General features: G+C 66.5%; 51 protein-coding genes and 1 pseudogene. 13 read left to right on the top strand and 39 right to left on the bottom strand.

The features are described 5' to 3' along the window. Positions 1–1,221 precede the first annotated feature (1,221 nt). The 8 genes and pseudogenes from JZ791_RS06375 to JZ791_RS06340 form a co-directional block, all read right to left on the bottom strand. Entirely contained in the window at positions 1,222–1,869 is a 648-nt protein-coding gene (locus JZ791_RS06375) for a DUF6084 family protein (RefSeq protein ID WP_216893235.1), read from the bottom strand. Positions 1,870–2,096: 227 nt separating this feature from the next. Next, positions 2,097–2,711, bottom strand: a pseudogene (locus JZ791_RS06370) (DUF5947 family protein); the annotation flags it as partial. Continuing rightward, the gene (locus JZ791_RS06365) at positions 2,708–3,607 is read right to left on the bottom strand and encodes a NifU family protein (protein ID WP_308162803.1); all 900 of its coding nucleotides are present in this window, start codon (positions 3,605–3,607) and stop codon (positions 2,708–2,710) included. The pseudogene JZ791_RS06370 and the gene JZ791_RS06365, both read right to left, overlap by 4 nt. 43 nt (positions 3,608–3,650) lie before the next feature. Next, positions 3,651–5,447 (bottom strand): nickel-dependent hydrogenase large subunit, encoded by a 1,797-nt coding sequence (locus JZ791_RS06360; RefSeq protein WP_216893234.1) that lies wholly within the window; start codon positions 5,445–5,447, stop codon positions 3,651–3,653. 12 nt (positions 5,448–5,459) lie between these two features. Continuing rightward, positions 5,460–6,515, bottom strand: a complete 1,056-nt coding sequence (locus JZ791_RS06355) for an NADH-quinone oxidoreductase subunit B family protein (RefSeq protein WP_216893233.1) — start codon at positions 6,513–6,515, stop codon at positions 5,460–5,462. Between the two features lie 80 nt (positions 6,516–6,595). Next, the gene (gene hypB, locus JZ791_RS06350; protein WP_216893232.1) at positions 6,596–7,465 is read right to left on the bottom strand and encodes a hydrogenase nickel incorporation protein HypB; all 870 of its coding nucleotides are present in this window, start codon (positions 7,463–7,465) and stop codon (positions 6,596–6,598) included. Next, entirely contained in the window at positions 7,423–7,797 is a 375-nt protein-coding gene (locus tag JZ791_RS06345) for a hydrogenase maturation nickel metallochaperone HypA/HybF (protein ID WP_216893231.1), read from the bottom strand. Before JZ791_RS06345 ends, hypB begins: the two co-directional genes overlap by 43 nt. A gap of 342 nt (positions 7,798–8,139) precedes the next feature. Further along, positions 8,140–9,327, bottom strand: coding sequence for a pyridoxal phosphate-dependent aminotransferase (locus JZ791_RS06340; protein ID WP_216893230.1), 1,188 nt, complete (start codon positions 9,325–9,327; stop codon positions 8,140–8,142). A 29-nt stretch (positions 9,328–9,356) separates the two neighbouring features. Between JZ791_RS06340 and JZ791_RS06335 the strand changes: the two genes are divergently transcribed. Continuing rightward, positions 9,357–9,893: a helix-turn-helix domain-containing protein gene (locus JZ791_RS06335; protein WP_216893229.1), complete on the top strand. Its 537-nt coding sequence runs from the start codon at positions 9,357–9,359 to the stop codon at positions 9,891–9,893. A gap of 75 nt (positions 9,894–9,968) precedes the next feature. Next, positions 9,969–11,006: a hypothetical protein gene (locus JZ791_RS06330; RefSeq protein ID WP_254205290.1), complete on the top strand. Its 1,038-nt coding sequence runs from the start codon at positions 9,969–9,971 to the stop codon at positions 11,004–11,006. A gap of 16 nt (positions 11,007–11,022) precedes the next feature. Here the strand turns inward: JZ791_RS06330 and JZ791_RS06325 are convergent, their stop codons facing one another. Together JZ791_RS06325 and JZ791_RS06320 are read right to left on the bottom strand one after the other, a co-directional pair. Then, positions 11,023–11,796 (bottom strand): SDR family NAD(P)-dependent oxidoreductase, encoded by a 774-nt coding sequence (locus JZ791_RS06325; protein ID WP_216893228.1) that lies wholly within the window; start codon positions 11,794–11,796, stop codon positions 11,023–11,025. Continuing rightward, positions 11,793–12,452, bottom strand: coding sequence for a TetR/AcrR family transcriptional regulator (locus tag JZ791_RS06320; RefSeq protein ID WP_216893227.1), 660 nt, complete (start codon positions 12,450–12,452; stop codon positions 11,793–11,795). The genes JZ791_RS06325 and JZ791_RS06320 overlap by 4 nt, the downstream gene beginning before the upstream one ends. A gap of 206 nt (positions 12,453–12,658) precedes the next feature. Here JZ791_RS06320 and JZ791_RS06315 point away from each other — a divergent pair, with 206 nt between their 5' ends. Both JZ791_RS06315 and JZ791_RS06310 read left to right on the top strand, forming a co-directional pair. Continuing rightward, entirely contained in the window at positions 12,659–13,231 is a 573-nt protein-coding gene (locus JZ791_RS06315; protein ID WP_216893226.1) for a cupin domain-containing protein, read from the top strand. A gap of 47 nt (positions 13,232–13,278) precedes the next feature. Further along, positions 13,279–14,442: an alpha/beta hydrolase family protein gene (locus JZ791_RS06310; protein ID WP_216893225.1), complete on the top strand. Its 1,164-nt coding sequence runs from the start codon at positions 13,279–13,281 to the stop codon at positions 14,440–14,442. A 340-nt stretch (positions 14,443–14,782) separates the two neighbouring features. Here the strand turns inward: JZ791_RS06310 and JZ791_RS06305 are convergent, their stop codons facing one another. From JZ791_RS06305 to JZ791_RS06290, 4 genes are read right to left on the bottom strand one after another with little or no spacing between them, the layout of a single operon-like run. Beyond that, positions 14,783–15,670, bottom strand: a complete 888-nt coding sequence (locus JZ791_RS06305; protein WP_438804482.1) for an SDR family NAD(P)-dependent oxidoreductase — start codon at positions 15,668–15,670, stop codon at positions 14,783–14,785. Further along, positions 15,663–16,436, bottom strand: coding sequence for an SDR family NAD(P)-dependent oxidoreductase (locus JZ791_RS06300; protein WP_216893224.1), 774 nt, complete (start codon positions 16,434–16,436; stop codon positions 15,663–15,665). Before JZ791_RS06300 ends, JZ791_RS06305 begins: the two co-directional genes overlap by 8 nt. Positions 16,437–16,476: 40 nt before the next feature. Continuing rightward, positions 16,477–17,463, bottom strand: a complete 987-nt coding sequence (locus JZ791_RS06295) for a fumarylacetoacetate hydrolase family protein (RefSeq protein ID WP_216893223.1) — start codon at positions 17,461–17,463, stop codon at positions 16,477–16,479. A 6-nt stretch (positions 17,464–17,469) separates the two neighbouring features. Further along, complete coding sequence (locus JZ791_RS06290) at positions 17,470–17,760, bottom strand: putative quinol monooxygenase (RefSeq protein WP_216893222.1); 291 nt, start codon at positions 17,758–17,760, stop codon at positions 17,470–17,472. 282 nt (positions 17,761–18,042) lie between these two features. Between JZ791_RS06290 and JZ791_RS06285 the strand changes: the two genes are divergently transcribed. Continuing rightward, a complete protein-coding gene (locus JZ791_RS06285; protein ID WP_216893221.1) occupies positions 18,043–18,774 on the top strand; it encodes a DUF7873 family protein in 732 nt (243 codons plus the stop codon). A 373-nt stretch (positions 18,775–19,147) separates the two neighbouring features. Here JZ791_RS06285 and JZ791_RS06280 read toward each other — a convergent pair whose 3' ends face one another. The 3 genes from JZ791_RS06280 to JZ791_RS06270 all read right to left on the bottom strand — a co-directional run bounded on the left by JZ791_RS06280 (position 19,148) and on the right by JZ791_RS06270 (position 21,371). After that, on the bottom strand, positions 19,148–20,047 hold the full coding sequence (locus JZ791_RS06280) for an ADP-ribosylglycohydrolase family protein (protein WP_216893220.1): 900 nt from the start codon (positions 20,045–20,047) through the stop codon (positions 19,148–19,150). A gap of 81 nt (positions 20,048–20,128) precedes the next feature. Further along, positions 20,129–20,689, bottom strand: coding sequence for a carbonic anhydrase (locus tag JZ791_RS06275; RefSeq protein ID WP_216893219.1), 561 nt, complete (start codon positions 20,687–20,689; stop codon positions 20,129–20,131). Positions 20,690–20,810: 121 nt separating this feature from the next. Continuing rightward, on the bottom strand, positions 20,811–21,371 hold the full coding sequence (locus tag JZ791_RS06270) for a TetR/AcrR family transcriptional regulator (RefSeq protein WP_216893218.1): 561 nt from the start codon (positions 21,369–21,371) through the stop codon (positions 20,811–20,813). A gap of 74 nt (positions 21,372–21,445) precedes the next feature. Between JZ791_RS06270 and JZ791_RS06265 the strand changes: the two genes are divergently transcribed. The 3 genes from JZ791_RS06265 to JZ791_RS06255 are packed head-to-tail and all read left to right on the top strand — an operon-like array spanning position 21,446 to position 25,303. Further along, positions 21,446–22,741 carry a TetR/AcrR family transcriptional regulator gene (locus tag JZ791_RS06265; RefSeq protein WP_216893217.1) on the top strand — a complete coding sequence of 432 codons (1,296 nt, stop codon included), beginning with the start codon at positions 21,446–21,448 and terminating at the stop codon, positions 22,739–22,741. Beyond that, entirely contained in the window at positions 22,738–23,679 is a 942-nt protein-coding gene (locus JZ791_RS06260) for an SDR family NAD(P)-dependent oxidoreductase (protein ID WP_216893216.1), read from the top strand. The genes JZ791_RS06265 and JZ791_RS06260 overlap by 4 nt, the downstream gene beginning before the upstream one ends. Beyond that, complete coding sequence (locus tag JZ791_RS06255; protein ID WP_216893215.1) at positions 23,663–25,303, top strand: AMP-binding protein; 1,641 nt, start codon at positions 23,663–23,665, stop codon at positions 25,301–25,303. The genes JZ791_RS06260 and JZ791_RS06255 overlap by 17 nt, the downstream gene beginning before the upstream one ends. A gap of 261 nt (positions 25,304–25,564) precedes the next feature. On the opposite strand, the gene JZ791_RS06250 is transcribed toward JZ791_RS06255, so the two are convergent. The 5 genes from JZ791_RS06250 to JZ791_RS06230 form a co-directional block, all read right to left on the bottom strand. Beyond that, positions 25,565–26,188 carry a hypothetical protein gene (locus JZ791_RS06250; protein ID WP_216893214.1) on the bottom strand — a complete coding sequence of 208 codons (624 nt, stop codon included), beginning with the start codon at positions 26,186–26,188 and terminating at the stop codon, positions 25,565–25,567. 21 nt (positions 26,189–26,209) lie between these two features. After that, positions 26,210–27,283 (bottom strand): hypothetical protein, encoded by a 1,074-nt coding sequence (locus JZ791_RS06245; RefSeq protein ID WP_216893213.1) that lies wholly within the window; start codon positions 27,281–27,283, stop codon positions 26,210–26,212. A gap of 902 nt (positions 27,284–28,185) precedes the next feature. Beyond that, positions 28,186–29,109 (bottom strand): VOC family protein, encoded by a 924-nt coding sequence (locus tag JZ791_RS06240; protein ID WP_216893212.1) that lies wholly within the window; start codon positions 29,107–29,109, stop codon positions 28,186–28,188. 28 nt (positions 29,110–29,137) lie between these two features. Next, a complete protein-coding gene (locus tag JZ791_RS06235) occupies positions 29,138–30,376 on the bottom strand; it encodes an acyl-CoA dehydrogenase family protein (protein WP_216893211.1) in 1,239 nt (412 codons plus the stop codon). Between the two features lie 34 nt (positions 30,377–30,410). Beyond that, a complete protein-coding gene (locus JZ791_RS06230) occupies positions 30,411–30,929 on the bottom strand; it encodes a flavin reductase family protein (protein WP_254205289.1) in 519 nt (172 codons plus the stop codon). 147 nt (positions 30,930–31,076) lie between these two features. On the opposite strand from JZ791_RS06230, the gene JZ791_RS06225 reads away from it, so the two are divergent. Then, positions 31,077–31,832 carry a FadR/GntR family transcriptional regulator gene (locus JZ791_RS06225; protein ID WP_216893210.1) on the top strand — a complete coding sequence of 252 codons (756 nt, stop codon included), beginning with the start codon at positions 31,077–31,079 and terminating at the stop codon, positions 31,830–31,832. 1,120 nt (positions 31,833–32,952) lie between these two features. Beyond that, entirely contained in the window at positions 32,953–38,022 is a 5,070-nt protein-coding gene (locus JZ791_RS06220) for a midas domain-containing protein (RefSeq protein WP_216893209.1), read from the top strand. Positions 38,023–38,137: 115 nt separating this feature from the next. Here JZ791_RS06220 and JZ791_RS06215 read toward each other — a convergent pair whose 3' ends face one another. Further along, positions 38,138–39,001, bottom strand: coding sequence for an oxidoreductase (locus JZ791_RS06215; RefSeq protein ID WP_216893208.1), 864 nt, complete (start codon positions 38,999–39,001; stop codon positions 38,138–38,140). A gap of 75 nt (positions 39,002–39,076) precedes the next feature. Between JZ791_RS06215 and JZ791_RS06210 the strand changes: the two genes are divergently transcribed. After that, complete coding sequence (locus tag JZ791_RS06210; protein ID WP_216893207.1) at positions 39,077–39,718, top strand: TetR/AcrR family transcriptional regulator; 642 nt, start codon at positions 39,077–39,079, stop codon at positions 39,716–39,718. 106 nt (positions 39,719–39,824) lie between these two features. On the opposite strand, the gene JZ791_RS06205 is transcribed toward JZ791_RS06210, so the two are convergent. From JZ791_RS06205 to JZ791_RS06195, 3 genes are all read right to left on the bottom strand, one after another. Continuing rightward, entirely contained in the window at positions 39,825–40,394 is a 570-nt protein-coding gene (locus tag JZ791_RS06205) for a dihydrofolate reductase family protein (RefSeq protein WP_216893206.1), read from the bottom strand. Between the two features lie 99 nt (positions 40,395–40,493). Beyond that, entirely contained in the window at positions 40,494–41,801 is a 1,308-nt protein-coding gene (locus JZ791_RS06200; protein WP_216893205.1) for an RNA polymerase sigma factor, read from the bottom strand. A 15-nt stretch (positions 41,802–41,816) separates the two neighbouring features. After that, positions 41,817–42,236 carry a YciI family protein gene (locus JZ791_RS06195; protein ID WP_216893204.1) on the bottom strand — a complete coding sequence of 140 codons (420 nt, stop codon included), beginning with the start codon at positions 42,234–42,236 and terminating at the stop codon, positions 41,817–41,819. A 430-nt stretch (positions 42,237–42,666) separates the two neighbouring features. On the opposite strand from JZ791_RS06195, the gene JZ791_RS06190 reads away from it, so the two are divergent. Next, complete coding sequence (locus JZ791_RS06190; RefSeq protein ID WP_216893203.1) at positions 42,667–44,016, top strand: carotenoid oxygenase family protein; 1,350 nt, start codon at positions 42,667–42,669, stop codon at positions 44,014–44,016. Positions 44,017–44,031: 15 nt separating this feature from the next. Here the strand turns inward: JZ791_RS06190 and JZ791_RS06185 are convergent, their stop codons facing one another. From JZ791_RS06185 to JZ791_RS06160, 6 genes are all read right to left on the bottom strand, one after another. Beyond that, entirely contained in the window at positions 44,032–44,418 is a 387-nt protein-coding gene (locus tag JZ791_RS06185; protein WP_216893202.1) for a hypothetical protein, read from the bottom strand. A gap of 219 nt (positions 44,419–44,637) precedes the next feature. Then, positions 44,638–45,033 (bottom strand): nuclear transport factor 2 family protein, encoded by a 396-nt coding sequence (locus tag JZ791_RS06180; protein WP_216893201.1) that lies wholly within the window; start codon positions 45,031–45,033, stop codon positions 44,638–44,640. Positions 45,034–45,273: 240 nt separating this feature from the next. Next, complete coding sequence (locus JZ791_RS06175; RefSeq protein ID WP_216893200.1) at positions 45,274–46,458, bottom strand: alanine--tRNA ligase-related protein; 1,185 nt, start codon at positions 46,456–46,458, stop codon at positions 45,274–45,276. 271 nt (positions 46,459–46,729) lie between these two features. Continuing rightward, entirely contained in the window at positions 46,730–47,389 is a 660-nt protein-coding gene (locus JZ791_RS06170; RefSeq protein WP_216893199.1) for a thiaminase II/PqqC family protein, read from the bottom strand. Positions 47,390–47,503: 114 nt separating this feature from the next. Next, positions 47,504–48,346, bottom strand: a complete 843-nt coding sequence (locus tag JZ791_RS06165) for an enoyl-CoA hydratase/isomerase family protein (RefSeq protein WP_216893198.1) — start codon at positions 48,344–48,346, stop codon at positions 47,504–47,506. Between the two features lie 31 nt (positions 48,347–48,377). Then, on the bottom strand, positions 48,378–49,334 hold the full coding sequence (locus JZ791_RS06160; protein ID WP_216893197.1) for an SDR family oxidoreductase: 957 nt from the start codon (positions 49,332–49,334) through the stop codon (positions 48,378–48,380). 122 nt (positions 49,335–49,456) lie between these two features. Here JZ791_RS06160 and JZ791_RS06155 point away from each other — a divergent pair, with 122 nt between their 5' ends. After that, positions 49,457–50,041 carry a TetR/AcrR family transcriptional regulator gene (locus JZ791_RS06155; RefSeq protein WP_216893196.1) on the top strand — a complete coding sequence of 195 codons (585 nt, stop codon included), beginning with the start codon at positions 49,457–49,459 and terminating at the stop codon, positions 50,039–50,041. A gap of 80 nt (positions 50,042–50,121) precedes the next feature. On the opposite strand, the gene JZ791_RS06150 is transcribed toward JZ791_RS06155, so the two are convergent. The 7 genes from JZ791_RS06150 to JZ791_RS06120 form a co-directional block, all read right to left on the bottom strand. After that, positions 50,122–50,754, bottom strand: a complete 633-nt coding sequence (locus JZ791_RS06150; protein WP_308162799.1) for a GntR family transcriptional regulator — start codon at positions 50,752–50,754, stop codon at positions 50,122–50,124. Further along, the gene (locus tag JZ791_RS06145) at positions 50,751–51,671 is read right to left on the bottom strand and encodes a sulfurtransferase (RefSeq protein ID WP_216893195.1); all 921 of its coding nucleotides are present in this window, start codon (positions 51,669–51,671) and stop codon (positions 50,751–50,753) included. Before JZ791_RS06145 ends, JZ791_RS06150 begins: the two co-directional genes overlap by 4 nt. Continuing rightward, positions 51,668–53,020 (bottom strand): LLM class flavin-dependent oxidoreductase, encoded by a 1,353-nt coding sequence (locus tag JZ791_RS06140; RefSeq protein ID WP_216893194.1) that lies wholly within the window; start codon positions 53,018–53,020, stop codon positions 51,668–51,670. The genes JZ791_RS06145 and JZ791_RS06140 overlap by 4 nt, the downstream gene beginning before the upstream one ends. Before the next feature lie 6 nt (positions 53,021–53,026). Further along, positions 53,027–53,824 carry a hydroxyethylthiazole kinase gene (thiM, locus tag JZ791_RS06135; RefSeq protein ID WP_216893193.1) on the bottom strand — a complete coding sequence of 266 codons (798 nt, stop codon included), beginning with the start codon at positions 53,822–53,824 and terminating at the stop codon, positions 53,027–53,029. A gap of 150 nt (positions 53,825–53,974) precedes the next feature. Then, positions 53,975–54,892 carry an ABC transporter permease gene (locus tag JZ791_RS06130; protein ID WP_216893192.1) on the bottom strand — a complete coding sequence of 306 codons (918 nt, stop codon included), beginning with the start codon at positions 54,890–54,892 and terminating at the stop codon, positions 53,975–53,977. A gap of 304 nt (positions 54,893–55,196) precedes the next feature. Further along, positions 55,197–56,336, bottom strand: a complete 1,140-nt coding sequence (locus JZ791_RS06125) for an ABC transporter permease (RefSeq protein WP_216893191.1) — start codon at positions 56,334–56,336, stop codon at positions 55,197–55,199. Positions 56,337–56,658: 322 nt separating this feature from the next. After that, positions 56,659–57,328, bottom strand: a 670-nt coding sequence (locus JZ791_RS06120; RefSeq protein ID WP_216893190.1) for an ATP-binding cassette domain-containing protein, incomplete at its 5' end; no start/stop codon positions are given.

Below are 57,328 nucleotides of genomic sequence, written 5' to 3'. Positions count from 1 at the left end.
CCCACCCGTCCACACTGGGCGGAATCTCTGGGGTCCGCCGCGTCCGCCCGGCATCCGTATCCCGCACGGTGCCGCGCGCGCTGGGCGAGGTCGCCGGGTTCGAGTCGGTCTGGCCGAGCTCGGCTCCGCGCCACCCCACGAAATCCTCGGTCATCATCGCGGTTGAATCCGACCGTACCGCGTTGTCTGCCAACGGGTCCCAGCTGCTCCGGCCGGGCGTAACCTCCGGGATCGAGTGAGCCTGCCCCGCGTGCGGGTCGCGCAGGATGCCGTGCAGTCGGGCCAGATCCTCGGCCGTCATCGCGTCGCAGCGGTCGACGATGCGGGCCGCGCGCGGGTCGGTCGCGCGGGCGGACGCCTTCTCCTCGTCGGTCATCGTCATCACGCGCAGGGTCAGGATCTCGTCGATTTCGGTGAAGTCGTAGAGCGGTTCGGTGCTCTGGGGGGCGATCTCGGGGTGGTCGTAGAGGATGATCGGCGAGATCAGCAGCAGGGTGTGGTCGCCGGGCGCGCCGGCCAGCACGGGGAAGCAGCGACGCTGGATGCAGCGCGCCACGGCGGCCTCGGCGGGCGGCGGCGGTTCCAGCAGGGAGACGAACTCCGCGCCGCTCACCTCGGCGATCACGTGGGCCCCGATCAGCGAGCGGGCGATCGCGTCGCGCTGGTCGGCAGCGGGCTCGCCGGTGTTGCGCACGGTCATCGCGAGGCGCAGGTATCCACCGTCCGGTTCGACGGTCAGCTCGAACTCGCCGTGGAGGGCGTGGCGGGTGCGCACGATCGCTCCGGCAGAGCCCGAGGCGGGAGCGTCGATGGTCTCGATATCGGTGTCGCCGGGTATCTCGATCGGCTCGGTCATGGCCGTAGGGGCGCACGGGCCGATGGTGATCTCCTGTTCGACCGCCTCGTCCCAGTCCAGCCAGGCCCTTCCTGCGACGGCCAGCTCCGGCACGGACGCACCCGTCGCGTCGCGGATGCCCCGATGCTGCAGGTGCAGGAACCGGACCGCGATCCGCAGTTCGCAGTCGCCTGCCGCTTTCACCAACGCCTGCCCGCTCACCTCGCTGTCCTCCCCCAGTCCCGCCGCATGCGCGCCCGGCGGCCCGAGCACGCCGAACTGCCACCGGGAACGGTTCTTTCGCGCATCGGCACGGTATGGATACAGCAGATAGCCCTCGTAGAGCACCGCGTCGGCTACCGCGCGGGCGCGTTCCCGGCCGGTACTCATGCCGACTCACCCGCCGCCGTGAGCAGGCGCTCGACCGTATCGTCGAATCCGAGCAGACCGTGCTCGGCCTTGTACGCGGTAAGTGCGGCCAAGGTGTCCTCACGCAGCCGCAACCAGCCCGCGTTCGGGAAATGGGCCGCCATCAGATCCCGCCATACCGACACCGGCATCTCGTAGCGGTCCTCGCGATCCCAGGGAATCTGCTGAATCGCGAACCCCTGACTGCCACGGATGAACACCGTGCCACTGAACAGAAACAGCAGCGGCACCGTGCCCTCGCGCAGCGCGTGCAGATATTTCGAGCCCGCGACCTCCAGGTCGTACGTGCACGACATCGGCAGATCCACCTCGGCGCCACCACCGAACCCGGGAATGGTTGTCGCACAATGCATCCACAGAAACGACCGCTGGGTCTGCGCCCACCGCTCCCGCGACCCGAACAGATCCAGCAGCCCCTCCCCCTCGGCCTCGGTATAACCACGCCGCCCCGGCTCGATCCGTACCTGCGCGCGCAACGCGATCGCATGCACGGGATCGTCACCGACCGAAGTGATTCCGACCCGCGCCGAGAGGATCGGCGTGACGGCATACGGCTCAGGACGGATGTCCAGGACCGCGAACGTAGTGGAGTAGGCCGGGCTCATGGTGCGCCCCCTGAAGCCGTAACTCCCTGTCCCGCCGCGTCGCCCGATCCGCCCGCATCGCACGGTCCCGCTACGCCACTCGCCCGAACCCCGTCGACCGAGCCCGCCGTATCACCCGGCCACGCCACATCGCCCTGTCCTGCTGCGTCACTCGCTCCCAACGTGTCGCTCCGACGCGTCGTACCGCTCGGCGGCACCGTGTGGCCCGACCTCGCATCGCGTGGCCGCGCGCGAGCCGACACCGCCGCGAAGAACTCTTCGATGTATCGGCGTACCTCCGAACCACCGTCGAAACCGTGCCACTGCAACCGGATCCGGCCGACGAATTCGTAACAGGCATCGATCGGTAGCAGCAGGCATTGCGCCCCGGCGGCGTCTCGGTCGGGTACCCGGATCAGTAGGGCCTCGACATCGTCGGCCAGATCGGCGAATTCGTGGTGGTTGTCCACGAATGCCTGCCAATCGCTCAGGGGTAGTTCCGATTCGGTGGCGCCGGCCGGGCCGGGGTACAGGGCGACCGTGCGGTCGGCGGCCGAGTTGCGGAAGAAGAAGGCCAGGCCGACCGGGATCTCGAGGGCGTCCCATTCCGGGAGGGTCAGGGCGAAGTCGGGGAACGATATGTATCGGTCGGGGACCGCGCGGTAGCGCAGGGCGGCGTCGCGGTCGGTGAACAGGAGGTAGCAGCCGCGGCATACGCACATCAGTTGTCGCGCTTGTACATCGACGACGTGCTGATGTTCGTCGGCGATCGATTCCGCGCACATCTCGCAGCGCTCGCCCGCCGCGGGCAGGGGGCGGCGGTCGGTGGCGATTCGGCGCAGGGCGCGCACGGCCGGATTCATCCGCCCACCCCCACCGGAACCGCGACCGACAGCTCCCCGGAACGCACCAGGACCGGGAATGGCTCCAGGTGGCCGTCGCCGTCCAGGCGCGCGCCCGCGTGCACGACGTCGAAGTGGGCGCGGCAGCTCGGGCAGCGCAGGACGGGATCGCCCGCGCCCAAGCCGCGGTGCAGTGCGGCGCCGGCCAGTGAGCGCGCGCAGACCGGGCAGCGGTCGCGGTAGACGTAGGTCTCCTCGCCGATCCGGCAGGCCAGCACCGTCGTCCCGGACACCGCGAAGCCGCCGACCTCACCGGGGGCCAGCTGCGCCAATTCCGGTGCGACTACCCAGTTTCCGCCGGAACGCACGTGCGAGAACAGCGAATCGGCCGCGATCACCGCGGCATCGGGCTCGGCCGCGACGGCCTCGATCGTGGCGATCTCCGGCGCCGCCGCGCGGACGGCGTCCTCGACCGCCAGCTCCAGGGTCACCGAGGAGGACGGGCAGGACCGGCAGCTGCCGGTCAGTTCGAGGCGGACCACACCGTCGCCGGTGATCTCCAGCAGGCGCACGTCACCACCGTGTGAGCCCAGATACGGACGCACGCTGTCCAGTGCGCCGGCGACCCGGGTGCGCACGTCGTGCGGATGCATCCCGTGCACCAGCAGCAGGCTGGCGACGAGATCGTCGTCGGCCAGCCGGCGCGCGGTGACCTCGTCGAGGCCCTCGAAGATGCGTCGCAGGCCCGCACCGTAGAGGTCCACGACCTCGCCGACGAGCGCCTCGGCCCGCTCCCGGGCCAAGCCGCCGCTCGCCGCGCAGGCATCGAGCAGATTCTCGATGCGCTCGCCCGCGCTACGCCACCGATCCTCGTCGGTCGCGACGCCGGGCCTATCGTCGTCGGGGCGCGTGATCACCGCCTCCTCTCCACTGCGAACCGGCCGCCGCGACGGCGTAGAACTATCCGGCGGTCAGCGTCTGGGTCGGTGAGTGCAGGGTGTCCAGCGTCTTGCCATTGCCGAGGTACATGTGCACACCGCACGGCAGGCAGGGATCGAAACTGCGCACGGTGCGCATGATGTCGATGCCCTTGAAGTGCTCGCGATCGTTCTCCTCGAAGATCGGCTGGCCCTGCACCGCGTCCTCGTACGGCCCGGGAGTCCCGAAACTGTCGCGGGGGTTGGCATTCCACGGCGTCGGCGGATACGGGTGATAGTTGGCGATCTTGCCGTCGCGGATGACCATGTGATGCGACAGCACGCCACGCACGGCCTCGGTGAAGCCGCAGCCGATGCCCTCGTCGGGCACGTCGAACTTCTCCCAGGTCTTGGTCCGGCCGGCGCGGATCTCCACCAGCGCCTGCTCGGCGAAATGCAGTGCGCACGCGGCCGCATAGGCCTGGAAGTAGGTGCGAGCCCGGTTGCGTTCGATGGTGTTGCTACCGTGCGCCGGGATCGTCCACTCGAACTCCACCGGCCCCTTCAGCGCGGTCTTGGGCAGGTTGATCTGCACACTGTGCCCGGTCGAGCGGACGTAGCCGACGTCGACCAGACCGGCCAGCGCCGTCGACCACAGCCGAGCCAGCGGACCACCGCCGGTGTCGAGCGCCAGATGATCCTTGCCGTCGAACCAGCGCGGCGACATCACCCAGCTGTACTTGTCGTCCATGTCGCGCTTCTGCGGCTTGGGGTTGGTGTGCTGGTTCCAGGGGTGCCGCCGGTCCACCGGATTGCCCAGCGGATCGGTCTTCACGAACATCTCCTGATCGGTCCAGTCCTCGTAATACGAACTGCCCAAAAGGATTCGGATGCCCAGATTGATATCGACGAGGGAGGTGGTAACCAGTTCCCCGTCCACCACCACGCCCGGGGTCACGAACATCTTGCGACCCCACTGCTCCATATCCTTGTAGGCGAAGTTGCACACTTCCGGATCCTGGAACGAGCCCCAGCAGCCCAGCAGCGTGCGCCGCAACCCGACCTTCTCGTACCCGGGAATCGCCTCGTAGAAGAAGTCGAACAGGTCGTCGTGCATCGGCACGACCTTCTTCATGAACTCCACGTACCGCATCAGCCGGGACATATAGTCGGTCATCAGCTGGATGGTGGCCACCGTGCCGACGCCGCCGGGATACAGCGTGGAGGGATGCACGTGCCGACCCTCCATGAGGCAGAACATCTCTCGCGTATAGCGGCTGGTCTGCAGAGCCTCACGGTAGAACTCTCCGGTGAACGGATTGAGCGCTTCCATGATGTCGGCGATCGTGCGGTAGCCATGCATCGCCGCGTGCGGCGCCTCGGTCCTGCGGGCCTGGGCGAGCACACTCGGATTGGTCTCGGCGACCATCTTCTCGCAGAAATCGACGCCGACCAGATTCTCCTGGAAGATGTTGTGGTCGAACATGTATTCCGCGGCCTCGCCCAGATTGACGATCCACTCGCCGAGATGCGGGGGTTTCACACCGTAGGCCATATTCTGGCAGTAGCAGGAGCAGGTGGCGTGATTGTCACCGCAGATGCCGCAGATACGGCTGGTGATGAAATGCGCGTCGCGTGGATCCTTGCCGCGCATGAAGATCGAGTATCCGCGGAAAATCGAGGATGTGCTGTGGCATTCGACCACTTCCCGATTCGCGAAATCAATTTTGGTGTATATGCCGAGGCTGCCCACGATCCGGGTGATCGGGTCCCACGCCATTTCGACGAGCGAATCCGGCTCGATCTTCTTGTGTGACGCCTCCGGGATGATCTGTGTCATCTGGAGATCCTCCTACCACGTGCGCGTCGCGCCCGTTTCCAATTTCTCGCCCGTATGCCGCCAATGCGGCTCCTTGTCGACCGTGCGCTCGGTGATGTGCCGCAGGCTGCGAATCATCGATCCGTACAACCCCGATGCCGCGGACGAGAGCTTTCCACCCGGCGGCTCATCCATGAAAGGCATGAACTTGTCCGGGAATCCAGGCATGGTGCAGCCGATGCAGATACCGCCGACATTGGGGCATCCGCCCACACCGTTGATCCAGCCACGTTTGGGCACATTACATTTCACGACCGGACCCCAGCATCCGAGTTTCACGATGCACTTCGGCGAGCCGTATTCGTGGGCGAAGTCGCCCTGCTCGTAGTATCCGGCGCGGTCGCAGCCCTCGTGCACGGTCGCCCCGAAAAGCCAACGGGGACGCAGGGATTCGTCTAGCGGGATCATCGGGGCCTGATCCGTCGCCATATAGAGCAGATAGGTCAGCGTCTCGGACAGATTGTCAGGCTGAATCGGGCACCCGGGTACACAGACGATCGGGATGCCGGCCTTGGACTTCCAATCCCAGCCCAGATAGTCCGGAACTCCCATCGCACCGGTCGGATTACCCGCCATCGCATGAATTCCGCCGTAGGTGGCGCAGGTGCCGACCGCGACTACCGCGGTGGCCTTCGGCGTCAGCCGGTCCAGCCATTCGCTCGTGGTCATCGGCTGATTCGTCTCGGGGTTGTTTCCGAAACCACACCAGTAGCCGTCGCCGTGCAGCCGCTCGTTCGGGATCGAACCCTCGACGACCAACACGAACGGCTCGAGTTCACCCCGGTCGGCCTTGAAGAACCATTCGAGGAAATCATCCGCCCCGCCGGTCGGGCCGCATTCGAAATCGATCAGCGGCCAATGCACGGCGATTTTCGGCAGGCCGGGCAGCGCGCCGAGTGCGATCTCCTCGATACTGGGCTGGGTAGCGGCTGTCAAAGCCACCGAATCACCGTCACAACTGAGGCCTGCGTTGATCCATAGAACATGTATCAGCGTTTGTTCGGCTTTAACTGCTTCCTGTGTAGGCATAGCGCTTCTTCCCGAGCCGGGCGGGGAGCTGGCCAGTCTGGCTCGAAGGCGTTTCAAACTGTGATACAGACCACATCAGTTTATGCTTGCGTGACCCGAACCTCAATGGATGAGCCGGTGATCAAATTATGGCGGCGACTCAGCCAGTCGTACCAGTCGCCCAGCCCCTCGCCCGTCGTGGCCGACAACGCCAGTACCGGAACACCCGCGTTGATCGTTCGCGCATGGCGCACACAGGCATCGAGATCGAAGTCGACGTAGGGCAACAGGTCAATCTTGTTGATCAGCACCAGTCCTGCCGCCGCGAACATGTGCGGATACTTCAGCGGTTTGTCGGTGCCCTCGGTGACCGAGATGATCACGACCTTCGCCTGCTCGCCGAGGTCGAACAGGGCCGGGCACACCAGATTCCCGACATTCTCGATGAAGACCACGCTCCCGGTGGCCGGGTCCAGTGAATCCAGTGCACGCCTTGTCATTTCGGCGTCCAGGTGGCAACCCGCGCCGGTATTGATCTGCACGACCCGGCATCCGGTCGCCTCGATCCGCCGGGCGTCCAGCAGGGTCTCCTGATCTCCCTCGACGACGCCGATCGGGATGTCGGCGCAGTCGCGGATGGTGCGTTCGAGCAGGGTCGTCTTGCCGGCGCCGGGTGAGCTGGTCAGGTTGAGGGCGAGGATGTCGCGCTCGGCGAACCAACGCCGATTGCGTTGGGCCAGTTCGTCGTTCTTCGCCAGCACTTTTTGTTCCAGGATCACGGTCTCCGTCGCCGGGTGCGCGTGGGCGTGATCGTGCGGATGGTCGTCGCCCCCGGCATGATCGCCGTGGGTGTGTCCATCGGCGTCGCTTCCGTGGTCGTGCACATGGTCGTGGTCTCCGCGCTGATCATGCTCGCGCGGTCCGGTGATCACCGCTCCGCCGTCGCCTCCGCATCCGCAGGTCGCGCACATGAATCACTCACCTCCATCGAACGAATTCGCAGATCTCTCCCCCCGCTGATATCGATATCCGCACTTCCGCACTCGCACAAGGGAATCGCGTCACGCAGGGTGAACTCGCGGCCGCAGGATCGACACGCCGCCCGGGCGGGCACGTCCTCGACGATCAACTCCGCACCCGCGGCGAGGGTATCCTCCGCCGCCAGCTCGAAACAGAATCGCAGAGCGTCCGGCACCACCGCGCACAACGCTCCGACCGCGACGGTCACGCGATATATTCGCCGACCCGCCGCATGCTCACACGCCCCGCCCACGATCCCCTGTGCGATTGCCAGTTCGTGCATGAGATATCTCGATTCCTCGGATATCCGTCGGCCACTCGACCGCCGACGCACTCAGCGTACTCCCGCGCGGTGTGCCCGGACGACGCTTTGTCACCGCTGTTCACCGGCGAGAGGCACTGGTAAGGCGGACCCATCGTCAGTCCACAACCCAGGCCCGGACCTCCGCAGGTCCGCGTCACGCCTCGCGCGACGCGTCGCGCGGTGATATCGGGTCGGCGTCGCTCGCCTGCGCCGTGCGTCCGGCGGCCTGGATCGGCACGGCCGCGGGATAGTATCCGCACTGGACACCTTCCCGGCACCGCCCGCCGAGGACCCCGACGCGATAAGGTACGCGACGCGGGCTCAGCCGAGGGCCGCCTGGAATCGCTCGCGAAGGTCGGTGAGCCGTTCGATCGGTTCATTCGCGAAAACCAACCGTAGATAATTCGCACCGCGTGGGCCCCAACCGTCCATCGGAGTGGCAGCGATCCTGCCCCGCCGGAACAGTCGCTGGGACGCCTGCGTCGCGGACAGGCCCAAGGCCGCCGTATCGATGAGCAGTGACCAGCCGCCGCGCGGCGGAATGCAGGGGTAGTCGCTCAGCTCCCGAAGGATCCTGTCGCTACGCTGCTGCCAGATACGGGTGGCCGCGGCGACATCGCCGTCGGCGTCGGGGGCGTTCAGAGCGGCGGCGACCGCCTGCTGCGAGATTCCGACCTGGCACACGACGTTGGCCATGCCGACCAAACTGATGTCGCTCATGATCTCGGCGGGGCCCACGACCCAGCCGACCCGCCAGCCGATCATTCGCAGTTCCTTCGACGCCGAACCGATGGTGATCGTCCGCGGGGCGAGTCCGGGGTGACTGGCCGGGTGGTCCGGGGGTTGCCCGTCGAAGCGGATGCGTTCCATCGCCGCGTCGTAGACCACCCAGCAACCGTGGGCGGCCACCGCCTGGGCGATCGCGTCCCAATGCGGGCGGCCCAGCAGCCCTCCGGTGGGCATGGCCGGCGACATGGCCAGCACGGCAGCGGTATTCGGCCCGATCGCGGCGGCGAGTTCCGCGGGGTCGGTCTCCCATCCGGAGGGCGTCGCAGTGCACGGCACATGGCGTGGGATCGCACCGGCGAGGCGGATTCGGTTGATCAGCCCGGCGTAGATCGGATCGGCGATGACGACTTCCTGCCCGGGCTCGCTGATCGCTAGCAAAACATTGAGCACACCGTTGAGACCGCCTGCCACACTGACGCATTCGGTCGCGGGATCGTACCGGCGCCCACTGATCCTGCCGACATGCGACGCGGCCGCCTCACGCAACGCCGCGTGGCCCTGAAATGGCAGGTAGCTGTTGGCGTCGTCGTCTTCGATCGCGTGATGAGTGACCTCGACAGCGACCTGCGGCGGCCGGAGGTCGGTGTCGAGATTTTCCAGGCGCAGCAGGTCGGGATCCGCGGCGGCGTCCGCCGCGTCGCCGATTTCGTCGACTCCGATCCCGGGTATGTGCGCAAGCCGGGACACGCTCATGTCGGCAACTTCCTCTATCTCACTCAACCGATACAACGTACCAATATAATGGAACGATGAACATCGCGCGCCAGATCGGGCACAACACCCGGCGACTGCGGGAGGCCGCCGGTCGTTCGCTGGCCGACCTCGCCACCAGCGCCGGCCTGAGCAAGACCACGCTGCATGCCATCGAACAGGGCGAAGCGAACCCCACACTCAGCACGTTGTGGTCGCTGGCGACCGAACTGGAGGTTCCGCTGGGCACACTGCTCGACAGCGCCTCGCCCGAAGGCACCGTGGTTCGCGCCGGCGAGGGGCCGCGTGTCGCCGGCGAATCGGTACACGCCCGGCTGCTGCATCGCATTCACGCGCCCGGATGGATCGAAGTGTACGAACTCGACGTCACGTCCGACCGCCAGCACTCGCGGGCTCATCTGCGCGGGGTCGAGGAATGCCTGATCGTCACCCGCGGCCGGGTCGAGACCGGCCCGAGCGAGGCGCCGACGACGCTCGACGCCGGGGATTCGGTGCACTTCGACGCCGCACAGCCACACGTCTACCAGGGCCTGGAGGATGCCAACGACGCGATCCTGATCATGATCCACCACTGAACCCGGCAACCGTGGCGATGTGGGACAGTGGATCGACACGATGGCCTGCCGGCAGTTTGCACGTACACTGTCGACATGTATTCGCGCGGTGTGCATTTCGTGGGAAGTTATCCTGCCGAAAGCACCGGCGCGGCGATGCGGGCCATGCTGGACGGCGCAGGTCCGCTGCTGCGCACTCTGCCGACCGGCGAGACACGGCGTTACGAGTACTACATCCGCCCGATCGTGGAAGATCTTGTCACCCAGGGGATGCTGGAGGTTCGCAAGCCCGGCCAGTGGCGGACGCTTCGCGACATACCGAGATACCGCCTCCCGGGCAGGACGACACCGGCCGGGGATCTCATGGATCTCGGCTACCACCGGGAGGCCGCCGAGGCCATGCCCGTATTCGCCGCGCTGCGTGACGCATACGACAGAGAGGACCTCGCGCTGCAGATCGGCATGCCGACCGATCTCGGCTTGGCGGGCATCGCACTCGGCATGCGGGGCATACGGCGATCCCAGCGAAAGGGCTTCGTCGACGCGACGATCCGCGATATCGCCGCGATCGTCCAGTCACTCGGCGAGAACGTCGTCATCCAGCTGGAAGCCCCGGCGGAATTGGCGCTCATGGCACTGAGCCAGCCACTGCACCGAACGGTGGAGCGAATGATGGCGTTGGCCGAGGGAATCACCGCGCTCGCCGCCGCGGCTCCGGCACGCACTCGCCTCGGAGTGCACCTGTGCCTCGGCAGCCTGCACAACAGGGGAATACCGCTGCGCACCGCACGACCACTCGTCGACCTGACCAATTCCATTGTGCGCCACTGGCCATCGGGCCGAACACTGGAGTACGTCCACGCTCCGTTCGCCGCGGGCGCCAAACCACCGGCGGCCAGCGGCCGCTTCTACGCGCCGCTGGCCGACCTGTCGCTGAGTGAGGGCACCCGGTTCTACGCGGGCTTCGTACACGAGTCACCCACCGAGACCGAACAGCGAAAGACATTGCAGTCCATAGAGAACGCACTCGGTCGCCGCGTCGACGGCGTCGCCTGCTCGTGCGGGCTCGGCCGCCGTCCGCGCCACATCGCCGACGCCCTCGTGGCCCGCGCCGCCGTCCTGGCCGGTTCGTGAACAGTGGCTAAGCGGCCTACCGTGCCGAGTAGCCGCCGTCGACCAGATGGTAACTGCCGTTGACGAAGGACGCGCGGTCCGACAGGAGGAAGGCGATCAGCTCGGCCACTTCCTCGGACTGGCCGAGGCGGCCCTGCGGGTGCAAGGCGACAAGCTGCTCGTGCTCGGGCGCAGGAGTTTCGGCCAGCAGCGGTGTCTCGATGAAGCCCGGGCCGACGGCGTTGACGCGCAAGCCTTGTGGTGCGTACTCGAGCGCCGCGGTCTTGGTGAGTCCCACTACGCCGTGCTTGGCGGCGACGTAGGCGGGTGAACCCGCGAAACCGTTGGTGCCCAGGATCGATGACACGTTGACGATCGCACCCGAGCCCTGCGCGGCCATGACAGGCAGCTCGTACCGCATGCCGTAGAAGACGCCGCTGAGGTTGGTCGCGATCACTTTGTCCCAGGCCTCGATCTCGTATTCGCCGGTGGGCAGTGCCGGGCCGCCGATCCCGGCGTTGTTCACCGCGAGGTCGAGACGGCCGAAGGTTTCCACCGCGAACGTCACGGCCGATTCCGAACCGGCCGGGTCGGAGACGTCGATCCGCGGGGTCGCCACGACCTTGGCAGTGGCGGCCAGCCGCTCGGCGACGGTACGGGCCTGGTCGGCGTTGTAGTCGGCGATCACGACAGCGGCCCCGCCCGCGGCCAGTCGTTCGACGACGGCCAGGCCGATGCCGGACGCGCCGCCGGTGACGAGTGCGGTCTTACCGGAGAACTCCGTAGCATAGTCGAGAGCGTTGTGGCTCATGATGATTCGTCCTTTCCTGATGTTCGGTCGATGATGTGCGGCGGCTCCGGGGGCAGCAGTGCGCCCAGGGAGTCGAAGTACATGCGCAATACGGTGGGCAGCGACGCGGGATCATGCTCACGCCCCCACGCGGTGAGTGCGGCGGTCAAGGTGCCCGCGCCGATGCCGACGGCCACGGCGGGACGCGGATCGACGTCGGGGTCGACACCGATCCGCTCGGCCAGAATTCGCACCGACTCTTCCTGTGCGTCCACGCGAATCCGCTGATACGCCGCGAACAGCGTCGGCTCGTGGTCGATGGCGCGAAACAGCGCGTGCCGGCGCGCCCAGTCGAGTTCGGGACCGATATCGCGAAATCCCAGCGCGGTGGCTCGGTCGTAGGCGGTCAGCAGGGATTCGCCGGCGGGCCGCTCGCGCAGCGCTCGGTTGATCCGGTGGCCGTCGGAGCGGATGTGGTCCAGAACGGCATCGGCTCGATCGATGAAGTGACGGCTGAACGTGCGTCGGGTGACACCCGCTCGCGCCGCGATCTCCTCCACCGTGAACGCCGGTAGGCCGCGTTCCAGCAACAGGTCGAGCGCGGCGGCTGCCATGGCCGCCCGAGATCGGCGGCTGCGTTCGTGCCGCCGGTCGCTGATCTGCCGTTCGCTGGTCACGACTCCAATCTAGTCATAAATTGTCCCACTGGGACAATATGTGCATAAGCTCACCCGCAGCCGAGTACCACCACTGGCAACGGTACCGCTAACCGCTGGGCGGGCGAGGCACTCCGGCATCGCTCGATCGGATCGATACCAGCGATCAGTGGACGCGATGCCGGACAACCTTGCTCACCCCCGGGATCATCGGGCTGACTGGGCTCATGACAACGCACGATGGAAACCGTGAGCCCGCCGCGAGCGGGCCGTTGCCGCGCCGCGTGGTAACCGGGCACGGCTCCGGCGGCAGGTCGATCGTGGTGTCCGATGGGCCGATCCCCGTCAGTCGCGAATTGCCCGGCGAGGGCGTCCTTTTCCATGAAGTCTGGAACACCGAGGGCGCCCCGGCGCCGATCACCGCCCTCGAACCGGACGAGCCGACGCGGCGCACACTGGCCGTTCCGCCGCCCCCGCGCGGCACGAAGATCAGGATCAACGAGTTCGCCCCCGGCCATCTGGACGAGCGGGGCCTCCAGTCGCCGGTGCACCGGACCGCGTCGATCGACTACGGAATCGTCCTGTCCGGCGAAATCACTTTGATACTCGACGAATCCGAGGTCACGCTGCGCACCGGCGACATCGTCGTACAACGCGGCACCAACCACGCCTGGGCCAACCGCGGCGCCGACATCGCCCGGGTGGTCTTCGTTCTCGTCGGCGGCGCGTTCGACGACGCACTCGCGGCCACCCTGCCCGACGGCCTCGCCGGGCTCATGCGCGGCGGCCCGCGGGACTGACGGCGATTCATCGAAACCTCCCGCACCGCAACCGAAAAGGAAGCCCGATGTTCGAATACTTTCCCGGGAACTACATCTGGAACCTGAGCGTCGCCGCCACCCTCAACAGCGGCGGGCTCATCGATGAGGTCGACCGCGCCTGCCGACCGATCCGCGAGGCCGCCGCGCGGGGTGAGGACGCCGGGACCCGGGAGTTGCTGGCGGCTTGGACCGCGCTGACCGAAACCGCGGTGGCGCGGGCCGAAACCGCCGAGAAGGCAGGGCATCTGCGTTCGGCCGGCAAGCTGTACACCCGGGCCACCAATTATCTGTGCCAGGCCGAGCGCATGCAGAGCGCCTCCTCGCCGCAGCGGCTCGACACCTACGGGCGGGTTCTGGAGTTGCAGCAGAAGGCATTCGACACCGTCGACCACCGCACCACTCGGGTGGCGATCCCGTTCGAGGGCACAACGCTGCCCGCCTACTTCCACACAGCGCCCGCCGCCGACCACGGGCGGGTACCGGTGCTGATCCTGTGGAACGGCCTCGACAGCACCAAGGAACACATCTACGCGTCCTTCACCCACGAGGAACTCGCGGCCCGGGGCATCTCCACCCTGATGGTCGACACACCGGGCAGCGGCGAGGCACTTCGACTGGGCGGCTTGACATCCCGCATCGAGACCGAGGACTTCGCCACCGCGTGCGTGGACTATCTGGAGACCCGCGAGGACGTCGACACTGCCCGCATCGGGCTCGCGGGCTGGTCGCTGGGCGGCTACTACGCTCCCCGCGCCGCCGCGTTCGAGAAGCGGCTGGCACTGGTGGTGGCCTGGGGCGCCAACCACAACTGGGGCGCGGTGCAGCGACGACGGCTGGAGCGCGAGGGTGAACGCCCGGTGCCGCACTACTGGGAGCATGTGCTGTGGGTGTGGGGTTTCGACACCGTCGAGGAGTTCATCGCCTATGCCGACGGCGTCCACCTCGACGGGATCGTCGAGCGGATCACCGTGCCGTTCCTGATCGTGCACGGCGAGGGCGACCGGCAGATCCCGGTCGACTACGCCCACCGCTCCTACGACCAGGCCGTCAACAGCCCCAAACGCGAACTGCGCATATTCACCGCCGCCGAGGGCGGCGCCGAGCACATCGGCCTGGACCATCTGCCGTACGTGCGCGATTACATCGCCGATTGGGTCGCCGACAGATTCGCTGTCTGCGCCGCCGAGTAAAGGAATTCTTGCTGTCGTTCGCTGTCCAAGCACTGACCGGTCATCAGTTCGGCTGTACGTTGCCCCGGCGGATTGGGATGCGAGTCACGGGCAAAGCGTCACCAACAACGCACTGCTGAGGACGAATCCGCTCGAGACATCGTCCGGCAGGAAGCCCAGCGGTGGGATCCGGTCGTGTGATGCGTGCGCGGTGAGGCCGCTTCGGAGACCAGCTCATCGCCGTTGCGATACGCCGAATCGTCGGACACCGGGAACGCGATCACCGGTGCGAGAATCCGCGCACTGCCCGATGCTCCAACGCCGCAAACGAATCCGATCGAGCCGTCTTCGGGAAGATGACTCAGCGGGTGGCGTCGGCGATCCGCTTGTGCGAAACGTGTGCGGTGAGGCCGCCGTCGATCACCAGTTCTGCGCCGTTGTAGTACGCCGAATCGTCGGAGATCAGGAAGACGATCGTCGGTGCGATATCCGCGGGCTGCCCGATGCGGCCGAGTGGGATCTCGGTCAGGGCGGCTCCCGTGAAGGCCGGTGACGCCGATGCCATGAGCGGGGTGTCGATCAGGCCCGGCATTACCGCGTTGACTCGAATTCCCCTCTCCCCCAGCTCGAGTGACGCCGAACGGGTCAGGCCCCGCAGCGCCCACTTACTGGCGGTGTAGGCGGCGGCCGCATGTCCGGCCAGCGCGGCGACCGAGCAGATGTTCACGATCGATGATCCGGCCCGCATCAACGGCACGAGTGCCTGGATGCCCAATAGCGGTCCGGTGACGTTGATGTCGAAGGTTCGCTGCCAGGTCTCCAGGGATACGTTCGGCAGCCGTTCCCGGGCGGCCACGCCCGCGTTGTTGACCAGAGCGTCAACTCGCCCGTACTCGACGGTGAGCCACTGCGCGAGCCGCTTCCAACCTTCGGCGTCGGTGACGTCGAGCGTGCGACGGGTCACGGCGTCAGGTGTCGCTCCGCTGAAGGGCAGCACGTCGGTCGCCACCACTGTCGCACCGGCGACGGTGAGTGCTTCGACCTCGGCCGCGCCTTGGCCTCGGGCAGCGCCGGTGATGACGACGATCTTGTCAGCGAGCCGACGGGCCGGTGCACTGCCGAGCCAACTGGCCGATTCACAAGATGGCCGACCGGCCGATTCACCAGACTGTCGACCAGCTGATTCGCCAGTCAGCCGTACGGCCGTCTCACTGGCCGTCTCGCCGCCGGACTCGGATGAGCTAGCCAAGGACCGACCCTCCCCCGTCGACGACGATGTTCGCGCCGCTGATCCACGAGGATTCGTCGGAAGCCAAGAAGACCGCGGCGTTGACGATGTCCTCGGGCTGACCGTGACGGCCCAGCGGTATCCGATCCAGCACGACCTTGCGCATCCGCTCCGGTGGATCGGCCAACATCGGTGCGGTATTGGGGGTTTCGGTGAGGCCGGGGCTGATCACATTGGCTCGGATGCCATGCGGACCGCCCTCCACGACCAGTTGCAGGGTCAGCGCGATCACACCGCCCTTGGCAGTGCTGTGCGCGTTCTGCGCCATGAACTCCACGCCGCGCAACGCGGCGATCGATCCCACATTGATCACCGAGCCGCCACCGCACGACTTCAGGTGCGGCCACGCGGCTTTCACCGTGTAGAAGACCAGGTTCAGCTCGTTGCGCATGGTGAAATCCCAGTCCTGGACCGACAGTTCCTCGATCGGCGCGAACCGCTGGGTGGACGCGTTGTTGTAGAGGATGTCGATCCCGTCGTAGGTCGCGACCGCGGCATCGACCCAGGATCGCGCCTCCTCGGCGTCCCCGAGGTCCACCCCGCCCATCACCGTGATCTCACCGCCCTCGGCGCGCACCAACTTCTCGGTCGCCGCCGCGCTGTCCCGATCGATATCGCAGCCCACCACCCGAGCGCCCTCCGCGGCGAATCGGCGCGCGGCGGTGACGCCTATGCCGCCGCCGACCCCGGTGATCAGCGCGATCTTGCCTTCGAGCCGACCGGTCATCAGAGCATCACCGCCCGAATATGTTTCACCACAGACAGATTCATGCCGAAGCTTCCTGAGTCGTGTGACGCCGGGCCGGGGCGACCGGCGACGGCACATCACCGGCCGCCACGATCGTGTTGCGGACGGTTCCCAGCCGATCGATGGTCATCTCCACGACGTCACCCACCGACAGCGGCGGTGGAATCAGCGATCCGGAGCGCCCCCAGGACTCGGCCAGCGCCCCCGAGGCACACGTTCCCGAGGCGAGCACTTCACCGGCCTTCACCCAGGAGGCACGTGAACCATGGGACACCAGCTGCTCGAAGGACCAGCCCATATGCCCAGAGCGGTCGCCGCCCACTCGCTCACCGTTCACCGTGACGCTCATCTCGAGGTCGAGGAACCCGTCGGCATCCCGGCAGTCCTCCAGTTCATCGGCCGTGACGACCCAGGGCCCGATCGTCGTCGCGAAATCCTTACCCTTGGACGGGCCGAGTTTCAGCGTCATCTCCCTGCTCTGGACGTCACGGGCGGACCAATCGTTCATCACGCAGTAGCCGCCGATCGCGGTGCGCGCCTGCGCCGGGGTGACGTTCCGCGCGTCCCGGCACACGATCGCCGCGATCTCGAGCTCGAAATCGAGCCGTTCGGTGTCCGGGGGCATCGCGATGTCGTCGTAGGGCCCGGTCACCGCGTGCGGCGCCATGAACAGGAATACGGGAGCCTCGTACCACTGCGCGGGCGGCCCCGGATTGCCATGGCCGCGTTCCATTCCGTCCACGTGCGCCTCGAAGGTGAGGAAGTCACGCATCGCCACCGGATACACCGGAGCGAGCAGCACCACCTCCTCGGACCGCAGCCCGTCACTCCGAACCGCCGCCTCGGCCAACCCCTCACGTTCGGCCGAACCCGTTGCCAGCAGGGTGATCATCTCGGTGCCCGCGGCGAAGGGGTGGATCGACCACCGGTCCTCGTCCCCGACGACCAGGCCCACACGACGAGTCCCGGCAGGCTCGTCGATGCGCCGGAATGCTGCCAGTCGCATCGGATTTCAGCCGATCGTCTCGTGGAATGCCCGTTCGCGGGACTCGAGCAGCGGGATGGCCAGATCGTGGCCGTACTCCTTGAAATGCGCGGAGGCGCCGTGCGCGGCGTATGCCTGTTCGTCGTCGTAGATCTCGAACAGGCGGAAGACCAACGGCTCGTCCGGAGACTGATATGCCTGGTAGAACAGATTGCCCGGCTCCTGACGCGACAGCGGGGTCAGCTTTTCCAGCGCCTCGCGGACGGTGGCCTCGTGGCCGGACCGCGCGGTCCAGGTGGCGGTGACGACGTAACTCATCGGTGACTCCTCAACTGTGTTTCACTGCAAGCACGTTGGCGGGAGTGCGAAGCATCCCCGGCTACGGTAGGCGGCATCCCCGGCCGCTGGGAAAATGCCGATCGCGATGGCAGGTATCAGCGATGCCTGTCGCTCTCGTATCCGCCGAGTCGAGGTCTGCGGCCAATATTCGGATGCGCCGGACACTCCGGTGCCGTACCGTCGGTCCAGCACTCGGGCAATTTCGGGTGCGACACAACGTATTCGGTCTCGAAGCACGAAAGCTGTCGGGAGGGAGGCACTATGGCGAAGCTCAATCAGATCATCGCGGTGGAGAAGGGTATCAAGAGCGGAGCGCTGCGCGATCTGGCCGGCACTCAGGCCACCCTGCAGAAGCCCGCGCTGCTCGCCGGCATCTCGCGGTCCTACCAGCCCAAGGACGAGGAGGGTGAGCAGCTGCCGCCCGAATCGACTCGCGTGCAGGTGAAGTCGGAGGATGTGCTGCGCCGGACCGCGGCCACGCTGACCCGGCTGTTCGATGTGACGGCGACCAAGGATTGGGCGAACTGCGAGGCCAGGGCCGATGTGACGGTCGAGGGGCAGACGCTGCTCACCGACGCTCCGGTCACCTATCTGCTGTTCCTCGAGAAGCAGCTGGCCGAGCTGCTCACCTTCGTCAAGAAGCTGCCGGTGCTCGACGCCGCCGAGGCATGGGTGTTCGACGACTCCTCGGACACGTGGCGGACCGATCCGGTGCGGACCATCCGTACCAAGAAGATTCCGCGCAATCACGTCAAGGCCGAGGCGACCGAGAAGCACCCTGCGCAGGTCGAGGTGTACTACGAGGACATCGCGGTCGGCTACTGGACCACGAGCAAGTTCTCGGGCGCCCTGCCCGCGCGGCGGATCAACGAACTCGTCGATCGCATCGAAAAGCTGAGCCAGGCAGTGCAGTTCGCCCGCGAAGAGGCCAACGCCGCGGACGTGACCGACCGCAGGGTCGGCGACGCCGTGTTCGGATACCTGTTCCGGTAATAGATTTCCCTGCCGGCACCCGGCAGGGAAGCGCGAGGAGCGCAAAGCTCAAACTGAAGATGACACTGATATCGCGGTGACAGTGCGGGTTCGAGTCCCGCCCCGGGCACGGGCCCGGGTAGCCCAATCGGTAGAGGCAGCCGCGGCAAGCTCAGACTCTCGCTCCAGATTGAGTATTTCGCCACCCGAACCATAGGAGGTCAGGAACGGACGACCGCGACGAGGTGCCGGCTCATCTCCGGCTCTCCGCGCTCTCATGCGGAGGTGGTCCAACGGTAGGACGCGTCGCCGACAACCTGATTCGTTCCCGCCCCCGAGGTGTCATATGGGTGGCAACCGGAGCCCGGCGGTAGGCCAAACCGCTGGGCTCTGCTCATACCCACGAGGGAAGAGGTTCGCGAGCGGACAGCCATGCCTCCGGTATGCCACGGACGTTGTCGCGGTTGCCGATTCCGGTGTGGGCCGCCACGATGCCGCCGACGATCGCCGCGGTGGTGTCCGCATCACCACCGGCCTGAACACAGGCCGTGATGGCGGCCGGGTAGTCGTCGAGGAAGGTGGCCGCGGCCCAGAGGGTGAAGGGCACCGTGTCCTGGGCGCTGACCCGTGCGCCGTTGCCGAGCTCGTAGGCCGCCTCGGCCACCGATCTGCCCAGGAGCTTCACGGCTCGGCGGATACCGGCGGCGGTGTGGCCGTCGATCAGGTAGGGGTCGACCGTGGCAAGCAGTTCGGTTGGCGTGCAGCCGGTTTCGCGAGTTTGCGCGGCGTGGCTGGCGGCGACGGCTACCGCCATGGCGCCGGCGATCGCTTCGGGGTGCCGATGGGTCACTTCGGCCGAGAGCGCGGCTCGGCCCGCCGCGCGGTCCGGATCTCCGGCGAAATACGCGCCGAGTGGCGCGACCCGCATCGCGCCCCCGTTGCCCCAGGATCCGCGTCCGTCGAACGCCGCGCCTGCGGCCTCGGCCCAGGGACGACCGTCCCGGATCTCATGGAGTACGACGACCGTGCCGCCGCCGTAGCCGCGGTAGGGCTCACAGCGGTCGGCGAAGGCCAGTGCCAGTGCGTCGCGGTCGATGTCGCCACGCCCGAGGATCTCGGTGTAGACCGAGCAGGCCATTTCGGTGTCGTCGGTCCACGGCCACGGCGGGGCGGGTGGCCGTCCGGCGAGAAGATCCGACAGCGAGGAACCGGGAACGAAGAACTGAGCGCCGAGCGCGTCGCCGACCGACAAGCCGTCGAGGCTGTCGCGGGCGACATCAGAGTGTAATGGCATACCGATCAAATACTCTCAACCTCGACCGCATAGCGCAATGATCGGCCCCGCGTCGCGCTCGATCCGCGGCCCTCGCCTCGGTCAGGCCGGGTCGACGACGGTTGTGATCAGACCCGTCTTCAGGTCGTAGGCATACCCGCCGATCCTGAAAGAGCCGACGCTGGCCTGCAATTCGGGCGCCGCGTGCAGTCGCGCGACATCCTCCCGGACGGTCTGGGCCGGGTCGAGCACGGCCATGTCGGCCGCGGTCCGGTCGTCGTAACCGCCGCGCGCGGCATAGCTGCGACGCAGGTCTTCGTCGGCGAAAAGAGCTGAGCCGCAGTCGGTGTGGTGGATGATGGCGACCTCGAACCAGTCCGCGTCGGGGGTCTTGTTCTCGTGCAGGTGGCAGATCCAGGTGAGGTCCTTGACGACCGAGGGTGTGACACGTCCGCCGACATTGCGGGCCACGATCGCCTCCCCCAATTCGACGCCGAGCACGGCGGCCGGCTCGACCCGCGGGTCGATACAGGTCACGATGTAGAGCTGCCGGAAGGGGATGAACGGGATCGCGGGAATGTCTTGTTTGGCGTCGGTGGCCGCGAACTGCTTATTACGTTCCAGGTAGGTAGCGAAGTTCGAGGAGGACGTCGTACCGGGCATGGTCTGGATTCCTATCGGTGGCACTAGTAGATAGAACAGTCGTTCTCTCTGTGGGCACCACGTTACGGCCCGAGACGGGAGGAGTCAACAGAACGTTCTGTCTACCGCATGCCGCAGGACCCTACACGTCGAGCCGAAGCAGTTCCCTGCCCGCGCGAATCACGGTGTCCCGCACCTGTTCCGGATCGTCGAGGTCCGCTGCCGCGAGCGCACCGTCGTGCAGCAGCACCAGGACACGACCGGCGAAGTCAGGATCCGGATGCCCCGCCTCACCGGCCAGCCGGGTCACCGTCTCCTGGAACCAGGCGCGATGGTCCGTCACTGCGACACGAACCGGATGCGCCGGATCCGGATACTCCGCCGAGGCATTGATGAAGTGGCAGCCGCGAAACCCCGCCGAACAGGTGACCTGCCCGATCAGGTCGAGCAGAGCCGCGGCACTGTCCCGCGCACTCGGCTTCCGCAGCGCCTCCCCCACCGCCCCCCGCAGATCCGCATCCGTAGCACGCAGATACTCCACCACCAGATCTTCCTTGGCCGGAAAATGCCGATAGAAGGTCGCCCTGGTCACCCCGGCCTCACTGATCAGCCGATCCACCGGCACGGTGTGAATGCCCTCGGTATAGAACAGCCGCCGAGCCGTCTCCAAGAGCCGGTCCCGCGGACTCGTAGCGTTCACCATCCCCCCATCATAGAGAATGAACGTTCTGTTAACCGGTGCACCGGCATTCGAATACCAGTGGTATCTTGATTTTCATGCCAGGGATGACCCGCCCCGAGAGCCAGGCGCGCACCCGCGCCGATCTCGTTCGCACCGCCCGTGAGCTGTTCGTCGCCGACGGGCTGACACGGACCTCGCTGGCGCAGGTCGCCGAGGCCGCCGGGTACTCCAAAGGCGCGGTGTACTCCAACTTTCGCAACAAGAACGAGCTCTGCCTCGAAGTGCTGGAGTTGACCCACGACGAAGCCATGGCCGATATCGCGGATCTGCGCGAAAGCAACGGGACCGCCGAGGAGCGCACCGCCGCTTTTCAGCGGTGGGCAAGCACCCGGGTCGAAGACACTCGATCGAACCGGCTCGAGTTCGAACTGGCCCTGGCGGCGCAGAGTGATCCGCGCATGCGCGACCAGCTCGCCGCCCACCTGTCCGATATCCAGACCGCCATCGCCGGCCTGTTCGCCGACATCGCCGGCGCCCCGTCCTCGGAAACCTTTCTCGATGCCGCGAAAACCGTATTCAGCCTGGGCATCGGGCTCGGGGTGCAGCGCCTGATCGATACAACGACCACGACCGATCGAACCTTCGCCCTGCTACCCGTCCTGCTCACCGGCGCCACCAATCCCTTGAAAGATGTTCAAGTCGTGAGCCCTGTCGCCCACGCGATTGAAAAACGCACAAAGAAGACAACGCCGCGCAGTGAGGAGTCCCGGGCCGCGCTGCTCGACGCGGCCGTCGCGGTCTTCCGAACCAAGCGCTTCGACGAGGTGTCGACGACCGAGCTCGCGCAACGCGCCGGTGTGGCGATCGGCCTGATCAACTACCACTTCGACGGCAAACGCGGCCTCTACCTGGCCGCCGCCGAATCCGTCCACAGCGAGTTCTGGGACCGGCTGCAGGCACTACGCGGCCCCGTGGTGTCCCGGCTGATCCGTGGCCTGGACATCTACCTCGATACCGCCGCGGAGTTCGAAGGATCCCCGCTGGCCCTGTCGACCCGGGTGCCCGACCCCGAACTGCGAGCCATCCAGCAGCGGCAACTCGACCGCCTGGTCGAGGCGATGATGCAGGAGCTCAGCGACGGTACCGGTACCGCCTTGGCGCGCAACGCCATCGCGGGCTGGTTCGCCTTCGTCGAGGGCGCGGTGACCGACTGGCTGCGCACCCGCGAGCGGAGCCGGGTCCAGATCCGGGAGCTGTTGGTGGCCAGCCTGTTCGCCACGGGCCAGACAGTACTGAGCCTCGCCCCGGGCACCCCTTTGTCCTCCCGCGCGATCAACGCGCTTCTCAACCATTCCCAATCACCGACGCAGACAACGGAGTACGACGAATGAACACCTCTCTCGACGCCGGACCCAGCAACCGGCTCGCCGCCGGACCGCTGGGCCGGGCCGTCGTCTGGCTGGTCGGCCCGCGACCGCTTCGTGACGAGGTCCGGTTGCGCCGCGAGGTCGACGGCAAGATCGCCGTGGTGACCGGCGCGTCCTTCGGGGTGGGTGAGGCCACCGCCCGCATCCTGGCGGGTGCGGGCGCGACCGTGGTGCTCGGCGCGCGCACGGTGGAGAGACTGGACCTGATCGTCGCCGAGATCGCCGAGGCGGGCGGCAATGCCGTCGCCGTCCCGCTGGACCTGGCGTCGGAGGAGTCGGTCAAATCCTTTGCCGATCAGATACTTACCCGGTTCGGCCGGGTCGACTACCTCGTGCACAATGCGGGCAAGTCGCTGCGGCGCTCGATCCACCTGTCCTACGACCGGCCCAAGGATCTCAACACCACGACCTCGGCCAACTACATCGGACCCATGCGGCTGACGCTGGCACTGCTGCCGGGTATGCGGGAACGCGGGTGCGGCCACATCGTCAACGTCTCTACCGCGGCGGTCATGTTCCCGGTTGCCCCGAAATGGGGTTTCTATCTGTCGACCAAGGCCGCGTTCGACATCTGGATACGCTCGGTCGCCATGGAGGCCCGCCCCGACGGCGTCACGCTGACCAGCTTCTATGCCGGGGCCATGTTCACCCGGATGAGCGCGCCCAGCGGCTGGGTTTCGGCCCTGCCGGGGCATTCCGCCCGCGATGCCGGATACATCGTCGCCCGCGCGATAGCGAAGAAGCCGCGCACGCTGGCACCGGCCGTCGTGTGGCCGCTGTCGGTGCTGGTGCCGCTGCTGCGCACCCCGATCGAAATCCTCACCACGTTCCTCTACCGGTTTCTCGGCGACACCGCCGCGTCGCTGGCCAGCGTGAAGAAAGGGGATGACCGTGTCGCCTAGCACTTTTCGGTGGCTCGACGCGGTCGCCCCGCTCGCAGCCTCGGGTCTGATACGCCCGATCGGGCCGTTGACAGCCTTCCGAATCGGCCAGGCCGCATGGCAATTCGGCCCGTCGGTCGCCACCGTGCTGGCTGTGTCGGCGGCGCGCTATGGCGATCGCACCGCCGTCATCGATGAGCGCGGCGCAATCACGTACGGGCAGTTGGACAGTCGTGCCGCCGCCATCGCCGCCGCACTGCATTCCCGGCATCCCGGCGCGAGATCCGTGGCGATCCTGTGCCGCAACCACTGCGGCTTCGTGGAGGCGTTCGCCGCAGGCGCACAACTGGGTTGCGAGCTGATCTTCCTCAACACCGATCTGCCCGCAGCGCAACTGGCATTGATCCTGCAGCGGCATAGCCCCGACATTCTGGTGCATGACGAAGAATACGACAGCGCCGTCACCGAGGCCGGATTCCCTGGTGCCAGAATCCATGCCTGGCAGACTACCGAAACCCGAGACTCACTGGATTCACTGGCGCGCGAACGTCATCCGACGCCGCCCCGGGTACGGCACGCGGTCAAGATCACCCTGCTGACCTCCGGCACCACCGGGCTCGCCAAGGGCGTGTCCCGGCCGATCCGTCAGCGCCCCCTGCTGGAGATGGTCGCCACCGCCATGGCCGCGACACGGTTGACCGCCCGCGACGTGGGGGTGCTGTCCCCGCCGTTCTTTCACGGTTTCGGGTTAGCCATGCTGATCGGCTCGCTGGCCCTGGGCGCCACGGTGATCGTCCGGCGCCGCTTCGATCCCGATGCCGCACTGAGCGATATCGACCGTCACCGCGCCACCGTATTCGTCGGAGTTCCGGTGATGCTGCAACGCATCGTCTCGATCCCCGACCAGCGCCGACGTGAATTCCGCACCGACTCACTGCGTTTGGCCGTGACCGGAGCGGCACCCATCGCCCCGGCGACGATCGGCCGGTTCATCGAGACCTTCGGCCCGATCCTCGTCAACGGTTACGGCTCGACCGAGGCCGGCATCGTCGCATTGGCCACCACCGCGGATCTGGCCCACTCACCGAAGACCACCGGACGACCGGCAATCGGTGTCTCGGTGCGCATTCTGCGCCCGGACCGCACCCCCGCCGCCATGGGCGAGACCGGCGCCATCTTCGTGCGCGGCGGCCTCGGCTATGACGGCTACGTAGCAGACTCGAAGTCCCCTGCAAAGGCCAAGGAGATCATCAACGGCTACGTGAACACCGGCGACATGGGCCATCTCGATCGAGCGGGCCGCCTCTATATCGACGGCCGCGACGACGACATGATCATCTCCGGCGGCGAGAACATCCACCCCAAGGAGGTAGAGGACCTCCTCGCCGCCCACCCGACGATCGCCGACGTAGCCGTCATCGCCGTCCCCAGCGAGGAATTCGGCCAGGTACTACGCGCCTACCTGGTACCCGCACCCGACCGAACCATACCGACCACCAACGAACTCGAGACCTACATCCGCGAACGCCTCGAGCGCTACAAGACCCCCAAGGATTTCGTCACCCTGACACAGATCCCCCGCAACCCAACCGGAAAGGTCTTGCGCCACAAGCTCGACAGCCACGCCAACGACATCGCGAGTTAGCCTACCGATCCCGCCGCCGACAACCTCTACCTGCCGCCCGATCCGCTGCCCGGATCGGATACGAAGACGCGATTCCGAACACCATCTTGGTGTTGACGTACATCTCTGTGCACCACAGGCAGGCTTCTCTCAGTACGAGAATTCGGCGGCACCGACCTGGTGATCTGCGTCCACGAAATTACCGCTACCGAGGACGAGGGCCTGAATGGGTAGCGGATCACGAACATCACCCCGAATTGCGGCCCGGGGCTGAGCATGCGGTCAGATCTGCTGCGGAGTCGGCGCTGGAAGCCCGTAAATGGATGCGATTGGCTGCCAATCGGCGACGAACGAGATTTTGGCCTTGGACGCAGAAGTTGAGTAGGTGTTTCCCAGGTCAAAGTCGTTATCCTCCTTGGCTGGTGCCGAGCAGCCGCTGGATTCAATGTTCTGTCCCCACAGGGCGTATGACTGATCGGCGTCGTAGGATGCATGCAATGCGGCAACAAGATCCGTTTTCAACTGGCTGCCGCCGGTCAGTGCGTCGATATCGAGGCTCTGCGCAATTTGCAGCTCTCGAGATCGGTTTTGCATCCCTTGCTGCAGATCGTTGACGCCCTGGTCGACATCCTCACAGTCCAGCACTTCCTGCTGTACGGCGTTGAGTACTTGACTTCTGGTCCGGACGATCTGACCGAGCAAACTCGAAACGGCTTGAGCCTGCTGTTGCGCGCGGTCGGTTGTGGTCGATGGAGCTGATTCCGACGAGTTGCTGGCGTAGTGCGAGACACGCGAAGCCGGTGGCGATGGTACACGTGAGGACGGCCTACTGACGATCGCCATGACTGCGACGACGGTTACGACCAGGATTGTCAGTACGATGGACAGAACCGTCCGAATTTTCACGCTGCTCGGTCCTTCAGCTTGTCAGTTTCGTACGACTCGTGACCACGAGTAATCGGGCTGCAACAGATAGGCGACGTCGTAGCCGGACCAGGCCGTGTTGCCGTTGCCGTCCTTGATAATCGGCGCCGTTATTCTGAATGACTGATCACCCGGTGGGGCAATATCGACATAAACCGTGGGATGTCCGATCACGGCAACGACCAGCCGAATCTTGAACGTACAGCTGTAGTGCTCAGTAAATGCTCCGATCGTGAAGGACTGCATATCACCAGCATCGATCGACACCGTGTTCGCAGCGAAGTAGTCGGAGCCGTGCAGCGGAACCTGGCCGACGAAGTAGGTCCTGAAATTTGTGAAGGTTTGAGGGTCATCGACTGCCTGAACAACGGGGTTGGGGTTGTCCAGATTGATACCGAGATCAAGGCTCGGGTTTGGCGCACCTTGACTGAAACCTCCGATATATGTGCCGGTGTACGGATTGCCGCAGTCCTTCACTACATTCATATCTACGATGCGAATCGTCTGATTGGTCGTGTTCTGAACGGTGAATTTTGTGATGCCCAGCCCGGCCGGGACACCGTTGAATCTTTCGCGGAGGCCCGAGAGATCCCATCCTCCGGGTCTGTAGAGTGCTGCGGGAGCGACCCCCAGCGGGTTGGGCAGCACAATATGTTCGTCCCCTTCATTGAGGCTTAAAGGAGTGACGTACGCGACCTGCAATGGCGACCATTGCGGCACCTCCACGACAGGCGTCGCGTTGGGGCTGGGCCTCGTGGTTGTGGAAGGCGCATCAAGTGTCGCATTGGGCGACCCACCGGAAGTACGAGACAACACGACGAAAACCACCGTTGCTGCGCCAACAATCACGGCCGCTGTGATCGCGAGGATCGCCCTAGGCAGAGATACCTGGGTGAAGTTCTGTTCGATCTTCGGATTGTCGCCGAAGTAGTTGTTACCGACGAAGTCTCGGCCGACCTCAACGGAGCGTCCCACCTGCTTTCGCCGCCCGCGCTGTGAATTCACTTCCGCTTCACGATCTTTACGTTGTCCCCCATAAATGTCGTACCCTTCAAGTCGCGGCCAACTCGGATCCACCGCGATGACGATGTAGTCTCGGGTTTCGGCGATACTCCCGGCGGCACCGCGCGCTCGGTGTCGTCCGGTGGCGACTTCTTACCCCACTCCGTACCCCATAATCCAGCGGCACCTGCTACGGCGGTACCCAGGGCAGCAGCCACAGCCCATCTGGCATCCGATGATCCCATCAATGGGGGAAGCGCAAATGCACCGGCGATCCAAGTAACCAGCGCGCATGCTGCGAATGCAACAATCCCCACGACGAACCATTTTCCGACTTTCCTCACATATGCCCCTATCAGCCGAACTCGTCCGACTTGCTGTCCTGCCAGACCCCAGCTGCCCGCGCGTGGCAACAGCTCGCTGCGCGCGATCGGTCAGATCTTGGAACATCGGGCTTGACGTCAACATCGTATGCCCGGACGCAGATCTGAGCGGCCCTTATTTGTGTCGAATTCAGATCGGCTACGAGAGTGGCTGCGATGAGTCTCGTTTCATGGCTGATGGTCTGTTACGTTGCCGGGTCAGCAGCGTACCTGCAATGTTCTGTTTCGGCAGGCCAGTAGCAGTTCAATGGGACAATTCTGGTCGCGGGCCCAGTGTTGCAGAACCGGCGGTGATGTCGGTTTGACCAGCGACGATTAGGCGAGTTGGCAGTCATCGGGGGTAAACGCGTTGGTGTTCTCACTCGAGGTGAGGTCGGCCCGGGGTGCGGTGCTCGTCTTGCAGACCGGCCCGTTTCCCCGGACGCTCCTCGCACCCGGCGTGCCCTCTCAAAGCATCGGGCGCTCCACAAAGTCCCGCATGACCTGCTACTTCCTTATGCCGCGTCCGGGTAACAATTCACGGCCAGGATGACGGAATGCTGCACGCGCGAGAGATCCTGAGCAACCGCATGAATTGGCGGCAGTCCAATCGCGTCAGCCCACGCTGTGCGCCCCGCTCATCAACGCCCCCAAATCCTCCGGGGCCAGGAACGACGGCGGTGGCGGCGGACCCCAGTTGAACAGACCGCGGGCGCCCTCGAAGGTCTCGGGCGTCCAGAGTTGGTCGTCGATGATGCAGTCCAGGTCGGAGTAGTACTCGGAGAAGTTTCCGGCCGGATCCTTCAGGTACCAGAAGAAATTCGAGCCGGCGTGATGGCGGCCCAGGCCCCAGATGTGCCGGGTCGGGTCGGCCTCGAGCATGCGGGTCGCTCCCCTGCCGACTTCGTCGATGTCGTCGACCTGCCACGAGGTGTGGTGCAGGAAGCCGACCGGCGCGGCCAGGACCAGAACGTTGTGGTGATCGGTCGAGCAGCGCAGGAAGGCGCCGGCGTCCTTGATCCGATCGCTGACCTTCAAGCCAAGTCCGGTGATGAAAAAGGACTCGGTGACAGCGATATCGGTGCTGCCCAGCACCACATGACCCAGCTTGCGCGGGCGGATCGGATCGGCGCGCACCACGCCTGGAGCGCGTGTGCCGACTCGCTCGTACCGGCCGGGGCCGTTGTAGGGGGTCGCCGGAACCTCCAGCAGCACAACGTGTTCCCCGCTCGTCACGATCGCCCGCACTCCGGTGACCGGCTCGACCGCAGTGATCGACCCCGGACTCCGGACCGCCTCGATTCCCAGACCGCGCAGATTGTTCGCGATGCGATCGAGGTCGTCGGCGTCGTCCGCGCCGATCCGGAGTTCGACCGCGCGGCGCATCGGCGCTTCGACGATGCGGAGCTGACGACCGCCGTCACGGGTGGAGAACCAGCCGTCCGCCTCGGGAGTGAGCCCGAATTCGGCATAGTACGAACGAGTTTCGTCGACATTCGGCACCCCGATGGTGACCGATATCAGTCGATGCAATGCCATGATCGCTGTCCTTCTCGAGGCGCCGGCATCAGACCAGCGGGGTGATCGAATCGGTGAGCCCGAGCAGGGCCTTGCCGTATATCTCGTAGCTCACTGCCGACGATACGATGGCATGCCGGGCCGCGGTGGCCGAATCACGCCAGATGCGTTGCAGCGGATTCACTTCCGCGAACGAGCCAGCGCCGTGCGCGGACAGCAGGATATCGATGGCGCGGGTGATGCACTCCGCGACGTAACCGGTGTCCGACCGCGCGCGGGCCCGGGCCAGGAAGTCGGGGTATTCGTCGCCGGCGGCGGCCCGGTCGATCTCGTCCGCGGCCCGGTAGGCGTGCAGGTGCGCGGTATCGATGAGACGCGCGGCCTCGGCGATCTGCAGCTGGAAGCCCACCGATTCGCGCTGGGTGGTGTAGAAGGTGTAGGAGATCGGCTTGGTCGCCGCCTTCCTGATCACGTAATCCAGTGCCGCCCTGCCCATTCCGAGCTGAGGGCCGACGAGCACGAGCGCCAGGATCGGCACGAGGGCCGACCGGTAGAAGACCTCGTCGCGGTGCTCGGTGCCGTAGGTACCGGTAATCGCGGGCGGCATGCGCACCACGCGGTGTTCGGGCACGAAGACGTCGGCGGCGACCAGGCAGTTGCTACCCGAGGACCGCATACCCGCGACGAACCAGGTGTCCTCCAATTCCAGCTCGGAGCAGTCGAACAAGCCGACTCCCTGGTCCACCGTGGCGCCCTGCTCGTCGGTGATGGGGATGCCCAGCACCGCCCAGTTCGCGTGCCAGGAACCGGAGTTGTAGTACCACTTGCCGGTGACTCGCCAGCCGCCGGGCACCTTGCGGGATTCGGCCGTCGGCGCGAGTACTCCCGACACCTTGGCATCGGGATCGGCGCCGAACACGTCGTCCTGCGCGCGCTGCGGAAACAGCCCGACCATCCACGCGCACACATTGCACAACGTGAGCACCCAGGCGGTGCCGCCGTCGGCCTCGCCCACCGCTGCCGAGACCTCGAGCATGGTGCGCATCGACGTCTCGTATCCGCCATAGCGTTTCGGCGTCGCTATCTTGAACAGCCCGGCCTCGGTCAGCGCGGTGATGCTCTCCTCGACCACCCGTCGATCCCGTTCTCCCGCCTCGGCATTCGCGCTCAGCAACGGCCGCAGCGCCCGTGCCCGCGCGACGAGCTCGTCACGATCGGGGACGGCATCACCGGTGGAATCTCCCTGCGCCGCATCGGCATGCGATGCGCTCGACTGGACGACGGTCATAATTCTCCTCCTGAACGGGGTTGAGCGTGCCGGGTCACCGGGCACAGGCGGCGATCTGGTCCGCGATCGGCGGGCGCGGTCGCAGGTGAAACCGGGAGTGGGTGCCGAAGGTGCGATAGCCGAACACCAGCGGCGGGCGCTGCACCGAGACCCCGGTGGTCACCAGCCCGATCAGCAGCACATGATCACCCGCCGGCACTGCCTGCGACAGTTCGCAGACCGCCCAGCCGGCCACCTCGTCCAGCCGCGGCAGCGCGTCCGCGGACGACCACGCCACCGCCGCGAAGCGATCCGCGTCCCGGCGCGCGAACAGCTCCGCGACGTCGTCCTGGGCCGCGGACAGGACGTTCACGCCGAATCGGCGGGTCTTCACGATCCGTTCCAGCAGCCGCGACCTGCGATCGAGCGCGATCGACAACAGCGGCGGACGCAGCGACAGCGAAGCCAGCGAGCTGACCGTGGCACCGTGCGGGCCGTCGCGGTCGGCAGTGGTGATCACGGCGACCGGGGCGCACACGCCCGCCATCAGATCGCGGAACTGCTGCTCCAGCATGTGAGCCACCTCGATATTCATCATGATGAATTGCGTGCACTGCAAGTGTTGGCGTGATGCCGGTCACTTGTCAATAGGCTGGGTCTAATTCATCATGATGAATTAGACTGTGCCGGAGCGAAGCCCGAGAGCCCAGGCAGGAGGCGTATGACCATCGATCCACCGGCCTTCCGGCGCAGCGACTGGCCGTCGCGACTCGCCGATCGCGATCTCAGCAGGCCCGAGTCCGCCGTGGCGTTGCTCGTCGAGATGGCCGCCGCCGCCGAGCCTGGCCAGCGGCTGGGCACCAAGGACGAGCTGCGCGCGCTGTGCGGCGTCTCGGTGGGCACCTTCAACGAGGCACTGCGCATGGCCGAGGCTCGCGGCGTGGTGAGCGTGCGTCGCGGCCCGGGCGGCGGACTGTTCGCCAATCGCCCCTCCCCCATGGTCCGCCTGGGCAATTCGGTACTGGCGTTGAACGAAGATGCCGCGTCGGTCGCCGACGCCGTCCGCCTGCGCGACGCACTGGATCCGCTACTGATACAGGACGCCCTCGAATACGCCGCCCCCGAAGACATCGCGGCCCTGCGCGCACTGGTCGATCGCATGAAGGCCGCGGCCGACGACTACGACGGAGACGCCTTCCTGCACGCGAACTGGGCGCTGCACGCCCGCATCGCCGAAATCAGCCCCAGCCCCATCCTCCGTTCGCTCTATCTCTCCCTGCTCGAACTCGTCGAGTCCCACACCCTCACAGTCCTGCCGGTCGCCGAAACCCCCCTCCCCGACTACGTCCGCACCCGCTACGAACTGCACGCCGCACTGGTCGAGGCGATCGCGACGGGCGACAACCGCGCCCTGGACCTGATCCGCGAGCACAGCACCACAGCAGAAAATGCGCCAGCGCAGGAGGTTTCGAGGTGATAAACCTCGGCCCAGCATCACCGACTCCGAGGTTTCGCTCGAGCGCCCCAGTTCGGGCGCGGTATGCGCTCGACGGGGAGCAACCCGTGGGTGAGCGGCCCCGTGAGCGACCGGAACAGTGGTCCGTTGCCCCCATCCAGGCCCATATGCCCGGATGAGCCCTTGGCGCTCATGTGCTCCGTCGCGACGTATCTGGCCCCGATGGTCGCGATGGACATGTAGGCCCCGCGCTCTGCTCTCGGCGATGTACATCGATGCGCTCCAGGACTGCTCGCTGTCGGGTGCACGCCAGCGATGTCCGCGCCGCACGGGGGCGGTCGTGTGCGCGGCTGTCAACGACTGGCGACACCGCTAGCGCGCGGGGCGCGGACTCTACCGGTGCCCGGACACGCGCGGGGACGAGAGCGATCGGGGCAGCCTTATCCGAGTGAGTGCCGGTCTCTGCGCCCCGCTCGCGCGCACCGGCCGAGGGTGATCTGGTAGTGGTCTGACCTCGAATTCCAGTGGGCCATGGGCCCATCCGGCGGGCGCCCGGGGTCTGTCCCTGGTCGCGTGAGAGTTGCTGCAATCCGACTGTCACGCGTCGCCAGCGAGTCGAACGCGCTCGAGATTCCGGACCGGGAGCACAGTCCGTACCGGGTGGATGGCGCGGAGATGTGAGCCAGCCATTATCCGTTGCACTGCAATCCAATTCGATGCTCCGAAGACAGCGGGTGAACACTTCCCTGCGACCGGATACGGCGTGGCTTTCGCGAATTCATCCCCGTCCTGTCGATCGTTCGGCAGGATTCGCTTGCCGCCGAACCGGGTATACACATCGGCCGCACCACGGTTTCAGGCTTCGTCAACCGGACGCAGCTGCGGCGCAGCAACATTCCAGCATCGTTGCGTGGTGAGAGTTGGCCGGGTCGGATCGAGTGCCCGCGAGGAGTCGTTCGAATGGAGCTGACAGGGCATCATAGGCACTATTTGTCACAGACCGGTATAGCCGCGACGCCCCACTGAATCGTCTACCGGCACCGCCGAATTGGACAGCAGCAAACCCCATCTCGTGCGAAGCTGTAGTCCCCGGGAAGTGGAGCCGGGGATCTATCACACCATTCGAAAGGTTCGGAGAATCATGACAACTCCCGACGACCGGGCGACGAACAGCGCCGACGACGCCGCGGCCGAGGAGAATGCAACAGCTATCAACGCTGGGGTGGCGGTGGCCGAGCGCCCGACGGCCACCGTGGACGAGGTAGAAGCGCCTGCGACGGCTGGCGATCTGATGGCCGAAAGTACAGCGCCGCACGCCGATTCGGCAGTCGTAGCCGACAGTGCGACGAAGGAGACGACGGTGGCGTCCACCGAAGGTGAGCAGCCGCGCGGGTGGCTGGGCTCGCTGCGGTCCGGCGCCGCGCGATTGCTGGGCGTGTCCCAGGGGGATGCTACATCCGCCGGGCAAGCCGCGTCGGCCGACGCCGTGAGCGAAGCAGAAGACACCGCCGAAGACGAAGCGCCGCACGATGAGTCGACAGTAGAAACTGAGGGTTCGGACAGCACCGTGGTCGATACCCCGACCGCCGCCGAGGATACGGCTACCGAACTCGCCCCGAGCGAGGACGCGGCGACAGCAGCCAACGACGCCGCAATCGCCGAGATGGACACCGATCAGCCCGAAGCCGGAGACGAGGTGGACACCGACACCGCAGTGCCCGCCGAGGACACTGTAGCCCAGACGCCCGCCGACGAGGATCGAACCGAAACCCCTGAGACGGAATCGGTTACAGACCTCGGAACCGAAGCGGAACCTGCAACCGAAGAAACAACGATCATCGAAGACGCGGCCCACGCAGAGCCCGACACCGCCGTCGAGGAAGCGTCCCCCGACAGCGAAGCACACGCCGAAGCCGAGGCACCCACTCACGAGGATCAAGCCGAAACCGCTGAGACGGAATCGGTTACAAACCCCGAGGCCGAAGCAACCGAAACTCAGGAAACGACCGAGCAACTGACAACCGACGACAATGTAGCAGACTCCGGGGTAGCAGTGTCCGTTGAAAGCCCCGACGACGTCGAGACAACCGAAGGTGCGCAGGCAACCGAGCCGGAGGCCGACACCGAGGTAGCGACCGAGGCCGTCCACGACGAGGCAGAAACCACCGAGACGGAACCGACCGCTGAGGCCGAGGCTTCCGAAGCCCAGGAAACGGCCGAGGACCAGACCGCGGCCGACACCGAGGCAGCGGAACCAGTCACCGAAGAAACAACGGCCGCCGCCGGTGAACTCGCACCCGACGAGGCGGCGACCGAGGTGAGCGAAACCCCCACCGAGGACACCGAAGTCGAGGCAGCAACCGACGAGACGCAAGCCGAATCGGCCGCCGAAGCAGGCCCCGAAGCGGCCGAGATTCAGGAGGCGGCCGAGGATCAGACATCTGCCGACACCGTGGCAGCAGAACCGGCGGTCGCCGAAGAAGCAACCCCCGTCGACGGTGCAGAGGATCTCACACCCGCAGCCGAAGACGCGGCAACCGAGGCACCCGCCGAGGACACTGCCACCGACGGTGATGTGGAGGTTGCCGACGAAGCGAGTCAATCCGAAACCACCGACAGTCCGGAGACTGCCGAGGATCAGGCTGCGACTGACGCCGAGGCGCCGGCCGACGAACTGACGACGGCCATCACCGATGCCGAGCCCGCAACCGTCGACGACGCGGTAGCCGAGGAAACCGTCTCCCCCACCGAGGACGCCGCGACCGAGACAGCCGACACCACAGGAACTGACGACGAGGGCCACACCGAAATCCCGGAGTCGGAGCCGGTGACAGAGACTGCCGAGGGTGCGAACGACATCGCGACCGTCACCGACGCAGCAGCCGAGGAAACCGAATCCCCCGAGGACACTACGGCCGAGACTGCTACAACCGAAGCCGACAGCGAACCCCAGTCCGAGGGCAGTCCGGAGATCACCGAGGCGCAGGCTGCAACCGAGGCGGCCGACGCCGAACAGGCGACGTCCGTCGATGGCGTAGAGGGTGAGGGGCCAGCACCCGTCGCCGACGCGGTAGCCGAGGAAACCGTCTCCCCCACCGAGGACGTCGCGACCGAGACAGCCGACACTGCAGGATCTGACGACGAGGGCCGCATCGAAGCCCCCGACTCGGAGCCGGTGGCGGAGACTGTCCAGGAGGCCGCCAAGGATGCGGACGACGTTGCGCTCGCACCCGCCGCCGACGCGGTAACCGAAGAAACCGAGTCTCCTGCCGAGGACACGTCGGCGGAAACTGGCGAAGCAGCCGACGAAGGCGAGCCCGAGGCTGAGGTAGAGCCGACGGCCGAAGCGGAACCCCAGGCCGACGAAAGTCGGGAAGCGGCCGAGGAAGACACCGAGGCGGCCACCGCCGAAGACGCAGCGGCCGTTGATGATCAGCAAGACGCCGAGCCCACAGCCGTTGTCGCAGAAGCGAGCGAGTCACCCACCGAAGCCATCTCCGCTGAAGCCACGGAAACCGAGGACGACGGCCAAGCCGAAGCCCTCGCATCGGAGCCGGTGACGGAGGCAGCCCAGGAGGCTGTCGCCGACGTCGCGCCCGAGGCGGTCGACGAGGATGCCGAATCGCCCGTCGAAGAGTCCGCGACCGAGGTAGGCGCAACAGAGACGGCGGACAGCGAAGGCGAGCCCACGGCAGAGCTGACGGCTGACGCCGAGCCGGAGACGGCCGAGAGTCAGGAGACGGCCGAGGCAGAAACTGCCGCCGAAGCCGACCCGACAACAACGGAAGACGCAGTAGCCGTTGACGATCAGCAAGACGCCGAGCCCGACGCTGCTGCCGAAACAGTGGCCGAGGTTGCCGAACCGCTCACCGACGACACCGCGACGGAGGCAAGCGAACCGCTCACCGAAGTCACCGTGTCCGAGGCAAACGACACCGATGACCAGGCCGAGACTGCCGAGGCAGAACCGGCAGCCGAGACGGCCGAAACGGAGTCACCCGAACCGGTTGCCGAGGACACAACGGCCGCTGACGAAGCCGAACCGGCCGAGTCCGACGAGGTTGCCCAGTCCGCCGAATCGCCCACCAACGCAGCCGATGACGAAGGCCAGACCGATACCCTCGCGTCCGACCGCGTGGTCAGCGAAGCGGAGCAGGTGGTCGCTGACGAAGCAGCCAAGGTCGAATCCGAGGCGGCGGCCCAAGCCAGCGAGCCGGTGGCCGAGGACGCCGTGACCACCGAGGATCAAGCCGAGACCCCCGAAGCGGCCGAAAGCGAAGAGGCAGCCGCGCCGACCACTGACGAGGAAGCAGCAACATCCACTGACGAGCAGGAGAACGCCGCACCAGAAGCTACGGCCGAGGAGGTAACCGAGGCATCGCCTTCCGAAGACGCCTCAACCGAGGAAGCCGATGCCCAGACGACCGAGGCTGAGCCTACGGCTGACGCCGAGCCGGAAGTCGCCGAAAATCAAGAGACAGCCGTGGAGGAGACCCCCGCCGACGCCGAGGCAACCGAAGCGACTATCCCCGAAGACGCAGCGGCCGTTGACGATCAGCAAGACACCGAGCCCGACACTGCTGCCGAGACGGTAGCCGAGGCCAGCGAGCCGCTGACCGAAGACACCGAGACCGAAGCAGGCGACACCGAAGAGCAAGCCGAATCCCCCGCACCCGAACTGGCCGAAGTCCAGGAGCCTGCCGAGGAAGAGGCGACAACCGACGCCAAGGCAACCGAGCCCACGATCACCGAAGACACAGCGGCCGCGGAGGAGGAGACCCCCGCCGAAACCGAGGCAACCGCATCGATCACCCCCGAAGACGCAGCGGCCGTTGACGATCAGCAAGACACCGAGCCCGACGCTAACGCCGAAACGGTAGCCGAGACCAGCGAGCCGCTGGCCGAAGACACCGAGACCGAAGCAGGCGACGCTGAGGACCAGGCCGAAACCTCCGAGGTGCAACCAGCAGCCGAAGTCGCCGAAAGTCAGGAGACAGCCCGCGAAGAGACCTCCACCGAAACCGAGGAAGCCGAGCCGACAACCACCGAAGACGAAGCGGCCGTTGATGGTCAGCAAGACACCGCGTCCGACGCTACTGCCGAAAAGGTAGCCGAGGCGACCGAACCGCTGACCGAAGACACCGTGACCGAGACAGCCGAGTCACCGGCGGAGGTTGCCGACGGCCAAGACGAGGCCCTTGCAACAACAGCCGAGCCCGAAAGTCAGGAAGTGGCCGAGACCGAGGCAACCGAACTGACCGCCGAGCACGCGTCAGCCGCGGACGAGGAAGAACCGGCCGAATCCGAAGCTATCGCCGACGAGGTGGCCGAGCCGGCCGAATCCCTCACCGCCGCAGCCGATGACGAAGGCCAACCTGAGGCCCCCGGATCGGACCAAGTGGTCAGCGAAGCGGAACAGGTGGTTGCCGCGGAAGCGGCCAAGGTCGAATCCGAGGCCGGGTCAGCGGACGAGGCAGAGCCGGTGAACACCGCAGATGCCGAGACCGAGCCCTCGGCCGAGGCGCCCGAGATCGCCGAATCCGATGTCCCCGAATCGGAGCCGGTGGCAGCCCAGGAGACCGTCGAGGACCCCGAGCCCGTAGCCGACACGGTAGCCGAGCAAGACGCGGTAGCCGAGCCGGCCGGATCCCCGGTCGCGGACACCGTGGCCGACGAAAGCGATGCCGAGGCATCGCACGTCCCGGAGGCTGCCGCCGTGGCGGTGGCCGCAGGTGCCGCGGCAGCAACCGGCCTTGGTATCGCAGCAGCGACCCGCGCCGACGCCTCACCGGCTCCAAGCCCCGAGACGGCGGCCGTTGCTACAGCCGAGAAAACAGCCGAGTCCGAAGCCCCCGCGTCGGAGCCGGTGGCGGAGACAGCCGACAACGTCGAGCCCGAAACCGTCGCCGACACAGCGGCCGTGACCGACTCACCGGTCGAGAACACCGTGGCCGATGGCAGCGATGCCGAGGCACCGGACGCCGACGCAGACGCGGTGGCAGCCACCGACAATGCAGCGGCAACCGATACCGCAAACGCCGAGTCGCTCATCAGTAAGCAGGAACGAATCATCGCGAAACTCGCCCGCCGAGTGTCGGTCCTGGAAAACATCGTCAAAGCGCAGGAGGCCCAGAACAACTCCCTCGCGGACCTCGTCGCAACCTACAAGAACGAGTTGACCAGCCTCGCTGGAGATCTCATGGATCTCTGACCCACCACGAATACCGGCAAGAGGCCGCACGCCACAAAGCGTGCGGCCTCTTCCCCTCTCAGAGCTACCCCCAGTGTCACGACACAGTACCGTTGCGGCGCTGCCTTCTGACAGGTCAGCCTAGTTGGGCTCCTTCGGCGAAGTCCGTGGTGCGTGAGAGGTCGGCCCATTTCTCGATTTCGGCGTCGACGGCCGCTCGACCTGTTCGTACCAGTCGCAGGGCGTCGGAGCCGAGCAGCAGATGCGTCGGCGGGTCCGCGGCTTCGATCACCGAAAGTATCGCGGCGGCCGCCTTTTCCGGATCTCCGAGCTGGTTGCCGTCAGCGGCGCGGCGGTGTGCGCGCACCGGATCCATCAGCTCGTCGTAGTCCGGGATCGCGCGTTCGGTGCGGACCATGGATCGGCCCGCCCAGTCGGTGCGGAACGAGCCGGGCGCGACGGCGGTGACGTGGATGCCGAAGCCGGCGACCTCCTTGCCGAGTGTTTCCAGAATGCCTTCCAGTGCGTATTTGCTGCCGTGGTAGTAGGCCAGTCCGGGCACGGTCATGAGCCCGCCCATGGAGGTGATGCCCAGGATGTGGCCCGAGCGTCGGGCCCGCATGTGCGGCAGCACCGCCTGGATGGTGGCCACCGCACCGAAGACGTTGACCGCGAACTGGTTTCGCAGTTCGTTCAACGGTGATTCCTCGAATGCCCCTTCCTGGCCGTATCCGGCGTTGGCGATGACGACATCGATGGGACTCAGGGAGGATTCGATGTCGTTCACCGCGGCCAGGACGGCCTCGTCGTCGGTGACATCGAGGATGCGCGCGATGGCACGGCCGGGATGCAGTGCCCGGAACTTCTCGGCGTCGGCTGCTCGCCGAACCGTGCCCACCACGACGTGACCGTCCCCGATGGCCTTACGTGCGATTGCCTGCCCTAATCCGGAGCTCACACCGGTGATCAGAAACGTCTTGCCGTTGGCTAGCTCAGTCATGCCACCTAATCTACACACAGTCGATGAAAATCGACACTGTGTAGAATTTAGTCTTCATCGGGTAGGCTGACGTCCATGCCCGAGCGCGCAACCATCCGTGGCCGCCGCCGCACCACACCCACCAAGGGGGACCAGCGCGAGCGAGCCATCCTCGACGCCGCCGAGGAACAGCTGGACACGATCGGATTCGACCGGATGACGATCGAGACGATCACCAAGGCGGTGGGCATCGCCCGGGGAGCGTTCTACTTCTACTTCGCCTCCAAGAACGCGGTCCTGGCCGCACTGGTAGAACGCACCGTGGCCACGCTGCGCACGCGGATCGCCGCCGCCGACGCCTCCGGTGAACCTGCCCCCGCCCTGCGGCGCAGCATCGACCAGACCCGCGACATGTGGCGCGACCACGGCAGCGTCATGCGCGCGGCCGTCGAGCTCGCTCCCACCGTCGCGGCCATCGATGAGAACTGGCATTCGGCCGTCGCCGCCATCCGCGATATCACCACAGCCATCGCCGAACGCGCCGGACTTCCCGACGGCGACGGCCCCACCGGCGCGCACGCGGTGACGACCGCACTCGTGTGGATGACAGAACGCGCGTTCTATCAGGCATCGAAGACCGGCCGCTCACTCGACGACACCGCAGCGACCCTCACTCATCTTTGGCTCAACGCCCTGAGTCTGGCACCGGACCCCCGGCCACAGACCAAGTCCGGTTGACCGCCCGGCCGTCAACCTCCGCCGGAGGCGTACTGCCATGCCGCGTCGCGTATCCGGACAGGGTCCGTCCGGTACCTCGCCAGAGAGTATCCACTGCGGAGTCGCTTCATTGCCCGTGTTTCGCCTCGTAGCGCAGCAGGACCGTGCCGCCCGGGAACGTGCGATTCTCCAACAGTCGCAGCGATATCCATGACGGCAGTGTCGGGAAGAACCGGGTGCCGCCACCCACGGCGGTGGGCGTGACCACGATTCGGTACTCGTCCACCAGTCCGGCCTGCACGATCGGTGCGGCGAGCGTCGCGCCGGCCACCTCCAGCGTGCCGTCGGTTTCGGCTTTCAGTTTCCGCACCACCTCGACCGGGTCGCCGCGTTCCAGGCGGGAGTTCCAGTCGACCGACTCCAGGGTGCGTGAGAACACGACCTTGGGCATGTCGCGCCAGATGCGGGCGAAATCGACGATCATAGGGGTGGCGTCCGGATCCTTGTCAGCGGTCGGCCAGTACGCGGACATCAGGTCGTAGAGCCGCCGCCCGTAGAACGACAGGGCGGTCTCCCGCTCGAAGTCGTTCCAGTACTGGTGGAGCTCTTCGCTCGGATCGGACCAGTCGATGTTGCCTTGCGCGTCGGCGATGTACCCGTCCACCGACACATTGAAGCCATAGATGAGTTTTCCCATGGAGATCAGACTGCACCGGAGGGCAAAACTCATCGCGATTGCCTTCTCGAACACGGCTCCGGCCCGAACGAGGGCGACCTGCCGCCGGCACATCACATTTCAACCGTGCACTACTTTGCCGATTTCAGGATGTTCGAGATCGGCGAGTTTGCGTTCCAATACCACCCGTTCACGTTCATTGCCGCAAATCCGGATGGCGTTCGTCAGTTCGGTGCGCGCCTCGTCGAGGCGCCCCAGCCGGGTGAGCAGTTCCCCCCGAACGCTCGGCAGCAGATGCGAGTTCGACAGGGCGCCAGCAGCCATCAGCGCGTCCACGATCGGCAGCGCGGCGGCGGGTCCCTGGGCCATCGACACCGCCGCCGCTCGATTGAGGTCGACCACCGGTGATGGCGCGAGCCGGCTCAGCGCCTCGTAGAGGACCACGATGCGCTGCCAGTCGGTCGCCTCGACCGACGGTGCGAGAGCATGGCATTCGGCGATCGCCGCCTGCAGCCCGTAGGCGCCCAAACCTCGACCGCGTTGTGCCGCACGGACCAGAGCCGCACGCCCGCGACCGATCGCGGCGCGGTCCCAGCGGCGGCGGTCCTGATGTTCCAGCAGCACCGGCTCGCCGTCGGGCCGCACCCGCGCGGGGAAACGTGCCGCGGTCAGCTCGAGCAGCGCCAACAGCCCCTGCACCTCGCCCTCGTTCGGCATCAGCCGGGCCAGCATCCGAGCCAGGCGCTGCGCCTCGCTCGCGAGGTCGAGCCGGATCAACTCCCCACCGGAACTGGCCGAGGACCCCTCGGTGAAAATCAGATAGACAACGCTGAGTACCGAGCCCAGGCGCGCGGTCCGCTCGCCGGACGGCGGTACCTCGAACGGCACCCGGGCCGCGGCCAGGGTCTTCTTCGCCCGCGTGATCCGGGCCTGCACCGTCGCGGTCGGCACGAGAAACGCTTTCGCGATCTCGTCGCTGGTCAGGCCGCCGACCACCCGCAGGGTGAGCGCCACGCGCGCTTCCCGCGACACCACGGGATGGCAGGAGATGAACATCAACGCCAGCACATCGTCATCGATCAGATCCGGATCCCACAGCATGTCCCCGGTATCCGGTGCCGGTGGCCCACCCGCGAGGACGTCGCCCTCGCTCAGGGTGTGAGCGAGGGCGGCGTACTTCTCGTCGCGCACCGAGCGCCGGCGAAACGCGTCGATCGCGCGCCGCCGGCCGACGGTCAGCAACCATCCCGCTGGATTGCGGGGCGTGCCGTCCCGGGGCCATGCGACGAGCGCCTCGGCCAGCGCCTCCTGGGCGAGATCCTCCGCCAGCGCGAAATCGCCGGTATAGCGGGCCAGCGCACCGACGATCCGCGAGGACTCGATCCGCCAGACCGCGGCGACGGCCTCACGACCGGTGCGATCAGCCATCACCCGCCGACCCGCTCAGAGCTGACCGGTGGCCTCGCGCCACGCGCGCTCCTTCTGAATCCACACGTTGTCCTGCGGGAATTCGTCGATGGTCGTGACCCGGCGGATCTCGGTCTTGAAGCCCGGGCCGGTGATCGGCGAACGCTTGGCCCACTCGACCGCCTCCTGTTTCGACGCCACATTGAGAATATAGAACCCGCCGAACAACTCCTTGGTCTCACCGTACGGCCCGTCGGTGACCACGGGAGTCTCGGAAGAGAAGTCGACCACCACACCGTCGGCGGCCTCGTCGAGTCCCTCCGCGGCGATCAGCACACCGGCCCGGATCATCTCGTCGTTGTACTTGCCGATGGTCTCGAGCATCTGCTCGAAGTCGGTGTTCACCATCCCAGCGAATGCCTCGTCGGTGGCGCGCATGATCAGCATGTACTTCATGTGTCGGTCTCCCTTGTCTGCCGGGCCCCATTCGGACCCTCTCACCACTAGGTCGAACCGGAAACATCGTAGATCGACACGATCCGGTCGATTTTTTCCCGAGACTTCAACGCGAGTACGCGCTCATGCCGGGTGGTGCGCGGTTGTCGGCCGGGGTTACTTCTGACTCATAGGTGGCGACAGCACGGATATTCGAACTCGGGGTGCAGACGATCGCACTGGATGAGCCGAGTTCCCCGAGTACGGCTACCGCGGCGAGAGTGATCGCCGACTACCTGATGTCTCATCGGCGCCGGGTTGACGATCCATTTTTTTCCACAGCTGTGAACTGGTGGTTCGACGGGCGGCTGACGGTGGTTTGGAAAACAAGACTGTTTGTTCACCGCCTATCCCGGCATCCTGGCACAGCCATCTGAGACAGGAGACGCTGATGACGACTGCATCGCAGGCCGACAAGCCGTTGCACCTGGGCGGGAACAACGCGCCGGTCGCCGAGGAAGTGACTGTGGAACCCACTGACGTGACCGGGCAGATCCCGCCCGAGCTGGAGGGGGTATTCATGCGCAACGGACCCAATCCGCGCACCGGGTGGTCACCGCACTACTTCGCCGGCGATGGCATGGTTCATGCGATCGCACTGTCGGGCGGACGCGCTCGCTGGTACCGAAATCGCTACGTGCGCACACCGCTGTACGCCAATCCTGGTCGATCACGCGCCGAACTCGCCTTCGATCCCACCACCGCCACGATGGACTACCGGGTCACCACCGCCAACACCCACCTGCTCGCGCACGCAGGCCGGCTGCTGGCCCTCGAGGAAGGCGGCTTTCCCTACCAGCTCACTCCCGAACTGGACACTGTAGGACCGTTCACTTTCGATGGCGCGCTCGCGACCCCGATGACCGCGCACCCCAAGGTCTGCCCCGCGACCGGGGAGTTGCTGTTCTTCGGGTCGCGGCTACGACCGCCGTATCTGACGTATTACCGGGCTTCCCCGTCCGGGAAGATACTCCAGACACAGATCATCGAGATCCCCTGCGCGACAATGATGCACGATTTCGCAATCACCGAACGCCACGTGGTATTCATGGATCTGCCAGTGGTATTCGACCCAGTAGCGGAGGGCGGCCCGGGGTGGCGGTGGGACGATACGCATGAGGCACGCTTCGGGGTGATGGCCCGCACCGGCGGGCCCGTCCGCTGGTTCGAGGTGCAGCCCTGCTTCGTCTGGCATACCCTCAACGCCTTCGAAACCGGCGGTGTCCTCACTCTCACCGGCGCCCGGGTGCCGAGCCTGTGGCGTGGCGGCAGCGCCGACATCAGCGGCGGGCTACCGCGCCTGCACCGGTGGCAGCTGAACCTCACCCACGGCACAGTCGCCGAAGACCAACTCGACGACGCGGATGTGGAATATCCTCGAGTCGCCGACGCCGTGATCGGGCGCGCGCATCACTTCGGGTACGCGGCCAGTTTCTCCCTCGACGTCCACCCATCGCACTCCCGCATCTACCGCTACGACTTCACCGGCGGCCTCACCCGCCACACCCACCGCCTACCCGACGGCCACACCTGTGGCGAGGCGGTCTTCGTCCCCCGCCGCACCGCCGCTGAAAACGACGGATACTTGCTCACCTTCGCCCACGACCGCGCCTGCGGGACCGGTTACCTGCTGATCCTCCACGCCGACGACCTCGCCGCCGCACCGGTCGCGAAAATCCACCTGCCCGTGCGGGTTCCCACCGGATTCCACGGCGCCTGGATACCTACGTCCCTGAAATAGCCGAGTGGTCCTTCGTCACAGGTTGATGGTGCCAGTGTTGTCGCCGCGAATGTTGACCTGTTTCGCATTGTCGTAGGCGTTTGCGACGAACGCCTCGATAGCCCGGTCCCGCCGCGCGGTCACCACCAACAGCTCGACCTCACGGGCGAAATCCGGGTCCGATCGGGCGGCCGACGTCACCAGCTCGGCCACGGCCGCCTGGCTCTCCGGAGTCGGATTCTCGGCCGAAGTGCCCAGCGCCGCAGGGTCTTCGACCCTATGGCCGAGTTTCACGGCAATCACCTCCCGAAGACGACCGATCGCTCGCCAGCTGCTCGACCCGGCATCCTTCGCGAACCCCTCACCGAACTTCGATGCCAACAGCGCTGCCGCAGCAACCCCTAACGTCACCGGATCCACCATACCCACCCGTCCCTTCCGGACTATGCCACCGATAATCCCAGTCTCGGTGAGTGGAAGAGCGGAGTCTAGTGTGCGGAGTTCCAGGCTTTGTGCACGAACTCCAGGCGGTTTCCATCCAGGTCGGCGACGTTGGCAGCGTAATAACCGGGGCGAATGTAGGCATGATCGATCATTTGGAGTTCTCCTGCCACCGGCAATGAAGCAGTCCGACAATGGAATTCATGGATGCAGGGGCGATCGTCGGGGCTTGACGGCACGGCGGGTGACGCGCCACCCTGCGTCAGATCGTTCGAGGCGATCATCGAATGTGACGCTGCGGACGGTCCCTTCGACCGTGACGCCGATCCCCTTCGACAGGCAGTGCACCACGTCATCGGCGATCTCATCCAGAACGATGTTGGTGACGTGGTGGCCTACCGGGTTCCTCTCGCCGAGTGTCAGCACCCATTCGCGCACGCCCTCCAGCCCGTTGATTACGCCGCCACCGAAGTCGCTCACGTCGTATGCGACGTCAGCGGCGAAGATCTCGTGCAGGCGATCGAGTTGGCCGGTGTCGATCAGATGGCCGTGCTGATTGATGAGACGGGTTATGGCCTCGCGGTCCTCAGCGTTCATCAGCTCACTTCTCAGGTGACCGAACCTGTCGCCCGATCATACGGCGGCGATTCCTTCGGGGTTCAAGCAACCGACCTTGGGGGCGGCGAGACTCGAGCGGCTGGGGCGTGGGCGTGGATGAGATCGGCCAGGCTGACGCGTTCCAGCCGCTGCCGATGCTGTTGTCGTGCATCGCGTCCGGCCGGGGCGACGCCGAATGCACCCTCCCTGTGCGACATCCGCTGTCCGTGAGGTCGGCACTTACTTCGAAAAGTCTTCGGCATTCAGGTACATGACGAGGTCGCGGGGCAGGCCATGTGTGTCGTACAGATACCGGTAGTCATCCTCGGACAGGGATCGGCGGAACCTATTGCGGGACAACATCTGTCGCCCTCGTTGCAGCAGCCGGCCGAATCTGCGTTCTTCATCGAGCAGGGTGGTGCGCACGTCGTGTGGGTGACGCTCTTGCCGAAAGTGCTCGAGGGTGTGTTCTATCGGTTCGATCGGCAGGTCGGACAGAGTGCGGGTCGGATCGTCACGCCATAGCGTCGTCAATGTGCGACGGATCAAGCGGCGCAGCACATGTCCGCGGCCGGATGTCGAGGGCACGATCCCGTCGCCGAGAACGACGATGCTGGATCGCATGTGATCGGACAGCAGCCGTGTGGACGATTCGTCCAGGGATCCCCAGAGTCGCGGCAGCGTGGTCGACCAGGGCTGGAAAAGGTCGATTTCGAAGACGGACTGCTTGTCCTGCAGAATCCGCACCAGTCGCTCCAGACCCAGGCCGGTGTCGACGCCGGGCCGGGTCAGTGGCTCGAGGCTGCCGTCCGAGTGCCGGACGTAACGCATCATGACGTGATTCCACACCTCCACCCAGCGGTCGTCGATCGTCGGCGTGCCCCGCGGTGAGTCGAGCCCGGTCCAGACGAAGATCTCCGAATCGGGGCCGCAGAGTCCGGTAGGACCATTCGACCACCAGTTCTCGTGCACGGTCGGCTCGACCGGCACACCCAGCTCATCCCATGTGTCCCACGACTCGTGGTCGGGGCCGACGTGTTCATCTCCGCCGAAAACGGTGACGTGCAGCCGCTCTCGGTCTATGCCGAACCCGTCGCACAGCAGCTCGTGACCCCACCGCAGACTCTGCGGGCCCTCGTAGTCGCCGAGCGACCAGGAGCCGAGCATCTCGAAGACGGTCAGGTGGGTGTCGTCACCGACCTCGTCCAGGTCGGTCGTGCGCAGACACCGCTGAAGGTTGGTCAACCGGCGGCCCAGTGGATGCGGACGACCCGCCAGATAGGGAGTCAACGGATGCATGCCGGAGGTGGTGAACAGCACCGGATCGCCTGGCGGGGGAACCAGCGATTCGCCCGGCGTGAGTTCATGGCCGCGCTCGCGGAAGAATTCGAGGAAGGTGCGAATGGTTTGCTCTGTGGTGATCACGGTTGCTCCGTAGAGGTGAGATCGACCGGAAGCGACCGCACGTGGCAACTGTGGCTGGCAAACCGACACCGGCGGACCGTTTCCAGTCGCGCCGACGAGGGTCAGGCGGCAGCGACCGGCGAGCCGTGAGCTCGCCCGGCCGCGACAGCGGTTCGTGAGTAGACCTCCATGAACCTCACGGTAGCAACGGCACCCGTGAAAGCACGACCGATTATCCGGGCAACAGCACGGGGTGCCAGCAAGCACCAGCTGCACTACAGCATTAGACGCATCACTGGACCGAATGCAGTGTCGTCCAGAACAGCAGTTCGTAGTGTTGCAGCAGTCGGCCGTACCGCTGTGCCAGGTCCTCGTTCACGCTTCCCGCATCCAAGCCCTCTTGGACCGCCGCCGCCGCTTTCCGCTCCAGTTCCGACGATGGTTCTGCGAAGAAGTCGAAGAAGGCGCAGTCGTCGGCCTCGAAGCCGTAGTGGGTACGCAGGGCCACACTGATGGTTGCGCAATAACCGCCCCAAGCCGAGAAATTGGCGGTGATCGCCAGGACCGCGTTTGCCGGTGCCGCGTTCAGGGCGAGCCAGGAGATGTAGGCCGGATATGCCTGACATCCCGCCAGCGGGTCATAGGCCCGGGCTCGTTCCTCGTCGACGCCGCAGGCCGTCGCGAACGATGCCAACCGCTGCCCCGCCAGCGTCTCCCCCTCGGCGAGCATCTCGAAGAACCCGGCGGCGGCCGAGTTCCCCGACCGTTGTGCCAGGTGCGCAAACGCGCGGCGGTCCGCCGGGATCACCCACTGCTGTTCCAGGGCAAGCGCCGCGAGGATCTCGCGGGCGGCCGCACCCCGGGCGATCAGCGGTACGAACGGGTTGGCCCGCGGGTCCGGGGCCAACCGTGCCGTGGTCGATTCCAGCAGTTCCGTGGCCGTACGCGACATCGGGTCCTCCCTCGCTGCGAATGCTCCTGGACCGACCCTGCCACGGGTCGGTGGGACACGGTAGTCCGACACGGGATCGCTGATCGGGAGTACCGTGCGGGCCGCCGCGGTTGTTCACCAGGGCAGCGGCTCGGCGAAATTCGGTGCGCGACGCCCGATTTGGGCGATGAGCGCTTCGACGAGATCCGGCCCGAAGAAGCTCATCGCCTCGAAACCGATCGAGGCTTCGAAGGCGGGCGTCGCGGTCCGCAGCCAGTGGTTGAGTGAGCGTTTGGTCCAACGCAGGGCGTGCTGTGGACCCATTGCCATGCGTTGCGCGATGTCGAGTGCGGTATCCAGCACGTCGCCCGGCGCAACCGCGAGGCTCACCAGACCGATGCGCTCGGCCACCTCGCCGGTGAGCTCCTCGGAGGCGAGCAGGTACAGCTTGGCCTTGGCCAGACCGCACAGCAGCGGCCAGATCAGCACCGAGTGATCACCTGCGGCGATGCCCTGCAGGAGATGCCCGTCGATCAGGCGCGCCTGCGTCGATGCGACACTGATGTCCGCGAGCAGGCCGGTCGCGAGCCCCGATCCCATCGCCTCGCCGTTGATCGCGGAGACGATCGGCTTGTCGCAGTTGACGATGCCGTGCGCGTTGAGCAGGCCCTCCCGGATGAGATTGACGGTGTTGTCGTAGTCGCCGGGGTTCTCGAGCATCTCGTCGATGCCGTCGGTGCCTTCGACCGTCCAGAATTTGTCTCCCTGGCCCGTGATGACGGCGACACGTAGCGCTGGGTCGTCGGCGAAATCGCGCCAGATATAACTGATTTCGGTGTGGCGGCGAGCGAGGGTGGGAGCCGGGTATCCGTCGGGTTCGGCGATCGTGATGAGCAGGATCCCGTTGTCTCGGCGCTCGAGTGTGAGCGTCCGGTACTTGCCCCAGTCGATGGTGGGGCGCAGGTCGTCGATGGGCATGACTGGCCTTCTCTGAGATGGGTGTCGTGTGTCAGTTGCGGCTGTGCTCGTGCGGTAACCAGATCGCCTCGGCGCGGATGTGGGCCTCCGGGGTGAAGTAGTCGCCGGTCTCGAGGTCCTGTAGCAGCGTTGCGTGTTCCGGCGTCCAACCGAGGAGTGCTCGGGTGTGTTCGCTGGAGACGGGTACGTCGAGGGAGAAGAAGCGTGCCAGGAATGGGTTTCCGAGATGCGCTTCGGCCTGTTCGAGGGTCAGCGAGGCGGTGGGGATGTCGAATGCCCGCGCGATCCGGTCCGCGACGCTCTTGATCGTGACAGCGCTCTCACCGACGCCGTGCAGCACGCTTCCGGCGGGAGCTTTCTCCAATGCCAACCGGAACAGGACCGCGGCGTCGGCGCGGTGGACCGCGGGCCACCGATTGGCGCCGTCACCGATGTAGGCCGAGACGCCCGCCCTGCGCGCGGCCGCGACGAGGGCCGGAATGAACCCGTAGTCGCCGGGGCCGTGCACGGTCGGCGCGAGTCGCACGACGCTGGATCGGACACCCCGATCGGCAAAACCCAGACATGCCTGTTCGCCCGGAATACGAAAGGCCGCAACCGAATCGAGGTCCGGCGCGTCCTGCTCGGCGCTGACCCGCCCGGCCCGCGTCACCAACGTGCCCGACGTGCTGACGAACGGCTTACCGGACCCGGCCAGCGCCTGACCGAGCGCCTCGATCGCGGCGCAGTCGCGGCGGATCAGGTCGTCCGGATCGGCGTAGTCGCCGCCGTAGGCCATGTGCAGGACGCCATCGGCGGCTCGCGCGCCACTGCGCAGGCTGTCGAGATCGTCCAGGGAGCCGCGATGCGGTGTGGCGCCCAGCGACTCCAGCCGGGCGGCGGCGGCATCCGAACGAGCCAGGCCAGTCACGGTATGACCGGCCGCGACGAGCTCGGCGACGACGGTAGGGCCGGTCTGACCGGAACCCCCGGTGACGAAGACATGCATGGAACACTCCCTTTAACGCCATTTACTGGTACTAAGTAGCGCCAGTCACTGACTCTACACGTAACGCCAGCGACTGACGCAACGCGACGCCAGTCACTGACACATTGCGGTAGGCTCGGCGCATGCCACGGAGCGGAGCGGAAGCGCGTCGCCGCCTTCGAGAGGCGGCCCTGGAGCTGTATCGGGAACGAGGGTTCGACCAGACCACGACCGCGGAGATCGCCGCCCGCGCCGGGGTCAACGAGCGCACTTTCTTCCGGCACTTCCCCGACAAACGCGAGGTGCTCTTCGACGGCGAGGCCGAGCTACGCGACGCACTGATACAGACGGTGGCCGAAGCGCCCGAGGATCTGGAACCGTTCGAGATCCTGTTGTGCGCCTTCCGGAAATCCGCCCGGAATCTGGAGAGCAACCGCCCGTACTCCGACCCGCGATGGAAGGTCATCGCGGCGACCCCGGCACTGCGCGAACGCGAGCTGGCCAAGCACGCGCTGCTCACCGACGCCGTGGCGGAGGCGTTGCGACACCGCGGTGTCGGCAATGGATTGGCCGACCTCGCCGCCCGAACCGGCTGGGCCGCTTATCAACACGCGGTCGAAGCCTGGCAAGACGATCCCGCGCAAAGCCTGGACGAGCATCTCTCCCGAGCCTTCGACGATCTACGCAGCCTTTCCGCCCCCGTCGTGCGGGCGAATCCCGGAGGCTGACACGACAACTCGTCTACCCACGAACCGACCCTGGAGGCGATCAATCATGAGACCGTGTGCCAAGGCGAGAGAAGCGGAATTCAGCCCGCCACCCGGCGACGGATGCGGAACTCACGATCGCGGGCCAGATGCGTGAGCATGAGGGTGCGGGCGCGCTCGGGGTTGCGGGCGGTGATGGCGGCCAAGATCTCGTCGTGTTCGGCGCGGCGGTCGTCTACGGTCGGGTCGGTCGCGGGCGCTTCCGGGTGCCAGGGGGCGGCCAGTTTGGCCTGGGCGTCCAGGGTGTGCAGCAAGCCGGCGATGGTGACGTTGTGGGCGGATCGTCGCACCGCGTCGTGCCAGAGGTTGAGGTAGCGCCGGATCTCCGAAGGGTCCTGCTCCCGCTGGGTTCGCTGGGAGATTTCTTGCAGTGCGAGCAGATCGGCCGTGGTGCGGCGTTCGGCGGCAGCTGCCGCCGCGGCCGAATCGAGGATCGCCCGAGCCTCGAAGATCTCCAGTATCTCCTCCTCGGAGCGCGTGTGCGGTACGAAGCCGCGGGTGGTGCCGCGAACCAGCCCGTCGCGTTCCAGCAGTCCCAGAGCCTCGCGCACGGGGGTTCGTGACACGGCGAATTCGATACTCAGCGCGGCGGGGACCAGCGCGGCGTCATGATCGTATTCGCCCATGATGAGGCGGCGCCGGAGGGTTTCGTAGACGTGGTCGCGGGCGCTCACCTGCCGGTCCTGGTGCTACTGTCGGGCGAACGGCTCGCCGGTGCACCATTTTTCGACGGGTTCCGCCCGGTCGTGAGCGGCAACTCCGGGTCCGCGCGCCACTGCGCCAGCGATCCGTCGTAGACACCGACATCGGTGATGCCGATCTCGTGCAGGGCCAGCGCCAGCCCCGCCGCGTTGATGGCGCCGCCGCAGTAGAGCACGCTGCCGCTCGCGACCGGGAGACCGAGCGCCGCGGCCGCCACACGAGTTCCGTTGCGGGAGTGCAGACCCTCCGAATCCAGTGTGGCGGAGAACGGAAGGTTGATCGAGCCGGGAATATGACCGGACCGGGGCCGAGCGGGATCACCCTGAAATTCCTCGGCCCGCAGGGCGCAGACCAGTGGCCGAAGCGGATCCGGTTGGGCCGACAGTGTTTTCACCGTATCGAGGTCGACAAAAAACTCCGGGCGTTCCACCGGGGTGAAGGCGCCGGTCGCCCCGGGTACATCGCCGGGCCCGGATTCCAGCGGCAATCCGGCCCGTTGCCAAGCGTCGAGACCACCGTCCAGGACGAAGACCCGATCGAAGCCGAAAGACCTCAGCACCCACCAGATCCGCGCAGCCCACGCTCCGGTCAGCCGGTCATAGACGACCACCGTCGAGTCGTCATCGATCCCCGTCTCGGCCGCCGCCCGGCGGATACCGTCGGCGCTGGGCCGAGTGAACGGCAGCGGCGACTCCGGGTCGGAGAAGACGGTGAACAGATCGGCGAAGCGAGCGCCGGGAAGATGGGTGCGCTCGAAATCCGTCCGGCCGGCCGCGAACGGCGGCTCCGATCCGGTCCCGCGGCGAATGCTGGCGTCCAGCAGAACAACTCGATCCAGGTTCAGCTTCAGCCAGGTGACGCTCACCAGCGCCGATCCGGTCGGACTCATCGCGTCGCCGCCTTCTGCGCGGTCGACGCGGCCCGCGCTCGCCACTCACCTCGGGCGGGCCGGGGAAGGCCGAGATTGTCGCGAAGTGTGTCACCCCGATAGCCGTCCCGAACCAGGCCCCGGCGGCGTAGCTCCGGCGCCACGGCGACGGCGAATTCCTCGAAAGCCGTTGGCACATGGGTGGCCTGGATCATGAAACCGTCGGCGGCTCCGGCATCGAGCCAGCGTTCCATGGTGTCGGCGATATCGGTCGCCGATCCCACCATGTCGCCTTCGGTGCGCGCGCCGTACCAGCGGCCGATCTGTCGAATGGTGAGCCGCTCTCGCTCGGCGAACTCCACGATCTCCCGATAGTGCCCCTCCACGCCGACCTCGGCCAGCGGCGGCAGCGGTCCGTCGAGGTCGTAACGGGTGAGATCGACGTTCACGTGGTACGCCATCCGGGACAGTCCGGCCTCGGGGGTCACCAGATCGACGAAAGCCTCGTGTTTGGCCCGCGCCTCGCCGCGATCACGGCCGACGACCGTCGTCGCGGCGGGCAGGACCTTGACGTGTTCGGGATCGCGCCCACGCGCGGCGACCCGGCGTTTGATATCGCGATAGAAATCCACTGCGGAGTCCAGAGATTCATGGCTGCAGAAGATCACATCGGCCCAGCGGGCGGCGAAGTCGCGACCGGACGGTGAGGCCCCGGCCTGAATGATGACCGGATACCCTTGCGGCGGACGGGGAACGCCGAGCGGCCCGGCCACCGAGAAGTACGGGCCGCGATGATCGAGAGCCTCGACCCGATCGGGCCGGCCGAACACGCCGGACGCCTTGTCCCGGATCAGCGCGTCGTCCGACCAGCTGTCCCACAGCCTGGTGGTGACCTCCAGGAACTCCTCGGCACGCTCGTAGCGGGCGTCACGACCCGGCAGCCGATCCTGGCCGAAATTCCTCGCCTCGGCGTCCTGGAAGCTGGTGACCACGTTCCAGCCGATCCGGCCGGCGGTGAGGTGGTCCAGGGTCGCGAAGGTGCGGGCCAGGTTGTAGGGCTCCTGATATCCGGTGGAGGATGTCGCCGCGAGCCCGAGATGGGTTGTGGCCGCGGCCATTATCGTGATCACCGGGATCGGATCGAGCCGGGGTGTTCCGGTCCCCCACTGCACAGCGGGATCGAAGGAGTCGCCGAGACTGCGCGGCACCGCGAGGGAGTCCGGGACGAACGCGAAGTCGAAACCGGCCTGTTCGAGTACCCGGGCGGTATGCGCGTAGTGCGAGGCGGTCAGGAATCCGTCCGCGGCCTGTGGGTGCCGCCAGCCGACGGTGCCCTGCGGTCCGGCGTTGAGAAACGCTGCCAGATGCATGGCGCCTTACTCCGTGCCTTCGGCCAACGCGTACAGCTCGTCGACCAGCGCGACCGCGAACGAGCCGCTGCCGCCGGTGGGCCCGAGCCGTTGCGCGGCGGCCTCGGCCGCCCGGGCGAACGCGGCGTGGGCCGTGATCGCGGCCAGCAGCGGATCCTCGATCACCGCCGCGGCGCCCGCGCTCAGTGCGCCGAGGCTGCATCCCGCGCCGGTGACCCTGGTCAACCGCGGGTCGCCGCCGGGGACCGCGACGGTGCGAACGCCGTCGGAGATGTAGTCGGTCGGGCCGCTCACCGCGACGACCGCGCCGGTGTCGCGGGCCAGCGCGCTGACGTATTCGACGGCCTGGCCGGAATCGGCGGTGGTCTCGACCCCTTTGCCGGTGACGTCGCCGCCGGCCAGCGCGATCAGTTCGCTGGCGTTGCCGCGGATGATCGTCGGCCGGAAAGTGAGCAGGTAACGCACGATCTCGTCGTAGCCCGGGGCGCCCGCGCCGAACGCGACCGGATCGAGTACCCAGGGTGTGCCGGCCGCCTGCGCTGTCCCGGCCACCGTGCGCAACGTCGAGGCCTCGTTGCTCATCACCGCCGCGGTGTTGATCCACACGCCGTCGGCGCCCGCCGGAAAGGAGTTCGGCCAGTCCACTCCCGCACCGATCGCCGGTCCGGCACCCACCGCCAGCAGCACGTTCGCGTTGAGGTTGGCGGCGATGTAATTCGTCAGTCCGTAGACGAACGGGCCCTTCGCCCCGATGCTGCGGAACGCCGCGCGAACCTGCGCATCGTCGAACGTGATCTGGTCCATATCGTCTCCTCGGTCATTGCCTGCATATAACTGCATACAGTTGGATGCGGAGCCCGGACGAGGGTTGCGATCGGCTTGATCGAAAGGACCGGCGGGCAGGGACGGACCGCGTGTTTTTCGCCGCGTTCACAGGCGACTGAAGGATCTTGATCACCCTATCGCCAGTTTCGACGCCGCCCGCCGGTTGCGCAGACCGGCCCAGACCAGCACGCCCAGCGTCGCCAAATATGGTGCGGCATCGGAGAATTGCATGGGTAGGCCGACGGTTTGCAGGCGGAATCCTACGGCCTCGGCATAGGCGTAGACGATCAACGCCAGGAGCAGGACGCGCAACCGGCCGTTGCTGAGCAGCAGCACCAGCACGATGACCCAGCCGCGGCCCGCCGACATGTTCTCGGTGAACAGAGCCACCGATCCCAGCGACAATTCGGCCCCCGCCAGGCCGCCGAATATCCCGGCGACCAGCAGTGCCGCGAACCGGTAGCGGTCCGGCCGCACGCCCAGCGACGCGGCGGCGGCGCTGTCGGTCCCGACTCCACGCAACCGCATGCCCGCGATGGTGTGTCGCAAGAAACCGTGTACCGCGGGGACCGCGACCACGGCCAGGCATCCCAGCGGGCTCAGCGCCGCTACGGCAGGCCCGATCCAGGGCAGTGTGTTCCCGGCGAACCAGTGCGGCAGCCGGGCCAGATCCGGGCGCTGGAAGGTGCCGCGCACATGGAACAGCGCTTGCAGCAGAAAGGTCGTCAACCCCGACACCACGATATTCAGCGCGGTCCCCAGCACCAGCGGATCACCGCGCCGCCAAATCGACCCGGCCGCAAGGACAAACGCGACCAGCGTCCCGGCCGCCCCCGCCGCGACAACCCCGACCGCGGCACTACCCGACCACGCACTGCCCGCCACCGCCGCGAAACATCCGGCGAGCAGCACCCCCTCCAGCGCGACGTTGAACACCCCGGCCCGCTGGCAGATCAGCCCGCCCAGACCGAGCAGCACCAAGGGAACCAGACTGCGCACGATGGCAGCCAGAATCGCGGGCGAGATCACGAGATCGAGTGCACTCACGACCGAACCTCCCCGACGCTCCGCTCCGGCGCACAAGACGCGTACCGTCGCCGCGCCCTCCACTCACGGTCGCAGGGCAGCGCTACTCGGATCCGGCCTACGCCGCGCAGACGGCTCACTCGGGTTGCGGCCGAACCGCATTCGACTTCCGCCGCGCCGATACTCGGCTCCATCGTGTGCGGGACGCGCTGTACCGCTGGTGTTCTCCACTCACCGACGCATCTCGCCGGTCTACAGATTCGGCCTGTGCCACGCAGATGATTCGCTCCCGGGCTCACGCAGAAGATGATCTCGATGCTTTCGTTCATGCCTCCACCTCGCTGGCCCTCTGCTCGGGTGCGGGCTCGACCGTGTGATCGATCGACTGTTCTCGGGTATGCTTGCGGCGCAACGTCACTCGCAGCGTCAACCGCATAGAGACCAGAAATACGACCAGTGCCTGCACCACGGTCGAAACGTAGGACGACAAGCCATAATCGCGCTCCACCTCTTCACCCCCGACTCCGATCGCGGTGAACAGAAAGCCGATCCACACCACGGCAAGTGGGCTGCTGCGTGCCAGCATCACCACCAGCAGCGCGGTGATCGGATATCCCGTACCGTCCAGCGCGCCGTCGATCAGCCGGAAGTGCGAGCCCAGCACCACCAGCGCGCCCATCACCCCGGCGATCGCTCCGCCGGTGGACAGTGCGAGCACGATCGCGCGGCCGGTGCGGATGCCGACCCCGGCGGCCATGCGCGGATTGAGCCCGATCAGGCCGGTCTCGAAACCCAGCGGCGTGCGCGTCTCGAGCAGCAGCACGACCACGAAGATCACCGCCACCACCAGCAGTGACCAATTCAGCCCGGCGCCGAGCTGCGTGAGCACGTGATACCGGCCGAATACCGATTCCAGCAACCGGCCGGGCGCCGAATGCTCCGGCGCGAGCGCCGGAATCCGTCGGTCCGCCGCGATGAGCCGGGACGCCTCCCGGTCGGACGCCGGATCCTTCAGCCACGCCGTGATCAGATACGACGTGAACGACAGCACGGGATAGTTCAGCAGCAGCGACGTCGCGAACACCGGCGCGGACAACCCGGTGAACAACACCGCGGGCACCGCCGCGAGCAGCGCACCCGCCACCATCGCCGCGACGAGAGCCAGCGTCACGACCATCCACCCCGGCCCCGGACAGTACAGGGCCACCACGGTCCCCGCGAGGCCGCCGACAACGAATTGCCCACTCGCGCCCAGATTGAACTGCCCCGCCCGGAACGCGAACGACAAACCCAACGCCAACCCGACCACCACAACGGTCTCCTGCACCGTGGTGACCAGCCCCGGCCCGACCAGCGAGCCCTGAATCATGCTGCCGTACACCGTGATCGGGTTGTAACCGGCCAGCGCGAACAGGGCGCCGGTCAGCACGACGGTCACCACCACGGCCACGAGACGGTCCGCCACATCCGCTCGCGACCTCGCCAGCGCCCGCGAACCTTTCGCCGCGACGATCCCCGCCGCACCACGCCAACGCTCAGGCCCACCGCCTCCGGAGTCGCCCTGTCGCACCCTGATCACAGCGCGACCTCGCCGAGACTCGGCTCCGCCGCCACCACCGATGCCGTGCCAACAGTCCTCTCACGGCACTCAGCCTCGAATGGGTTTCTTCGCCACGCGCGCCAACCCGCCACCTCGCAGGCGCTCGGCCAAGGCCATCGATAGCCACCGCGTCCGCGTCCACCACGGCCAGATGTACCTTGCGTATCGGTTCCCCCACAGCGTTCACTCATACCGGCTCCGGTGTGACTGTGATTCCGGCCATCAGCGCGCCGATATGCTCCGGATCTGCTTCGGCGGTGGCGAATTCGCCCGCGATATGCCCGTCGGTGAGTACGACGATTCGGTCGCTGAGGGCCAGGAGTTCGCTCAGTTCGCTCGAGATCAGGAGGACCGATCCGCCGGACGCGCGGTATTCGTCGAGCTGTTCGTAGACGAATTCGATCGCGCCCAGGTCGATTCCGCGAGTGGGCTGTTCGGCCAGCAGGAACGGGGATCGGTGTGCCAGTTCTCGTGCGACCACCAGCTTCTGTACGTTGCCGCCGGACAGGCCGCGCACCGGCGCCGCGGGGTCGGCGACCCGGATTCCGAAGCGCTGGATGAGATCTCGCGCGTGGGCGCGCATCGCCGATGGCCGCAACCGCAGGCGGCCGCCAAGGGGCGCACGCCGATGGGAACCCGCGACGAGGTTGGCGGTCGCCGTCCCGTCCAGCGCCACGCCCGCACCGTTACGATCCTCGGGAATATGGGTCAGACCCTGGGCGCGGCGACGCGCGTTGTCCCAGGCGGTGACGTCCGTCCCGCCCAACGTGACGGTGCCACTGGCCAAGGGACGGTGTCCTGCCACAACCGCGGCCAACGTCTCCTGACCGTTGCCCGCCACCCCCGCCACACCGACG

Source organism: Nocardia alni (genome assembly GCF_019038435.1).
Lineage (GTDB): Bacteria > Actinomycetota > Actinomycetes > Mycobacteriales > Mycobacteriaceae > Nocardia > Nocardia alni.
This window is presented reverse-complemented; position numbering and strand designations above follow the sequence as displayed.

What these genes read in the sequence shown, in the direction of transcription:
- JZ791_RS06375 (WP_216893235.1), bottom strand. Translation starts at nt 1,869, where the DNA reads ATGAGCCCGGCCTACTCCACTACGTTCGCGGTCCTGGACATCCGTCCT.
- JZ791_RS06360 (WP_216893234.1), bottom strand. Translation starts at nt 5,447, where the DNA reads ATGACACAGATCATCCCGGAGGCGTCACACAAGAAGATCGAGCCGGAT.
- JZ791_RS06355 (WP_216893233.1), bottom strand. Translation starts at nt 6,515, where the DNA reads ATGCCTACACAGGAAGCAGTTAAAGCCGAACAAACGCTGATACATGTT.
- hypB (WP_216893232.1), bottom strand. Translation starts at nt 7,465, where the DNA reads ATGTGCGCGACCTGCGGATGCGGAGGCGACGGCGGAGCGGTGATCACC.
- JZ791_RS06345 (WP_216893231.1), bottom strand. Translation starts at nt 7,797, where the DNA reads ATGCACGAACTGGCAATCGCACAGGGGATCGTGGGCGGGGCGTGTGAG.
- JZ791_RS06335 (WP_216893229.1), top strand. Translation starts at nt 9,357, where the DNA reads ATGAACATCGCGCGCCAGATCGGGCACAACACCCGGCGACTGCGGGAG.
- JZ791_RS06330 (WP_254205290.1), top strand. Translation starts at nt 9,969, where the DNA reads ATGTATTCGCGCGGTGTGCATTTCGTGGGAAGTTATCCTGCCGAAAGC.
- JZ791_RS06325 (WP_216893228.1), bottom strand. Translation starts at nt 11,796, where the DNA reads ATGAGCCACAACGCTCTCGACTATGCTACGGAGTTCTCCGGTAAGACC.
- JZ791_RS06315 (WP_216893226.1), top strand. Translation starts at nt 12,659, where the DNA reads ATGACAACGCACGATGGAAACCGTGAGCCCGCCGCGAGCGGGCCGTTG.
- JZ791_RS06310 (WP_216893225.1), top strand. Translation starts at nt 13,279, where the DNA reads ATGTTCGAATACTTTCCCGGGAACTACATCTGGAACCTGAGCGTCGCC.
- JZ791_RS06300 (WP_216893224.1), bottom strand. Translation starts at nt 16,436, where the DNA reads ATGACCGGTCGGCTCGAAGGCAAGATCGCGCTGATCACCGGGGTCGGC.
- JZ791_RS06295 (WP_216893223.1), bottom strand. Translation starts at nt 17,463, where the DNA reads ATGCGACTGGCAGCATTCCGGCGCATCGACGAGCCTGCCGGGACTCGT.
- JZ791_RS06290 (WP_216893222.1), bottom strand. Translation starts at nt 17,760, where the DNA reads ATGAGTTACGTCGTCACCGCCACCTGGACCGCGCGGTCCGGCCACGAG.
- JZ791_RS06285 (WP_216893221.1), top strand. Translation starts at nt 18,043, where the DNA reads ATGGCGAAGCTCAATCAGATCATCGCGGTGGAGAAGGGTATCAAGAGC.
- JZ791_RS06280 (WP_216893220.1), bottom strand. Translation starts at nt 20,047, where the DNA reads ATGCCATTACACTCTGATGTCGCCCGCGACAGCCTCGACGGCTTGTCG.
- JZ791_RS06275 (WP_216893219.1), bottom strand. Translation starts at nt 20,689, where the DNA reads ATGCCCGGTACGACGTCCTCCTCGAACTTCGCTACCTACCTGGAACGT.
- JZ791_RS06270 (WP_216893218.1), bottom strand. Translation starts at nt 21,371, where the DNA reads ATGGTGAACGCTACGAGTCCGCGGGACCGGCTCTTGGAGACGGCTCGG.
- JZ791_RS06265 (WP_216893217.1), top strand. Translation starts at nt 21,446, where the DNA reads ATGCCAGGGATGACCCGCCCCGAGAGCCAGGCGCGCACCCGCGCCGAT.
- JZ791_RS06260 (WP_216893216.1), top strand. Translation starts at nt 22,738, where the DNA reads ATGAACACCTCTCTCGACGCCGGACCCAGCAACCGGCTCGCCGCCGGA.
- JZ791_RS06255 (WP_216893215.1), top strand. Translation starts at nt 23,663, where the DNA reads ATGACCGTGTCGCCTAGCACTTTTCGGTGGCTCGACGCGGTCGCCCCG.
- JZ791_RS06240 (WP_216893212.1), bottom strand. Translation starts at nt 29,109, where the DNA reads ATGGCATTGCATCGACTGATATCGGTCACCATCGGGGTGCCGAATGTC.
- JZ791_RS06235 (WP_216893211.1), bottom strand. Translation starts at nt 30,376, where the DNA reads ATGACCGTCGTCCAGTCGAGCGCATCGCATGCCGATGCGGCGCAGGGA.
- JZ791_RS06230 (WP_254205289.1), bottom strand. Translation starts at nt 30,929, where the DNA reads ATGCTGGAGCAGCAGTTCCGCGATCTGATGGCGGGCGTGTGCGCCCCG.
- JZ791_RS06225 (WP_216893210.1), top strand. Translation starts at nt 31,077, where the DNA reads ATGACCATCGATCCACCGGCCTTCCGGCGCAGCGACTGGCCGTCGCGA.
- JZ791_RS06220 (WP_216893209.1), top strand. Translation starts at nt 32,953, where the DNA reads ATGACAACTCCCGACGACCGGGCGACGAACAGCGCCGACGACGCCGCG.
- JZ791_RS06215 (WP_216893208.1), bottom strand. Translation starts at nt 39,001, where the DNA reads ATGACTGAGCTAGCCAACGGCAAGACGTTTCTGATCACCGGTGTGAGC.
- JZ791_RS06210 (WP_216893207.1), top strand. Translation starts at nt 39,077, where the DNA reads ATGCCCGAGCGCGCAACCATCCGTGGCCGCCGCCGCACCACACCCACC.
- JZ791_RS06205 (WP_216893206.1), bottom strand. Translation starts at nt 40,394, where the DNA reads ATGGGAAAACTCATCTATGGCTTCAATGTGTCGGTGGACGGGTACATC.
- JZ791_RS06200 (WP_216893205.1), bottom strand. Translation starts at nt 41,801, where the DNA reads ATGGCTGATCGCACCGGTCGTGAGGCCGTCGCCGCGGTCTGGCGGATC.
- JZ791_RS06195 (WP_216893204.1), bottom strand. Translation starts at nt 42,236, where the DNA reads ATGAAGTACATGCTGATCATGCGCGCCACCGACGAGGCATTCGCTGGG.
- JZ791_RS06190 (WP_216893203.1), top strand. Translation starts at nt 42,667, where the DNA reads ATGACGACTGCATCGCAGGCCGACAAGCCGTTGCACCTGGGCGGGAAC.
- JZ791_RS06185 (WP_216893202.1), bottom strand. Translation starts at nt 44,418, where the DNA reads ATGGTGGATCCGGTGACGTTAGGGGTTGCTGCGGCAGCGCTGTTGGCA.
- JZ791_RS06180 (WP_216893201.1), bottom strand. Translation starts at nt 45,033, where the DNA reads ATGAACGCTGAGGACCGCGAGGCCATAACCCGTCTCATCAATCAGCAC.
- JZ791_RS06170 (WP_216893199.1), bottom strand. Translation starts at nt 47,389, where the DNA reads ATGTCGCGTACGGCCACGGAACTGCTGGAATCGACCACGGCACGGTTG.
- JZ791_RS06165 (WP_216893198.1), bottom strand. Translation starts at nt 48,346, where the DNA reads ATGCCCATCGACGACCTGCGCCCCACCATCGACTGGGGCAAGTACCGG.
- JZ791_RS06160 (WP_216893197.1), bottom strand. Translation starts at nt 49,334, where the DNA reads ATGCATGTCTTCGTCACCGGGGGTTCCGGTCAGACCGGCCCTACCGTC.
- JZ791_RS06155 (WP_216893196.1), top strand. Translation starts at nt 49,457, where the DNA reads ATGCCACGGAGCGGAGCGGAAGCGCGTCGCCGCCTTCGAGAGGCGGCC.
- JZ791_RS06145 (WP_216893195.1), bottom strand. Translation starts at nt 51,671, where the DNA reads ATGAGTCCGACCGGATCGGCGCTGGTGAGCGTCACCTGGCTGAAGCTG.
- JZ791_RS06140 (WP_216893194.1), bottom strand. Translation starts at nt 53,020, where the DNA reads ATGCATCTGGCAGCGTTTCTCAACGCCGGACCGCAGGGCACCGTCGGC.
- thiM (WP_216893193.1), bottom strand. Translation starts at nt 53,824, where the DNA reads ATGGACCAGATCACGTTCGACGATGCGCAGGTTCGCGCGGCGTTCCGC.